Source organism: Streptomyces incarnatus (assembly GCF_001027185.1).
Lineage (GTDB): Bacteria > Actinomycetota > Actinomycetes > Streptomycetales > Streptomycetaceae > Streptomyces > Streptomyces puniciscabiei.
Genome location: NZ_CP011497.1, coordinates 1,409,021 through 1,463,709, shown reverse-complemented (window position 1 = coordinate 1,463,709; position 54,689 = coordinate 1,409,021). Strand labels below are relative to the sequence as shown.

Below are 54,689 nucleotides of genomic sequence, written 5' to 3'. Positions count from 1 at the left end.
ATCTGCCGGGCACGGAGGAGGAGTTCACCGCGACCCTCGACCACCTGACCGGCCCCGACGTGAGCTGGGAGTTCGCGCACCGCGAGGTGGCCCTGCAGGCGCCGGTGGACGCGCCGACGTTCGCGAAGATGCGGGCCGCGGTCGAGGAGTTCGCGCCCGAAGGGCATGTGGTGCCGTACTGCATGTCCGGCGGCACGGACGCCAAGCAGTTCTCCCGGCTCGGCATCACCGGCTACGGGTTCGCCCCGCTGAAGCTGCCCGAGGGCCTCGACTACCAGGCGCTGTTCCACGGCGTGGACGAGCGGGTGCCCATCGAGGCACTGCACTTCGGGGTCCGCGTGCTCGACCGCTTCCTGCGCACGGCCTAGGGGATGGGGGAGAGGGTGCTCAAGACGCCGTACGGATCATGGCCGTCCCCCATCGACGCGGCCCTGGCCGCCGCGCACGACGGGCAGCCGGAGTGGGTGGGCTTCGTCGGGGACGAGGTCTGGTGGACCGAGCCCCGGCCGGCCGAGGGCGGCCGCCGGGCGCTGGTACGGCGCACGGCCGAGGGCACGGAACAGGAGGTGCTGCCCGCGCCCTGGGACGTGCGCAACCGGGTGGTGGAGTACGGCGGCCGGCCCTGGACCGGCGGCCTGCACGACGGCACACCGGTCGTCGTGTTCACGCACTTCGCCGACCAGCGGCTGTACCGGTACGAGCCCGGCGGCGAGCCGCGCCCGCTGACCCCCGTGTCCCCGGTGGGCGCCGGACTGCGCTGGGCCGACCCGCACCTGGACCTCGCGCGCGGCGAGGTGTGGTGCGTGCTGGAGGAGTTCACCGGGGACGGCCCCTCGGACGTGCGCCGGGTCCTGGCGGCCGTACCGCTGGACGGATCCGCCGCCGGGGACCGCTTGGCCGTGCGCGAACTCACCGACGACCGCCACCGGTTCGTCACCGGTCCCCGGGTCTCCCCGGACGGCCGGCGCGCGGCCTGGCTCGCCTGGGACCATCCGCGCATGCCCTGGGACGGCACGGAACTGCTGGCCGGCGAGATCGGTGCCGACGGCCTCCTGCGTTCCGTCCGCACGGTGGCCGGCGGGCCCGGCGAGGCGATCGCACAGGCCGGCTGGTCCGCGGACAACCGTCTGCTGTATGCGAGCGACCGCAGCGGCTGGTGGAATCTCTACCGGGACGGCGTCCCGCTGTGCCCGCGCGAGGAGGAGTTCGCCGGCCCGCTGTGGAAGCCGGGGCTGCGCTGGTTCGCGCCGCTGGACAACGGCCTGGTCGCGGTCGTGCACGGTCGCGGGTCGACCGTACTCGGGATCCTGGATCCGGAATCCGGGGAGACCGTCGACGCCGCGGGACCGTGGACCGAGTTCGGCGCCACCCTCGCGGCGCACGGCGCCCGGGTGGCCGCGGTCGGCGCCGGCCCGCGCACCGGGCCCGAGGTGGTCGAACTGGACACCGCCACCGGGCGGGCCCGCGTGATCGGGGCCCGGCACCGGGACGCCGTCGACCCGGCGTACTACCCGGAGCCGCGGATCCGCGTCTTCACCGGCCCGGACGGCCGCGAGGTGCACGCCCACCTCTACCCGCCGCACCACCCCGGACGCACCGCCCCCGACGGTGAGTCGCCGCCGTACGTCATCTGGGCGCACGGCGGCCCCACGAGCCGGGCGCCGCTCGTCCTGGACCTGGAGATCGCCTACTTCACCTCGCGCGGCATCGGCGTCGCGGAGGTGAACTACGGCGGCTCCACCGGATACGGCCGGGCCTACCGCGAGCGGCTGCGCGAGCAGTGGGGCGTGGTCGACGTCGAGGACTGCGCGGCCGTCGCCCGCGCCCTCGCCGACGAGGGCACCGCCGATCCGGCCCGGCTCGCGATCCGGGGCGGCAGCGCGGGCGGCTGGACCACCGCCGCCTCCCTGACCACCACCGACGTCTACGCCTGCGGCACCATCCGCTACCCGGTGCTGGACCTGGCCACCTGGGGGCCGGGGGAGACCCACGACTTCGAGTCCCGCTACCTGGAGTCGCTCGTCGGCCCGCTCGCCGAGGTGCCCGCCCGGTACACCGAGCGCTCGCCGAGCACCCACGCCGACCGGCTCACCGCGCCGTTCCTGCTCCTGCAGGGCCTGGACGACGTGATCTGCCCGCCCGCCCAGTGCGAACGCTTCCTCGCCCGGATCGCCGGCCGGGACGTGCCGCACGCCTACCTCACCTTCGAGGGAGAGGGGCACGGTTTCCGGCGGGCGGAGACCATGGTGCGCGCCCTGCAGGCCGAACTGTCCCTGTACGCCCAGGTGTTCAAGCTGGACGTGCCGGACGTCCCGAGGCTGGAGCTGCGCACATGATCCCGCTCACGCGCCCCGAGCGGCTGGCCCCGGGCGCCCGCGTGGCCGTCGTCGCCCCCAGCGGTCCGGTGCCCGAGGAACGGCTCCAGGCGGGGCTCGACGTGCTGCGCGGCTGGGACCTGGACCCGGTCGTGGCCCCCCATGTGCTCGACAGGGACGGTGAGCTGGGGTACCTCGCGGGCAGCGACGCCGACCGCGCGGCCGACCTGCAGCGGGCCTGGTGCGACCCGTCCGTGGCGGCGGTGCTGTGCGCCCGTGGCGGCTACGGCGCCCAGCGCATGGTCGGCCTGCTCGACTGGGAGGCGATGCGCGCGGCCGGGCCCAAGGTGTTCGTCGGCTTCAGCGACGTCACCGTCCTGCACCAGGCGTTCGCCACCCGGCTGGGCCTGGTCAGCCTGTACGGACCGGCCGCCGCCGGGGTCGACTTCATCAAGAGCGCCCGCGCACAGGAGCATCTGCGTGCCACCCTCTTCGCTCCGGAGAGTGTCCGGACCCTGGCCTCGGCCGGGACCGCGCTGGCGCCCGGCCGGGCCCGGGGAGTCACGCTGGGCGGCTGTCTCAGCCTGCTGGCCAGCGACCTCGGCACCCCGTTCGCCCGGACCGGCGCGCGGGGCGGGCTGCTGCTCCTGGAGGACGTGGGCGAAGCGCCGTACCGCGTCGACCGGTTGCTGACGCAGTTGGCGCGCTCCGGCTGGCTCGACGGGGTCGCCGGGATCGGGCTCGGCTCCTGGCGCGACTGCGGCCGTGACGAGGAACTGCGCCCGGTCCTCGCCGACCGGCTCGGCGGACTCGGGGTACCGGTCGTGGAGGAGCTGGGATTCGGGCACTGCGACGACGCGGTGACCGTGCCGTTCGGGGTGACGGCCGAACTCGACGCGCGGACGGGCACCCTTACGGTGGACGAGCCCGCGCTGCGTTGACGCCGCGCACTGAATCTCCGTCAAGAATGCACGCGCACACGGATTGACCAGGATCTGACACGTGTCACAGCATGCTACCGGCCAGTACCTCCTGGCCGGTTTCCGCGTGCCTCAGTGTGGAGGATCCCGTGCCCCGACGTGTGCCCCGACCGGCGCCCCGCCGCGCGTCCCGATCCCGTGCCGCCCTCGCCGCCCTCCTCGGCGCGGCCCTCACCGCGCCCCTCACGCTCACCGCCGGCCCGGCTCACGCGAGCGGCCGGTACACCGTCACCCCGCTGACCTTCACCGTGCGGGCGGGCGACCGCAGGTGCGCCGTCGACGCCGACCTGTACCGGCCCGCCGGCGTGGACCACGCGCACCCCGCGCCCGCCGTGCTCGCCACCAACGGCTTCGGCGGCAGCAAGTCCGACGGCTCCACCGACGCCATCGGCAAGGCCTTCGCCGAACGCGGTTACGTCTCCCTCGTCTACTCCGGCCTGGGCTTCGGCCGCAGCGGCTGCCTGATCTCCCTCGACGACCCCGGCATCGACGCCCGGGCCGCCTCCGGGCTGGTCGACTTCCTCGGCGGGAAGCGGGCCGCCGACGACGGAACCCGCGCCGACTACGTCACCCTCGACGCCCCCGGGGACCCGCGCGTCGGCATGATCGGCGGCTCCTACGGCGGCGCGATCCAGCTCGCCACCGCCTCCGTCGACCACCGCGTCGACGCCCTCGTCCCGCTCATCACCTGGAACGACCTCGCCTACTCCCTCGACCCGAACAACGCCGTCGGCGCCCACGACGTGCCCGGCGCCTTCAAGTGGCAGTGGACCAACGGCTTCTACCTGATCGGCGAGAGCCGGCCGCTGACCACCCCGAGCCTCGACCCGTCCCGGATCAACTCGCCGGCCTGCCTGCACTTCGTCTCCGACGCCTGCGCCACCGTGCGCACCCTCGACTCCGGCAGCTACCCGCCCGACCGCACCGCCCGGCTGCTCGCCTACGCCCGCAGCGTCTCCCCGGCGAGCTACCTCTCCCGCGTGCGGGCACCCACCCTGCTGATCCAGGGCCAGGCCGACACCCTGTTCAACCTCAACGAGGCGACGGCCAGTTACCGCACGCTCCACGCCCAGGGCACCCCCACCGCGCTGATCTGGCAGTCCTGGGGCCACAGCGGCGGCATGAGCGACCCCGCCGCCGGTGAACTCGACCTGGTCCAGGGCAACCTGGAGACCAGCTACGTCGGCCGGCGCATCCTCGCCTGGTACGACCGCTACCTGAAGAAGGACCGGAGCACCGGCACGGGCCCCGCCTTCGCCTACTACCGGGACTGGATCACCGACCCCGCACACACCTACGCCACCGCCGACCGGGTGCCCGCCCCCAGCCGCACCCTCTACCTCTCCGGGGACGGCACACTCGTGGCCGGCCGCGCCGAGGTGGCCCGCGGCAGCCGCGGCTACACCAACGCGCTCGTCCCGACGAGCCACTCGGAGAGCTCCCTGGCCGGTGCCACCGGCCTGCCCGACCCGGCGCCGTACGACGCCTCGGGCACCTGCCTCGCCTGGACCGGCGCGCCCCTCACCAGGAACCTCGACGTGGTCGGCGCCCCGCAGATCACCCTGAAGGTCGTCTCCCCGACGGCCGAACGCACCCAGGACTCCGGGAACGCCGCCGACAGGCTGGTGCTGTTCGCCAAGCTGTACGACGTCGCGCCCGACGGCACGCAGACACTCGTCCACCGGCTGGTCGCACCGGTCCGGGTCCCGGACGTCACCCAGCACTTCACCGTGACCCTGCCGGGCATCGTGCACCGGTACGCGCCCGGGCACCGGCTGCGGTTCGTGATCGCGGCGAGCGACGACGCCTACTTCGGCAACCGTGGGATCAAGCCGGTGACCGTGGTCAGCGCGCCCGGAGACACCGGGGTGCTGCGGCTGCCGGTCGCCGGCGGCTGACCGTTCCGGCCGGCTCCGGGAGCCGTTCCGGACGGAGCGCGGGAGCCGGTCCGCACGGAGCGCGGGAGCCGGCCCGCACGGAGCGCGGGAGCCGGTCCGGACGGATGCGCGGAGGGTTTTTCCGGCGACGGCGCGGGCGGGCACGCCGTACGCTGGCCCGATGCCGCACACCGCACCCCACTACCTCGCCGAGGGCCCCCGCGTGGCCATCCGTCACTTCACCCTCGAAGACGGGCCCGAGTTCACCGCGCGGGCCCGCGAGAGCAAGGACCTGCACCGGCCGTGGCTGTTCCCACCGGACAGCGACGAGGCCTACGCCGCCTACGCGGGCGCGCTGATCGAGGACCCGACCAAGGCCGGCTTCCTGGTGTGCGAGAAGGACAGCGGGGACATCGCCGGGTTCATCAACATCAACAACATCGTGCGCGGCGGCTTCCAGTGCGGTGCCCTCGGCTACGGGGCCTTCGCGCACGCCGCCGGGCGCGGTCTGATGCGCGAGGGCCTCGACCTGGTCATCGGGTACGCCTTCGGCCCGCTCGGGCTGCACCGGCTGGAGATCAACGTGCAGCCCGACAACACCGCCTCGGTCGCGATGGCGCGCGGCGCGGGCTTCCGGCTGGAGGGGTTCTCCCCGGCCATGCTCTACATCGACGGTGCCTGGCGCGACCACGAACGCTGGGCGCTCACCGCCGAGATGCGCGACTGAAACCGGCCCGCGACGGGCCCGATTCCCGCGGCTTTGCGCAATCCTGACCGGCACGTCCCCTGGCCGACCGGGCCCACCCCGGGTTCCATGGTGATCGTGACGAGGATCCGACGTGAGGTACTGACGCTGCCCGCCGCGCAGTTGGGCCCCGACAACCCCCTGCCGCCACTGCGCCCGCTGGACGAGGTCCACCGCATCGACGACCGCGACCGGGACGGCCTGCCCAGGGACATGGCCCGCCAGCTCGGGTACGAGCCGCTGCGCAGCCTGCTGCCGGTCCGCGTCCGCGACGGTTACGACAGAACCCGCGCGCCCCGCGCCCTCGACGCGCTGGTGATCGAGAACGACCGGCTGCGCGCCACCGTGCTGCCCGGCCTGGGCGGCCGTGTCGCCTCCCTGCTCCACCTGCCGACCGGACGCGAACTCCTCTACCGCAACCCGGTGTTCCAGCCCGCCGACTTCGCCCTCAACGGCGCCTGGTACTCCGGCGGCATCGAATGGAACATCGGCGCCACCGGCCACACCACGCTCTCCTGCGCACCCCTGCACGCCGCCCGCGTCCCCGCCCCGGACGGCGGCGACATGCTGCGCCTGTGGGAGTGGGAGCGGCTGCGCGACCTGCCCTTCCAGGTCGACCTGTGGCTCCCCGACGGCTCCGACTTCCTCTACGTCGGCGTCCGCGTCCGCAACCCGCACGAGCGCCCGGTGCCGGCGTACTGGTGGTCCAACATCGCGGTGCCGGAGGAGGTCCGCGTCCTGGCCCCCGCCGAGGAGGCCTGGCACTTCGGCTACGAGCGCCGGCTGCGCCGGGTGCCGGTGCCCTCGTACGACGGCGTGGACCGTACCCGCCCCCTCAACAGCCCTTACGCCGCCGACTACTTCTACGAGGTGCCGGACGGCCGCCGCCGCTGGATCGCCGCGCTGGACGCCGGCGGCCACGGGCTGGTGCAGACCTCCACCGACACCCTGCGCGGCCGCAAGCTCTTCGCCTGGGGCCATCTGCCCGGCGGCCGGCGCTGGCAGGAGTGGCTGACCGAACCCGGCACCGGCGGCTACTGCGAGATCCAGGCCGGGCTCGCCCGCACCCAGCTGGAACACGTCCGGCTGGAAGCCGAGAGCGAGGTGTCCTGGCTGGAGGCGTACGGCCCGCTCGACGCACCGCCCGAGGGGGAGTGGACCCGGGCCGTCCAGGGCGCCGAGGAACGCCTGGAGTCCGCCCTGCCACGCGCCCGCGTCGAGGAGGCGTACGCGGCCTGGCTGCCCTGCGCCGACACCGAACCCGGCGAGATCCTGGCCGCCGGTTCCGGCTGGGGCGCGCTCGAAGTGCTGCGCGCCGACTGGAAACTGCCCGGCACCCCGTTCCCCGAGTCCACCCTCGGCGAGGCACAGGCGCCCTGGCGGGAACTGCTGCGCACCGGCTCCCTGCCCGAGCCGCGCCGGGTACGGCCGCCCGGCGAGACCCTCGTCGCCCCGCACTGGCGGGACATGCTGGAGACCGCGCCCGCCACCCCGCACACCGAGTACCACCTCGGCGTCGCCCAGTGGCACGCCGGCGACCGCGCCCAGGCCGTCCGCAGCTGGGAACGCGCCCTCGAACTCGCCCCGTCCCTGTGGCCGTCGCTGCGCTGCCTGGCCGTGGCCGACCAGGAGTCCGGCCACCACGAACGGGCCGCCGAACGGTACGCGGACGCCTTCGACGACCTGTGCCGCGAGCGGCGCGACGACGGCGAGACCTGGACCGCCGCCATGGCCGCGCTCGGCCGGGAAACCATCCCGGCACTGCTCCGGGTAGGGCGCACGGCGGACGCCCGCGCCGTCTGGGACCGGTTGCTGCCCGCCGTCCGCCGGCGCGGCCGGTTCCGCCTGCTGGAGGCCGGGCTGCTGCTCGCCGAGGGACGGCCCGAACAGGCGCGGGCGGTCTTCGACGCGGGCTTCGAGGTCGCCGACCTGCGGGAGGGCGAGGAGACGCTCGGCCGCCTGTGGTCCCGGCTCACCGACGAACCCCTCCCGGCCCGGTACGACTTCCGGATGCGGCCCGGCACCGGCTGACCGGCTCGCGTGCCGGCCGGCTCAGCCCCGCTGGTCGACGTACTCGAACACCGAGCCGTCCGGATGCATCGCGATCAGGTTCCGGCCCACCGGAGTCGGCACCGGCCCCGCGATGATCCGGGCGCCGAGGCCGGTCAGCAGCCGGTGCGCCTCGTCCACGTCCTCGACGGCGATGGTGGCCGCCACCTTGCGCAGCACCTCCAGCTCCGCCTCCGGCCCGCTCATCAGCAGGAAGGAGCCGATCGCGGCGACCTGGACCCCGCCGCGCTCGAAGCGCAGGGCTCTGCCGCCCGCCAGACGCTCGTAGAAGGGGATCGCGGTCTCGAGGTCGTCGACGCAGATGCGCAGCGAGGCGCCCAGAATCTCCATGCGCCCGAGCCTAGTTGGGGCGGCCCGGGCCGTGCAGGGCGCCCGCGTTACCCGCCGTGTCCGCCGGGTACCCGCAGGGTATGGACCGTTTGGATCACCTGGAACATCTGGACAAGCAACTCGTCGACGAGCTGGCGCAGGTGGCACGCGAGACGGTACGCGACGAACTGCGCGAGCAGACCCGCAAGCAGCGCCGCACCGCCACGCTCTACGCCGCGTCCGGCGCCGCCGCCCTGTACGCGGGCGCGGCCCTCACCCTCGCCGTGGGCCTGGCACTGGCGACCGCCCTGCCCACCTGGGGCGCCGCCCTGATCACCGCGGCGATCATGGCAGTGCTGGCCTACGCCCTGCGCGGCGCGGCCCACCCCAAGCACGCCCACCCCTCACCGCCGGCCCACGTCATCGGCGGCACACCCCCGCCAGGCCCCCCGAGCGGCCTGGGCGTGCCGTATCCCCCGATGCCGCCGGAACCCCCGGACACCGGCCACAGGGCCTGAGGCTGGGGCGCGTTCCAGCGGAGGGCCGACCAACCGATGGGGGCGCGGGGAACTGCGCGACAAGCCCCCACGCACCCGCACCCGGCAACGCTCCGACGTCACCCGAGCCGCGGCAGCACCTTCGTCCGGTAGAAGTCGAAGAACCCCCTCTGATCGGGCCCGATCTGGTTCACGTACACCCGGTCGAACCCGGCGTCCGCGAACGCCCGGAGCGTGGACACATGCTGGTCGGCGTCGTCCCCGCACACGACCTTCTCGCGGACCATGTCCTCCGTGACCAGCTCCCGCAGCTGCTCGAAGTGCCGCGGCGACGGCAGCACCTGCCCCATCTCCCCGGGCAGCAGCTCGTTGTACCAGAGGGAGCGCACCGTACGGACGCACTCCTCGCGATCGGTGCCGTAACAGACCTTCGTGCCGCCGCTGACCGGCTTCGCCCCGCCCCCGCCTTTGCGGAACTGCGTGACCATCTCCTCCTCCGGCGCCATCGTGATGTACCCGTCGCCCACCCGGGCGGCGAGCGACGTCGCCTTCGGCCCGAAGCCGGAGATGTCGATCGGGACGGGCTCCTCGGGGACGGTGTAGAGGCGGGCGTTCTCCACGGTGTAGTGCGTGCCGTGGTGGTTGACCTCCTCCCCGGTGAACAGCCGGCGCATCACCTGGATGGCCTCCTCCAGCATCTCCAGGCGGACGTGCAGCGGGGGCCAGCGGTCGCCGAGGATGTGCTCGTTGAGCGCCTCACCCGTGCCGACGCCGAGCCGGAAACGGCCCTCGGTCAGCACCGCGCTGGTGGCCGCGGCCTGCGCCGTCACCGCCGGGTGCAGCCGCACGGTCGGACAGGTCACCGCCGTCTCGACGGGCAGCGACACCGCCTCCGACAGGGCGCCGATCACCGACCACACGAACGGGCTCTGCCCCTGCGCGTCGTTCCACGGGTGGAAGTGGTCGGAGATCCACAGCGCCCGGAAGCCGGCCTGCTCGGCCATCCGGGCCTGCTCGACGAGCGCGGCGGGGTCGTGCTCCTCGCTCGCCAGGAAATAGCCGTACTCGGGCATGGGAGAACCTCCGCGCGGGCGACGCCGATGCCGGGTGATCCGGGAATGCCGGGCGATCCGGGAATGCCGTGGGATCCGGTCCCGGGCCGGGTAACCGGTGCCGGGCGGGCGAAACGCCGCGGGTGCGGCGCGGCGTTCGGGTGCTCCGACCGGCGTACGGGTGACCCGCCCGGCGTTTGGGTGCCCCGGCCTCGGTTACGCGGAAAACCTCGGACGAGCCACACCGCCGGAGGCGCACCGTGAGCCGACCTCACGTCGTGATCGTCGGCGCCGGTTTCGCCGGGTACCGGGCTGCCCGCACGCTGGCCCGGCTGACCCGGCACCGGGCCGACGTCACCTTGCTGAACCCCACCGACTACTTCCTGTATCTGCCACTGCTGCCCCAGGTCGCCGCCGGCATCCTGGAGGCCCGCCGGGTCACCGTGTCGCTGCCGGGCACCCTGCACGGGGTGCGGATGGTGCTCGGCGAGGCGGACCACGTCGACCTCGACGGCCGTACGGTCCACTACTCCGACCCCGAGGGCGGCATCGGCACCCTCGGCTACGACCGGCTGGTGCTGAGCGTCGGCAGCGTCAACAAGCTGCTGCCCGTCCCCGGGGTCGCCGAGCACGCGCACGGCTTCCGCGGGCTGCCCGAGGCGCTCTACCTGCGCGACCACGTGACCCGGCAGGTGGAGCTCGCCGCCACCGAGGACGACCCGAAGGCCGGCGCGGCCCGCTGCACCTTCGTCGTGGTCGGCGCCGGCTACACCGGTACCGAGGTGGCCGCGCAGATGCAGCTGCTCACCGACCGGCTGGCCCGCCGGCACGCGCTGCCCGGCGGGGTACGGCCCCGCTGGATCCTGCTGGACGTCGCGGAACGCGTGCTGCCCGAGCTGGACCGGCGGCTGTCCCGCACGGCCGACCGGGTGCTGCGCGCCCGCGGGGTGGACGTGCGGATGGGCACGTCGGTGAAGGAGGCCACGCACGACGGGGTGCTGCTCACCGACGGCGAGTTCGTGGCCACCCGGACGCTGGTGTGGTGTGTCGGGGTGCGGCCCGATCCGCTGGTGGCGGCGGTCGGGCAGCCGCTGGAGCGGGGCCGGCTGCTCGTCGACCCGTATCTGCAGGTGCCGGGCCGGCCGGACGTGTTCGGCTGCGGCGACGCGGCCGCCGTACCGGACCTGGAGCGGCCGGGGTCCTTCACACCGATGACGGCCCAGCATGCGTGGCGGCAGGGCCGGGTGGCCGGGGAGAACGTGGCCGCCTCGCTGGGCCTCGGCCGGCGCCGGCGGGCGTACCGCCATCGCGACCTGGGGTTCGCGGTCGACCTCGGCGGGGTGCGGGCCGCCGCCAACCCGTTCGGCGTCCCGCTGTCCGGACCGGCGGCCGGTGCGGTCACCCGCGGCTACCACCTGGCGGCGCTGCCCGGCAACCGCGTCCGGGTGGCCGCCGACTGGCTGCTGGACGCCGTACTGCCGCGCCAGGGCGTCCAGTTGGGCCTCGTACGGTCCTGGTCGGTGCCCCTGGACACGGCCTCCCCGGAGCTGGCACGCGTCCCGGGCGGGCCGGAGGGGGCGGGCGGACCGAAACCGCCGGACGGCCGGGAACGGGCGCGGGAGCCGGAGCGCGCGGAACAGCCGGAACAGCCGGGGCAGGCGCAGGGACCGGAGCGGACGGAAGAAGCGGATCAGGCGGAACAGGCGGCGGGACCGGAGCGGGCCGAAGAAGCGGTGCGGGCCGACGGAGCGGGACCCGACGGCGAACCGCCGGCCGCCGGGCGCGGGGACCACCCCGCCCCCGGCCCGGTCCGGCGCACGGACTCCCCGGACCACCCCGCCCCCGGCCCGGTCAAGCGCACCGACCCCCCGGACCCCGCCGCCGGGTGACCCGCGGGCCGTACCTCTCGACTCACCGCAAGGAGACTCATGAACACCGCCGAACTCGCCGAGCTGGGACAGCAGTTGCGCGTGGACAGCGTGCGGGCGTCCGCCGCCGCGGGATCCGGGCACCCCACGTCCTCGATGTCCGCCGCCGATCTGGTGGCCGTGCTGCTCGCCCACCATCTGCGCTACGACTTCGAACGCCCCGAACATCCCGCCAACGACCGCTTCGTGCTGTCCAAGGGACACGCCACGCCCCTGCTGTACGCCGCGTACAAGGCGGCCGGGGCCATCGAGGACGGCGAGCTGCTCACCTTCCGCAAGCTGGGCAGCCGGCTGGAGGGGCATCCGACACCCCGGCGGCTGCCCTGGGTGGAGACGGCCACCGGATCCCTCGGCCAGGGCCTGCCGGTCGGGGTCGGCATCGCGCTCGCCGGCAAGCGCCTGGAGCGCACCGGGTACCGGGTGTGGGTGCTGTGCGGCGACAGCGAGCTGGCGGAGGGCTCGGTGTGGGAGGCCGCTGAACACGCCGGACACGAGCACCTGGACAACCTGGTCGCGATCGTGGACGTCAACCGGCTGGGCCAGCGCGGCCCCACCCGGCACGGTCACGACCTGGACGCCTACGCCCGCCGCTTCCAGGCCTTCGGCTGGCACACCGTCGAGATCGACGGCCACGACGTCGACACGATCGACCGGGCCTACGGCGAGGCGCTGTCCACCGCCGGGCAGCCCGTGGCGATCCTCGCCCGCACCCTCAAGGGCAAGGGCGTCGCCGCCGTCGAGGACCTGGAGGGCCATCACGGAAAGCCGCTCCCGGACGCCGAGGAGGCCGTCGCCGAGCTCGGCGGACCGCGCGACCTGCACGTCCGGGTCGGCGAACCGCAGGCAGCCGCCGCGCTGCGCGACCTGACCACCGAGGTGCTGCAACTGCCGCGCTACGACAAGGGCGACGAGGTCGCGACCCGGGACGCCTTCGGGGCGGCCCTCACGGCGCTCGGCAGCGCGCGCGGCGACGTCGTCGCCCTGGACGGCGAGGTCGGCGACTCCACCCGCACCGAGGAGTTCGCCAAGGCCCACCCCGACCGGTTCTTCGAGTGCTACATCGCCGAACAGCAGCTGGTCGCCGCGGCCGTCGGCATGGCCACCCGGGGCTGGCTGCCGTACGCCTCGACGTTCGCCGCCTTCCTCACCCGCGCCCACGACTTCGTGCGCATGGCGTCCATCAGCGGCTCCGGCATCAACCTGGTCGGCTCGCACGCCGGTGTCGCGATCGGCCAGGACGGGCCCTCCCAGATGGGCCTGGAGGACCTGGCGATGTTCCGGTCCGTGTACGGCTCGACCGTGCTGTACCCGTGCGACGCCAACCAGACCGCCCGGCTGGTCGCGGCCATGGCCGGCCTCGACGGCATCCGCTATCTGCGCACCTCGCGCGGCAAGACCCCGGTGATCTACGGCCCCGACGAGGAGTTCCCGGTGGGCGGCAGCAAGACGCTCCGCTCCAGTGAGGAGGACCGGCTGACGGTCGTCGCGGCCGGGGTCACCGTGCCCGAGGCGCTCGCCGCGGCGGACCGGCTCGCCGCGGACGGCATCCCGGTACGGGTGATCGACCTGTACAGCGTCAAGCCCGTCGACGCGGCGACCCTGCAGCGGGCCGCGGAGGAGACCGGCTGTCTGCTCACCGTGGAGGACCACCGCGCCGAGGGCGGCCTCGGCGACGCCGTCGCGGAGGCCTTCGCCGACGGCCGGCCCGTGCCCCGGCTGGTCCGGCTCGCGGTGCGCACCATGCCGGGCTCGGCCGCGCCCGACGAGCAGCTGCACGCGGCCGGCATCGACGCCGTGGGCATCGCGGCGGCCGCCAGGCTGCTGGTGGAGGAGGCGGTCGTGCGATGACCGAAGCGGACGCCCGGAGCGTACGGGCGGGCCGCCGCACGGTGCCGGTCCGGCGGCCCGGGAAGGTGCTCTTCCCGGGCGGCGCCGGCGCCGCGGAGTACACCAAGGGCGACCTCGCCGACTACTACCGGTCCGTCGCGCCGTACATGCTGCCGCACCTGAGGGGCCGTCCGCTGATGCTGGAGCGGTATCCGGACGGGCTCGACGGGCAGCGCTTCATGCAGAAGAACGTTCCCGAGCACTATCCGGACTGGATCACCCGCGCCGAGGTCCCCAAGGAGGGCGGCACGGTCACGCATGCCGTGTGCGACGACACCGCCACCCTCGTCCACCTCGCCGACCAGGCCTGCCTCACGCTGCACCGCTGGCTCTCCCGCACCGACCGCGCCGCCGGCCCGGACCACCCCGACCGGCTCGTCTTCGACCTCGACCCTCCCGGCGACAGCTTCGCGCGGGTGCGCGAGGCGGCCGGTTGGCTCAGGGAGCTGCTGGAGGAGCTGGGGCTGCCCGCCGCGGCCATGACCACCGGCTCGCGCGGCCTCCATCTCGTGGTCCCGCTGAACGCACGCCACGACTTCGACGAGGTGCGCCGGTTCGCCCATGGCGTGGCACGGCTGGCCGAGTGCCGGCATCCGGACCGGCTCACCACCGCCACCCGCAAGCGGGACCGTGGCGACCGTCTCTACCTCGACGTGCAGCGCAACGCCTACGCGCAGACCGCTGTCGCCCCCTACAGCGTCCGGTCCCTGCCGGGCGCGCCCGTCGCGGTGCCCCTAGCCTGGGAACAGGTGGACGATCCCGGCATCGACGCCCGCCACTGGACGATCGCGGACGCCGTGGACCAGGCGCACACGAACCCCTGGGCCGGTCTGCCGGGCCGCGGCCGGTCCCTGGAGCCCGCCCGCCGCCGTCTCGCGGCGCTGGATGGCTAATACACGTACCCCCTCCGGCCAGGCCTGACGGCCGAACGAGGACAGGCGAGGGCCTGCAGAGGTTTGGCCAGGGATGTGGCGGCCACACGCAGGGGAGAGGTGGCCATGTCGAACACGAAAAACACACCCCAGTCACAGAGTTCACGTGAGTCACATGACTCTCACGACTCTCACAGCAACACAGAGCACACGGCGGACGACCAGCGTCCGACGCCCATGGAGGTGCTGCGCCAGGCGCGCGCCCAGCTCGCCGAACTGACCGGCCTCTCGCCGGAGTCGGTGTCCTCGTTCGAGCAGACGGAGGACGGCTGGTCGCTGGAGGTCGAGGTCCTGGAACTGGCGCGGGTACCCGACACGATGAGCCTGATGGCGAGCTACCAGGTCGACCTCGACCAGGACGGACAGCTCGCCGGGTACCGGCGCGTCCGCCGCTACGAACGCGGAAGGGCCGACCCGCGCGGCCGCTAGGCCGGCGCGTCCAGGGCCCACCGCGTACCGACTACTCAGGAGGAGGAATCGCCGGCATGACTGTTGTTCCGGCACAGCAGACCGGAGGCGGAGGCGGCACCAGCGGCCTTTACGACGTGCTTGAACTGGTCCTCGACAGGGGACTCGTGATCGACGCGTTCGTGCGTGTCTCCCTGGTCGGGATCGAGATCCTGAAGATCGACGTGCGGGTCGTCGTGGCCAGCGTCGACACGTATCTGCGCTTCGCCGAGGCCTGCAACCGCCTCGACCTGGAGGCCGGTCCGCACAAGGCCCCCGGACTGCCCGAGCTCGTCGGCGAGGTCACCGAGTCCGGCGCCCGCGGCAAGTCCAAGGGTGCGCTGTCCGGCGCCGCGCAGACCATTTCCGACGCCTTCAACCAGGCCCGTGAGGAAGCGGAGGGCGAGTCCCGGCCGCGGCCCCGCAAGGCTCCGGCGCGCCGTAAGGAGGAACAGGAGTGAGCACGTACGTCTACGGGATCACCAACCGCGCGCATCCGGCCCTGCCCGAGGGCATGACCGGCGTGGGGGAGCCGCCCCGGCCGGTACGGGTGCTCACGGCCGGGGAGCTGGCCGCCGTGGTCAGCGACGCCCCCGAGGACCTGCGCCCCAAGCGCCGGGACCTGCTCGCGCACCAGAACGTGCTCGCCGAGTCCGGCGCGGCCGGCTGCATCCTGCCCATGCGCTTCGGCAGCGTCGCCGACGACGACGACGCGGTCACCCAGGTGCTCGGCGAGCGGGCCGACCACTACCTGGAGCGGCTGCGGGAACTGGACGGCAAGGTCGAGTACAACATCAAGGCCACGCACGTCGAGGATGCCGTCCTGCACCTCGTGATGGCCGAGAACCCGGACATGCGCGAACTCGCCGAAGCCAACCGCCGGGCCGGCGGCGGGAGTTACGACGACAAGATCCGGCTCGGCGAGATGGTCGCGGCCGCCGTCAAGGCCCGGGAGGCCGAGGACGCCGCCGAGGTGCAGCGTCTCCTGACGCCGGCCGCCGCCGACGTCAGCGTCGGCCCCGAGTCCACGGGCTGGCTGGTGAACGTCTCGTTCCTGGTCGCCCGGGACACGGCCGAGGACTTCCTGGCCGTGGCCGAGCGGCTCCGCGAGAACAACCCGCACCTCGACCTCCGCGTCAACGGCCCCCTGCCGCCGTACAGCTTCGTCGAGTCCGGCCCTGCCCAGCCCGCGGGTACCACGGCGGGCGCGGACACCGGCGCGCAGTAGCGCGTCCGGCCCGAGCGGAAGGAGAACACCGTGGGACTGATCGGCGAAGTGCTGATGCTGCCCTTCGCGCCCGTGCGCGGCAGCGCGTGGGCCATCCGACAGGTGCTCCGCGAGGCGGAACGGATCTACTACGACCCAGCCACCGTGAGGGCCGAGCTCGCCCGCCTCGAGGAGCAGCTGGAGGCGGGCGAGATCACCGAGGAGGAGTTCGACCGACGCGAGGACGAACTGCTCGACCGGCTGGAGATCGCCCTGCGCTCCGGCGACACCACAGGCAACGGGACGTGAGATGAACCGCACCGCACTGGGCCTCGCCGTAGGGGCCGGATACCTTCTGGGACGCACGAAGAAACTGAAAATGGCGCTGGCGATGGGCTCCCTGGTGGCCGGGAAGAAGCTCAACCTCGGCCCGAGGGCGCTCGCCGACGTGGTGAGCCGGCAGCTGAAGGACAACCCGCAGTTCAAGGAGATCGGCGACCAGCTGCGCCAGGACCTGCGGGGGGTCGGCACGGCCGCCTCCGGGGCCATGGTCGAGCGCCAGGTCAACTCCCTCGCCGACCGGCTGCACGGCCGTACCGCCCAGGTGCGCGAGCAGCTCTCCGGCGCGACCGGCTCCGCCGAGGGGCGGGGCGGCCCGGAGGACGACGCGGACGCCTACGAGGAATCCGCGGACGAGGAGACCAGCGAGGACGAGGGCCGCGAGGGTGACGAGCCGCGGGGTCACAAGCCCGCGAAGAAGGGCCCGGCGAAGAAGGCACCCGCCAAGAAGGCGCCTGCCAAGAAGGCGTCGGCGAAGAGGGCGGCCCCCGCGAAGAAGGCGGCCGCGAAGAAGACGGACGCGGCCCGCAGGGCGGTCGGGAAGAAGACGGCCGCCGCGTCACGGCAGCGGAAGGGCGGTGGCGACCGATGACCGAGACCCTTGGATCGGCCACCTCCACGGCCGGCAAGGCCGCGGGCGCGGTCAAGGACAACCCGCTGGCGGACCTCGCCCACAGCGAGGCCGTCGACCGGCTCAAGGCCGAGGCGGAGGACTACCTCGCCGCACAGGCCACGCGACTGCTCACCGGTCTGGGCCGCAAGCTCGGCGAGACCACCGTCAAGCTCAACGACATCGCAGAGGGCAACAGCCCCGGCTTCGCCCAGCTGGCCCTCGAGGGGGGCCGCAAGCTCGCCGGGGGCAAGGGTCCGCTGCGCTCCGTGCTGGAGCTCGGTGCTTCCCGCGCCAAGGACAGCGTCATGGACGCGGTCAAGAACCTCGGGGGCGGCAAGGGGAAGCGCAAGGGCGGCGGTGGCAACAAGCCGACCGTCATCATGGAGTCCGTCGACGTGGGCGTGCCGGTGCGCACCGCCTACGACCAGTGGACGCAGTACCAGGACTTCTCCACCTTCGCCAAGGGCGTCAAGAGCGCGAGCCGCGCCGACGACACGCACTCCGACTGGCAGGCGAAGGTCTTCTGGTCCAGCCGCAGCTGGAAGGCGCACACGACCGAGCAGGTCCCCGACTACCGCATCCAGTGGACGTCGGAGGGCGCGAAAGGCACCACCAAGGGCGTCGTCACCTTCCACCCGCTCGGGGAGAACCTCACCCGTGTGCTGCTGGTCATGGAGTACTACCCGAGCGGCCTGTTCGAGAAGACCGGCAACATATGGCGCGCCCAGGGGCGTCGGGCCAGGCTGGACCTGAAGAACTTCGCCCGTTTCATCACCTTCAAGGGCGAGGCGGAGGACGGCTGGCGCGGCGAGATCCGTGACGGCGAGGTCGTCGTCAGCCACGAGGACGCCGTGGCCGAGGAGGAGCAGGAGCAGGGCCCCGAGGCCCAGGCCTCCGAGGAGCCGGAGGAAGAGGCGGAGGAGGAGCAGGAGGAGGAGCCGTACGAGGACGAGGCCGACGAGGCGGACGAGTACGAGAACGAGGAAGAGGCCCCGTACGAGGACGAGGCGGAAGGCGAGGAGCCGGACGAGGAGCAGGACGAGGAGTACGAGGGCGAGTACGAGGACGAAGAGGAGCCCGAGGACGAAGAGGAACCCGAGTACACCGGGCGTGGGAGCCGTCGATGACGACGCCCAGCCGGTTCCCCGAGCCCTATGGCCACAGCAGCGGAGCCAACCTCGCCGACATCCTGGAGCGGGTGCTCGACAAGGGTGTGGTGATCGCGGGCGACATCCGGATCAACCTGCTGGACATCGAACTGCTGACCGTCAAGCTGAGGCTCATCGTCGCCTCGGTGGACAAGGCCAAGGAGATGGGGATCGACTGGTGGGAAAGCGACCCCGCCCTGTCCTCCCGGGCCCGCCGCGACGAGCTGACCCGGGAGAACGCCGAGCTGAGGGAACGGCTGGCCCGGCTGCAGGAGCTGGAGCCGGGTCACGTGCCGAAGGAGGCCCCATGACCGGACTGCGCTATGTGTACGCCGTCTGCCGCCCCTTCGGGACGCCCCTGCAGTCCCAGCTCACGGGCATCGGGGGCGTTCCGCCCGGCCTGCTGCACCACCACGGGCTGGTCGCGGTCATCGGCCAGGTCCCGGAAGCCGATTTCGGCGAAGTGGCCCTCAAGGCCCACTTGGAGGACCTGGACTGGCTGGCCGCGACCGCCCGCGCCCACCAGGGCGTGATCGACGCGCTCACCACGGTCACCACCCCGCTCCCGCTCCGGCTCGGGACCGTCTTCAGGGACTGCAGCGGGGTGCGCTCGATGATCGAGGCCCGCGAGGAGGACTTCAGGCGCATCCTCGACCGGCTGGAAGGCCGTGTCGAGTGGGGTGTGAAGGTGTACCTGGAGGCCGAGCCCGCCGAGCCCGCCGAGCCCGCGCCGGGCACCGCAGCGAAGCCCGGGAGCGGCCGGGACTATCTGCGCCGGCGGCGCGAGAGCAGTCATGCCCAGGAGGAGAAGTGGCAGCGGGCCGAGGCGTTCGCCCGGTCGCTGCACGAGCGTCTGTGCCAGTACGCCGAGGATTCCCGGATGCACCCGCCGCAGAATTCCGCACTTTCCACAGTGCCCGGCCGGAATGTCCTCAACGCGGCCTATCTGGTGCCCCGAATGCACTCCGAGGAATTCGTGGAACTGGTGGACCGCACAAAGGACGAGGCGCCCGGAATCCGGGTGGAACTCACCGGTCCCTGGGCCGCCTATTCATTCACGGGGGAGGGGGGGACGTGACCGTCGTGGAGCGGCGCGAGATCGCCCTTGTCGACCTGCTCGACCGGCTGCTCGCCGGTGGAGTCGTCATCACGGGCGACATCACCCTCAGGATCGCGGACGTGGACCTCGTCCGTATCGACCTGAACGCCCTGATCAGCTCGGTGAACGAGTCGGTCCCCTCGCCCTTCGAGCTGGTTTCCCCCTCCCCAGAGGAGCTCATGTGACCCGGCGCAACCGGCTCGACCTGGAACCCGACACGGTCGAGCGCGACTTGGTGAAACTGGTGCTCACGGTGGTGGAACTGCTCCGGCAGCTGATGGAACGGCAGGCCGTGCGCCGCTTCGACACCGGCGAGCTGACCGAGGAGCAGGAGGAGCGGATCGGGCTCACCCTGATGCTCCTGGAGGAGCGCATGGCCGAACTGCGCGAGCGCTACGGACTGCGGCCCGAGGACCTGAATCTGGACCTCGGGCCGCTCGGACCGCTGCTTCCCCGGGACTAGCTCACGTCACCACCGGTACCAGCGCCCCCTGCCGCCGGCGGCGGTCGTGCTGCGGACCAGGAAACCCAGCAGCCAGACGACCAGCACCGCCAGGGCAATCCACCAGAGAACCTTCACCGCGAATCCGGCGCCGAAAAGAATGAGTGCGAGAAGCAGTACCAGCAGGATGGGAACCATAATAACCTCCTGCAGTCCGGATTCCCTGAATCTCGGGATTCAGGCTTCTTTACGGCACAGAATTTCCGCGTGCAGTACCGCGAACCAGCCGTCCTCCCGCCGGCCCCATTCCTGCCACGCCTCGGCGACGGCCCGCAGGTGTTCCTCGGTCGCGTGACCGCCCTGCGTGGCCCGTTCCGCGTAGGAGGAGGCCAGGGTGCGGTCCGCCCACAGGCCGCTCCACCAGGCCCGCTCCTCGGGCGTGGCGAAGGTCCAGGTGCTGGAGGTGGCGGTGACGTCGGTCAGCCCGGCGGCCAGCGCCCACGCCTTCAGCCGGCTCCCGGCGTCGGGCTCACCGCCGTTGGCCCTGGCCACCCGCTCGTACAGGTCCAGCCAGTCGGTGAGGCCCTCCACCGCCGGGTACCAGGTCATCGCCGCGTAGTCCGCGTCGCGTACGGCGATGAAACCGCCCGGCTTCGTCACCCGGCGCATCTCGCGCAGCGCCTGCACCGGGTCGCCGACGTGCTGCAGCACCTGGTGGGCGTGGACCACGCAGAAGGTGTCGTCCGGGTAGTCCAGGGCGTGCACGTCGGCGACCGCGAAGTCCACGTTGACCAGGCGGCGTCCGGCGGCGGTGGCCCGGGCCTGCTCCAGGATGCCCGGCGCGTGGTCGACGCCGGTGACGTGGCCGTCCGGGACCAGGGCCGCCAGGTCGGCGGTGATGGTGCCCGGCCCGCAGCCGATGTCCAGGATCCGCATGTGGGGCTTCAGGGAGCCGAGCAGATAGGCCGCGGAGTTCTCGGCGGTCCGCCAGGTGTGCGACCGCAGCACCGACTCGTGGTGTCCGTGCGTGTAGACGGCGGTCTCCTGCGCTTTCGGCATGGCTGCTCCCCTTCGTCACCCTCGTCTGGGCCGGTACGCATCACCGTACGCGCGGATGCCGAATAATGAGACCGTCATTTCACATAGTGGTCTGATGGGCGCGTCAGCCGTGGGATCGTGTCCTGACTCGGCGTCAGGACGTGGTGCGCAGCGGGCGGTAGACCGTCAGGGCCTCCGGCAGCTTCTCCAGGGTCACCTCGCCCGACACGGTGGTCACCTCGCCGTCGTACGCCATCGGGGTGCCCGGCGCGAGACCGGTCACCCGCAGCCGGGTCACCTGCACCGCCGAGTGGGCCGGAGAACGGGTCAGCGGGCCCGCGGCGGCCGCCGCCAGCAGCCGCAGCGCGGGCCGCCGGCTGCCGTGCACCACCCGCACGTCCAGCAGTCCGTCCGCGAGATCGGTACGGCGGCCGGGCGCGAGCCCCATGCGGTGGTAGACGCCGTTGCCGACGAACAGCAGCCACAACGGCCGCCGTTCACCGCCCAGCTCCACCTCCAGCGGATGCCGGTCCGCACGCAGCACCCGCAGGGCGCCCAGCAGCCCGGCCGGCCAGCCGCCGATCCGGTGCGACCAGCGTTCCCTGACGCGCACCAGCTCCGGGTAGACGCCCAGGCTCAGCGTGTTCAGGAACAGGACCTCGCCGTCGCCGGTGGCACAGCGGACCGCGTCCACCCGCACCGCCTCGCCGTGCCGGACCGCGCGGGCCAGATCGCGCTCGTCCGCCACGCCCAGGTCGAGGGCGAAGTGGTTGAGGGTGCCGCCCGGCAGCACCGCCAGCGGCAGCCCGTGCGCGAGCGCGGTCCGCGCGGCCGCGTTCACGGTGCCGTCGCCGCCGCACACGCCGAGCACCCGGGCACGGGCCGCCGCCTTCGCCAGTTCGTCGCCGACCTCCTCGGGCGCGCACTCGACGACCTCCGCCCGCGGCAGCGCGCCGCGCAGCGCACCGATCCGGTCGGCCGTCCCCGAGGCCCGGTTGGCGACCACCACCAGACCCTCGCCCTCGGGCAGTGCGGGGGCATCGGCGCGGGGCCGGGACCGCCGCCGTACCTGGGCGCGGGTCGGCACCAGCCGGCGGACCAGGAAGGCCGCGCCCGCGCCGAGGGCCGCCCCGGCCAGCACGTCGCTAGGGAAGTGCACGCCCGTGTACACCCGGGAGGCCGCCACCGAGAACGCCACCGGCGCGAGCGCCGCGCCCCAGGCCGGGGACTCCAGCGCGACCCCGGTCGCGAACGCGGCGGCCGACGCGGAGTGCCCGGACGGGAACGACGTGGTGATCGGCTGCCGCCTGAGCTGCCGCACCAGCGGCACCGGGTCCAGGACCGGGCGGGCGCGGCGCACCGAGCGTTTGCCGACGGTGTTGATGGCCAGCGAGGCCAGGCTGAGGGAGGCCAGGCCCCGGGCGGCCGCCCGGCGGGCCCTCGGGGTGCGGCTCGCGGCCATCGCGGCGGCCGTCGCGAACCACAGCACCCCGTGGTTCGCGCCGCGACTCAGACGGGGCAGCACCCGCTCGGCGCCGGGCCAGTGCCAGGCTGCGGCCGCCTCGAACAGGCGGCCGTCCAGCTCCAGCAGCCGGCCCAGCGGATTCCGGCCGGCCGCGCGGGCGGCCGGCTCCAGGCGGGTCAGGTCCAGGTCCGGGCTCATGGGGTCCGGATACCCTGAAGTGCCCGTTTCTTGTGCCTGTCCGCGCCGGACGCCCGGCCGGCGCCGTAAGGAGCCCCCGGATGCGCCTGCTCCTCGTCCGCCACGGCGAGACCCCGTCCAACGTGCGCCACCTGCTGGACACCGCCGTACCGGGACCCGCGCTGACCGAGCTGGGCGAGGCGCAGGCCGCCGCACTGCCGGAGGCGCTCGCCGACGAGGACATCGAGGCCCTGTACGCCTCCACCCTGCTGCGCACCCGGCTCACCGCCGCCCCGCTGGCCGCCGCCCGCGGCCTGGAGGTGATCGTCCGCGACGGCATCCGCGAGGTGTCCGCCGGCGACCTGGAGATGCTGCCCGGCGAGTCCGCCGAGGGCCGGGAGTACATGCGCACGATCTTCGCCTGGGCGGCCGGCGACACCGCGCCGCGCATCCCCGGCGGGGAGAGCGGCGACGAGGCCCTGGCCCGGTACGACGCCGTGATCGCCGAGGCCGCCGCGATCGGCGCCGGCACGGTCGCCATGGTCAGCCACGGCGCCGCGATCCGCCTGTGGACCGCCGCCCGCGCCCACAACGTCGACGTCCCCTTCGCCGCCGCCCGCCCCCTGGGCAACACCGGCGTGATCGCCCTGGAGGGCTCCCCGTCCGACGGCTGGAAGGCCGTCTCCTGGGAGGGCACCACGGTGGAACCGGCGGGAGAGGCCGGCCCGACGGGGGAGCGGGTGGACACGGCCGGGTAGGCGGCTTCGGGCGGGGAGGGGCGGTCGCCACGACGGGGTGGCCGGCCTCGGGCGGGGAGGGGTGGTGGTCACGGCGGGGTGGCCGGCCTCGGGCGGGGAGGGGTGGTGGTCACGGCGGGGTGGCCGGACTCGGGCGGGGAGGGGTGGTGGCCACGGCGGGGTGGCCGGCCTCGGGCGGGGAGGGGTGGTGGTCACGGCGGGATGGCCGGACTCGGGCGGGCAGGGGCGGTCGCCACGGCATGGTGGCCGGCCTCGGGCGGGAGAGGGGTGGTGGACACGGCGGGGTGGCCGGCCTCGGGCGGGAGAGGCGGTGGTCACGACGGGGTGGCCGGCCTCGGGCGGGGAGGGGCGGTGGGTCCCCTTCATGGTCGAAGCCCCCGGATGCGCCGCTCGCCCGCGCACGGATCCCTCACCGCCTCCCCGCCTCGGCTCCCGCTCCATGTCCGGCCGCGGCCGGTGGGCGGTGCTCGTGGACGGGTCGTGCGGGTCAGGAGGCCGGTGGCCGGGGCCGGTGCGGGGCGGGCCGGGGGATAAGCGGTTGCCCGGGGGCGGGGGCGGCCCGGGGGATAAGCGGTTGCCCGGTGGTGGGGGCGGCCCGGAGAATGCCTCCCCATGGGACATCTGGAAGCCGCGCACCTCGAGTACCACCTCCCCGACGGGAGGACCCTGCTCGGGGACGTGTCCTTCCGGGTCGGGGAAGGCGCCGCCGTCGCCCTGGTCGGCCCGAACGGCGCCGGGAAGACGACCCTGCTCCGGCTGATCTCCGGCGAGCTGAAGCCGCACGGCGGCACCGTCATCGTCAGCGGCGGCCTCGGCGTCATGCGCCAGTTCGTGGGCTCCGTCCGGGACGAGACGACCGTACGGGACCTCCTCGTCTCCGTCGCCCCGCCCCGTATCCGCGAGGCGGCCAAGGCGGTCGACGAGGCCGAGCACGCCATCATGACCGTCGACGACGAGGCCGCCCAGCTGGCCTACGCCCAGGCCCTCGCCGACTGGGCCGAGGTACGCGGCTACGAGGCCGAGACGCTGTGGGACATGTGCACCACCGCGGCCCTCGGCATGCCCTACGAGCGCGCCCAGTGGCGCCAGGTGCGCACCCTCTCCGGCGGCGAGCAGAAACGCCTCGTGCTGGAGGCGCTGCTGCGCGGCACCGACGAGGTCCTGCTGCTGGACGAGCCGGACAACTACCTCGACGTGCCCGGCAAACGGTGGCTCGAGGAGCAGCTCCAGGAGACCCGCAAGACGGTCCTGTTCGTCTCCCACGACCGGGAACTCCTCGCCCGCGCCGCCGAGAAGATCGTCTCCGTGGAGCCCGGCCCGGCCGGCGCCGACGCCTGGGTGCACGGCGGCGGCTTCGCCACCTACCACGAGGCCCGCCGTGAACGCTTCGCCCGCTTCGAGGAGTTGCGCCGCCGCTGGGACGAGAAGCACGCCCAGCTGAAGAAGCTGGTGCTGAACCTCCGTCAGGCCGCCGCCGTCAGCCACGAGATGGCCTCCCGGTACGCCGCCGCCCAGACCCGGCTGCGCAAGTTCGAGGAGGCCGGCCCCCCGCCGGAGCCGCCGCGCGAGCAGGACATCACCATGCGCCTGAAGGGCGGCCGCACCGGCGTACGGGCCGTCACCTGCGCGGGACTCGAACTGTCCGGCCTGATGCGGCCGTTCGACTTGGAGGTCTTCTACGGCGAACGGGTCGCCGTCCTCGGCTCCAACGGCTCCGGCAAGTCCCACTTCCTGCGCCTGCTGGCCGGCGAGGACGTCGCGCACACGGGGGAGTGGAAGCTCGGCGCACGCGTCGTACCCGGGCACTTCGCGCAGACCCACGCCCGCCCCGAACTCCACGGCCGCACCCTGCTCGACATCCTGTGGAAGGAGTACTCCCAGGACCGCGGCGCCGCCATGTCCCGGCTGCGCCGCTACGAGCTGACGCTGCAGGCCGAGCAGACCTTCGACCGGCTCTCCGGCGGCCAGCAGGCCCGCTTCCAGATCCTGCTGCTGGAGCTGGCGGGCGCGACCGCGCTGCTGCTGGACGAGCCGACCGACAACCTCGACCTGGAGTCGGCCGAGGCCCTGCAGGAGGGTCTGGAGGCCTTCGACGGCACGGTCCTCGCCGTCACGCACGACCGCTGGTTCGCCCGCTCCTTCGACCGCTACCTGGTCTTCGGCGCCGACGGCCGCGTGCGGGAGACGGCGGCACCGGTGTGGGACGAACGCCGAGTGGAGCGCGTCCGCTAGGGGCACGGGGCCTCTCGCCGTCGGGGTGTGGGGGCACCGGAACTACGGATCACTTCCAGCGCAGCAGTGCCCCCATACCGCCCGGCGCGACCTCCTCGCCGGTCTCCCGGAGTACCGGCGTCAGCGACACCACCGGCGCGTCGGTGACCACGGCTGCCCGTACCAGGGCGTCGTCGGCGCGGGCGGACCAGGCCTGGTGTTCGCCGATGTCCTTCAGCTCGTCGCGGCGGGCCGCCAGCTGGTCCGGGTCCTCGCCGATCCACACCTCGCGGTGGGTGTCGGGCGCGTCGGGGCGGATCAGCAGCTCGGCGAGCCGGTGCTCGCGCGCCGCCTCGATCAGCCGCGGCACCCCTTCGACCGCCGCGGCCCGCCGCTCCCGGTCCGGCGTGCGCGCCGCCCGGAACCGGTCGACCTCCGCCAGGATCCGCCGCCGTACGTGCTCGGCGCGCAGCTCCTCCACTTCCCGCGGCAGCAGGTTGCTGTCCTTGCCGCGGGACGTCTCCATCACCCGGTCCTGCAGCGCCTTCGGCAGCTTCTCGTGCACCGACCTGCGCTCCCGGTCGTCGCCGCACAGGATCAGCAGATCGGCGCCGGTCTCCTCCTGGCACGCGGCGAGCGCCCCGGCGACCTCGCGCGCGTTGTGCTCCCAGGTGTCCTCCACCTTCAGCTGGAAGTGCCGCTCGGACCAGTCGGAGGCCTTCGACCGGTGCACCGGCCACTGCCGGCCCGTCACCTGCCCGGCCTCCTCGTGCAGCAGCGCGCTGCGCAGCTCGATGCGGGCTCCGGTCCGGTCGATGTAGGCCACCAGCGACAGCGGGTCCTCACCGGCGAGGTCCAGCAGCGGTGTCACCCGGGGCAGCGCGCCCCAGTACGCCTCGCCGTCCTGCGGACCCCGCGTCAACGGCACCTCCAGGACCACCTCGCCGTCCCGCGCGAACACCGCCCGGCCGTACGGTTCCGGCGCGTGCCGCAGGGACTCCAGGGCGTCGTGCACCGCCCCGCAGGTGGGCTCGTCCGCCCCCTGCCGGGCCAGCTCCCGGGTGACCGCTTCCGCGCTCAGATGACGGCGTTGCCGCTGGTCCTCCGTGTGCACAGAGGTGTCGACGTATGCGGAGGCCCAGGACCCCGGATGTTCGTACAGTGGATTCAGGAACGAGAGCAGCATGGATTCCTCCCGGAAACTCCTCGGGGGCAGTGCCTGCCGGGCGGGTACCCGGGGCGGGACCCAGGACACGGACACGACGAGCGGGGCACCACATGACCGGAGTCGACCCCAGCCGACTGGACGACCAGCAGCTCATGAAGGAGCTGGAGACGATCCACCGCACGCGCCACGACACCCTCCTGTACGGCTCGAACGACGCGCTGCGGACCCACAACGAGCGCATGGCGCAGCTGGAGGGCGAGTACCTGCGCCGCAACCCGCGACGCCTGGTCAGCGCGGGCCGCACCCGCGAGGGAGCCCGGGACCGGCGGTGCGGCGAGGCGGCGACTCCGGAGGCGTCCGGCACGTGAGCCCGCCTGAGCCCTGAGGGCGACGGGAAAAGGGCCGACCCACGTGGATCGGCCCCGGTCGAGTGGGAGGAGCCCGGTCAGTGGAGTGGGAGGAGCCCGGTCGGCCCGGCTCTCCAGCCCGGCTCTCCCGGATTCAGCCCGGCTCTCCCGCGAACACGTGCAGGAAGGCGTCGCAGAACGCCTTCAGATCGTCCGGCTTGCGGCTGGTCACCAGCTGGTTCGAGCCGTGGTCGCAGATCTTCACCTGCTCGTCCACCCAGGTGCCGCCCGCGTTGCGGATGTCCGTCCGCAGGCTCGGCCAGGAGGTCAGTACCCGGCCCCGTACGACGTCCGCCTCCACCAGCGTCCACGGAGCGTGGCAGATCGCCGCGACCGGCTTGCCCTCCGCGAAGAAGTCCTTCACGAACGCCACGGCCTTGTCGTCCATCCGCAGGAAGTCGGGATTGGCCACCCCGCCGGGCAGCACCAGGGCGCCGAACCGGTTCACGGACGTCTCGCCCACCACCTCGTCCACCTCGAACGTGTCGCCCTTGTCGAGATGGTCGAACGCCTGCACCTTCCCGGGCTTCGTCGACACCAGCACCGGCTCGTGCCCGGCGTCGGAGGCCGCCTTCCACGGCTCGGTCAGCTCGACCTGCTCGGCGCCCTGCGGTGCCACCAAAAACGCGATCCGCATGATCCTCCGTCTCCTTTCCGTTCCCGGGCCGCCCGCCGGCAGCGCAGCAGCTCCTCGCCGTACGGCAGCGCCACGCACAGCCCGATCGCGACGCCGATCCCGGCCAGATAGCCGGGTGACAGCGGGCGCCGGCGCGGCAGCAGCCGCCAGGCGTACGGATCCCCGCGCCCGCCCCGCAGTAACGACCGCACCTGGTCGGCGTGCAGGCACATCAGCGACGCCAGCGCGCCGAACGGCAGCGACTCCAGGAAACTGTGGATGTGCTGCTCGACCGGCTTGACCTCCCGGTCGCTGTCGACGGCCGTCCGCACGTCCCACAGCGCCGTCGCCTCGTGCACCGCCGCCGCCCCGAGCTGCACGCTCAGCAGCAGCGGGTTGATCCGGTAGCGCAGGGTCAGCGCGATCGGCGCCCCGACCTCGGCCATCATCAGCGCGTGGATCAGGGACTCCTTCATCCCCGCGGTGTCCTCGATCCGGGTGCGCCGGTGCATCAGCCAGTCGGCGAGCCCGGGGACGAACCAGCCGGGCAGCAGCCCGTACAGCAGGAACCGGGTGGTCGCCACCTCGACGTCGACGCCGGCCCCCCTCGCGATATCGACCGCCTGGCTCCGCCTCATGCGCCGCCCGCCAGCGCCTCGGCCAGCTGCTGCACGTTCTCGTAGCGCGCCGAGTGGGGCAGCGCGGCCACCCCGTCGACCAGCGCCGTCGGCGCGTTGTGCCGGCGCAGCATCCGCGCCAGGTCACGCGCGGTCGCCGGGAAGGAGCCGCGGCTCAGGGTACGGGCCAGCTCCGACCGCACCCGCTCCAGCGACGCCGGCGAGCCCAGGCCGCCCACGGGTCCGCTCCACACCTCCGGGTCGTCGTCCGCGGCCGGCTCGGGATCGTGCCACTCCTCCACCCGGGTCGGATGCCCGGACCTCAGCAGACCCCTCAGCTCGTGTTTCATCTCGTCGTCCCTATGGACGTTCAGCCGGTCACTGCCTCGCTGCATGTCAACCTCCACAGGGTGCTAGCTCTTGTCCCTGCCCGGCAGGAACTCCTGCATCTTCGCCTTCAGGCCCTGCTTGACCACCGACCCCCGGTCGGCATCCCCCTTCAGGATCGACGCCGCCGTCGCCTCCATCTGCTCCCAGGTCGCGTGCGGCGGGATCGGCGGTACGGCGGGATCGGTGAGGAACTCGATCACGCTCGGCCCGTCGGCCTCCAGGGCCGCACGCCAGCCCGCCTCCACGTCCTCCGGCTTCTCCACCCGGACGCCGGTCAGCCCCAGCGAGCGGGCGAACGCCGCGTACTGCACGTCCGGGATCTCCTGCGAGGGCAGGAAGGACGGCGCACCTTCCATGGCGCGCATCTCCCAGGTCACCTGGTTCAGGTCCTGGTTGTTCCACACGCCCACCACCAGCCGCGGATCCGACCAGCGGTCCCGGTACTTCGCCGCCGTGATCATCTCCGCCAGGCCGTTCATCTGCATCGCGCCATCGCCGACCAGCGCGAACACCGGCCGGTCCGGATGCGCGAACTTCGCGCCGATCGCGTACGGCACACCCGGCCCCATCGTCGCCAGCGTCCCGGACAGCGACCCGCGCATGCCCGGCCGCATCGTGATGTGCCGCGCGTACCAGTTGGCGACCGACCCGGAGTCGGAGGTCAGGATCGCGTTCTCCGGCAGCAGCGGATCCAGCGCCCGCGCCACGTACTCCGGGTTGATCGGGTCCGCCGACAGGTGGGCCCGCCGCTCCATCGTCTCGTGCCAGCGCCGCACGTTCGCGCACACCGTGTCGTACCACTCGCGGCCGCCCCGGTCGCTCTCCAGCAGCGGAACCAGCCGCCGCAGCGTCGCCCGGGCGTCACCGACCAGGTTCACCTCGTACGGGTAGCGCATCCCGATCATGTGCGCGTCGATGTCGATCTGCACCGCGCGCGCCTTGCCGAAGTCCGGCATGAACTGCGTGTACGGGAACGACGAACCGATCGTCAGCAGGGTGTCGCAGTCCCGCATCAGCTCGTACGACGGCCGGCTGCCCAGCAGACCGATCGGCCCGGTGACGTACGGCAGTTCGTCGCTCAGCACGTCCTTGCCGAGCAGCGCCTTCGCGACGCCCGCGCCGAGCAGCTCGGCGATCTCCTGCACCTCGGCGACCGCGCCGGCCGCGCCCTGACCCACCAGGATCGCGATCTTGTCGCCCGCGTTCAGCACGTCCGCCGCGCGGCGCAGCGCCTCGTCCGTCGGGGTCATGGTGTACTCGCTCATGCCCATGCTGGAGGGCACCATCTTGAACTCGTGCGTCGGCGGCGAGTAGTCGAGTTCCTGCACGTCACCGGGGATGATCAGGGCGGTCGGGCAGCGCCGGGCGTAGGCGGTGCGGATCGCCCGGTCCAGCACGTTCGGCAGCTGCTCGGGCACCGTCACCGTCTCCACGAAGTCCGAGGCGACGTCCTTGTACAGCGTGTGCAGATCGACTTCCTGCTGGTAGGAGCCGCCCATCGCGGTCCGGTTGGTCTGGCCGACGATCGCCAGCACCGGCACGTGGTCGAGCTTGGCGTCGTACAGGCCGTTGAGCAGGTGGATGGCGCCCGGCCCCGACGTCGCCGCGCACACCCCGATACGGCCGCTGAACTTGGCGTACCCGACCGCCTCGAACGCGGACATCTCCTCGTGCCGGGACTGGATGAACCGCGGCCGGTCCTCAGCCCGGCCCCATGCGGCGAGCAGCCCGTTGATGCCGTCGCCCGGATAGCCGAAGACCTGTTCCACGCCCCAAGCGCGCAGGCGCTCGAGGATGTGGTCGGCGACCTTGGTGCTCATGAAGGACCTCCCCGGTGGGGTGATGACGAAGCGGACGATCCGGTCAGCGCATACCGAGTCACCTGCCCGGGGGACGGAAAACCTCCCTGGAGGAGGAGGCGATTCCCTGAGCGTGGCCGGACCGGGGCGCGGGGACCGGGACGCGGGGACCGGGAGTGGGTCGACGGTGTGGGTGCGGCCTCGTGCTTGGGCGTGGTGCGGTCATGGTCCGGGGTGCGGTGTGGTCGTGGCCTGGGGCGTGGTGTGGACATGGCCTGGGGCGGGCGACGGGCGCGAAAACGGACGGGTGGGTGGCGGGCGCGGGTACGGGCGGTGGGCGGTGGCGGGCGTGCGCTCCGGGCGCAGGGGGCGGAGCCGGAAACCGCGCGGCGGTGTTTGTCACCCGGCCGGGCGTGCCTGTCCCGCGAATGGGGTCCGGCCGCGCGCGCCGCGCCGCCGTGCGGGCTGTCATGGCAGCGAGGGCACACCCCCGTGCCCCGTACCCGTGACGCCGTAGGGGCAGCGGCGCGGCCCGCCCGGGCCTGCCGGTGCCCCCGGTACCGCCGTACGGCCGTACCGGCGTCCGGCGCACAACCGCCGACCGATCCGCCGTGCCCGCCGAGGAGCCCGCCCCATGCGCCGCACCGCTCGTGCCCTGTCCGTCGCCTTCGTCGCCGGTGCCGTGCTCGCCCTGGCCGGGCCCGCCGCCTCCGCCGCCGACCCCCCGTCTCCGGCCGGCACCGTCGCACCCGGGCGCGTCCCCGGCCCCTGTCTCGCATCGCAGCAGTGCGGCGAGTCCCACAACACGCTCGCCCCCTGCCGGCCCGGCGAGCCCTGCCAGGACAGCGGCGGCAGCCGCAGCCCCGAGCCCAGCACCGGCCCGGGCGGCGCGAGCTGCAGGCCGGGGGAAGCGTGTACGGGCGGTGCGAGCTGCAGGCCGGGGGAAGCGTGTACGGGCGGTGCGAGCTGCAGGCCGGGGGAAGCGTGTACGGGCGGTGCGAGCTGCAGGCCGGGGGAGGTGTGCACGGGCGGTGCGGACTGCAAGCCGTGGGAGGCGTGCCAGGGGCGGACGTCGTGCCGGGAGGCCGGCCAGTGCCGCGGTGACGGCCGGGACTGCTCCGGCGCCGGGGCGTGCTCCGGCGACGGCCACCGGTGCACGGGGGCCCGCGACGAGCCCTGCCGCGCCGGCCACGACTGCGGCGGCCGCGACGGCCGGCGGGGTCCCGGCACCGACGGCTGCGACCCGCCCACCGTGCAGCACGGGGTCGAGGCCGGCGCGGGCGGCAGCTTCAGCGACTCGGTCCCGGCCCTCGCCGCCGGCGCCGCCTTCATCGCCGCGGCCTGCGGCGGAGCCGGCTACCGCCTGTACGGCCGCTGCCGCCCCGCGGGAGGCCGGTCCACGGACCTGTGACCGGGGCGACGCCCGTCACCCCCATGGAGTGCCGCCGGGCGGGTACACACCCTCCCGAGGGCACCGGCAGCAGACCGCAACACCGACAGACGGCACAGGCCACGGACGCCACCGCCCGCCACCAGGACTGACACCACGACCGACACCACAACCCCACCCCACGCTCCACACAGCAGCCCACGACGACACAGTCCGCCCGTCCCGGCCACGCGGCCCGGACCGGCGGCACCCGGCACCAGGACCGCGCGGAGGCGGACATGCGGCGGACGGATCCCGAGGGCCACGGCCCCGTCCGCTACGGCCCGCCCCTGCCGGGCGACGGGCTGCCCGTACTCCCCGAACTCACCGCCGTCCTCGCGGCGGCGGCCGGCCGCGCCGACGCCCAGCCCGTCGGCGGCGCCCCCGCCCTCCTCGAAGCGGCCTGCGGTTACTGGACCCGGCGCGGACTGCCCACCGTCCCCGACCAGGTGGCCGCCGGTCCCGGTGCCCCCGCGCTGCTCCTCGCCCTCACCGCCGCGCTCGCCTCGGACGGCGGCGACGTCCTCGTACCGCGCCCCTGCGCCGCCTGGTGGGCGCCGTACGCCCGGGTCCTCGGCCGGCCCGCCTACCATGTGCCCACCCCCGCGGAGAGCGGCGGCGTCCCCGACCCCTACGCCTTTCTGGAGACCGTCCGCCGGGTCCGGGCCGAGGGCGGTGACCCTCGGCTGCTCGTGCTGTCGGTCGCCGACGACCCGACCGCCACCGTCGCCCCGCCGGAACTGCTGCACGAGACCGTCGAGGCCGCCACCGCCGAGGGACTGCACCTGGTCAGCGACGAGACCTGGCGCGACACCCTGCACCACCCCCACGACACCGTGCTGCTCAGCCCCGCCGAGATGCTGCCCGACCGGGTCACCGTCGTCACCGACCTCGCCGGATCGCTGCTGCCGCCCGGCTGGCCCGCCGCCGTCGCCCGCTTTCCCGCAACCGAACCCGGACAGCACCTCCACGCGCGCGTGCTCGACATCCTGACCGGGCTCGGCGCCCGCGTCGCCGCGCCCGTCGCCGCCGCCGCCGGATACGCCCTCGACGAACCCCCGCCCGTCATCGAGCGCCGCGAGGCCGCCGTACGGCTGCACGCGGGCGTGGCCGCCGCCGCGCACGCCGCCGTCGTCGCGGGCGGCGCGCTCGCCCGCCCCCCGCAGGCCGGCCGCCACCTGTACGCCGACCTCGGCCCACTGCGCGAACCCCTCGCCGAACAAGGCGTCGGCGACGCACAGGAGTTGGAGGACCTCCTCACCGCCCGGCTCGGCATGCCCGCGCCCGGCGGCCACCGTTTCGGCGACGACCTCGCAGCGCTGCGCGTACGCCTCGCCACGGGCCCCCTGCTGGGCGGCTCCGACGAGGAACGCGCGGAATGCCTCACCTCACCCGTGCCGTTGGAACTGCCACATGTGCAACGCGCGTTGATCTCCTTGACGTCGGTCCTCGACGATCTCCGCGACGACGCTCAGCGATGGGAGCCTCCTCGATGACGCAGCAGACGCACGAGCCCGAGACGCACGAGCCCGAGACGCATGAGCCCGGATCGACCACGGCGACCGCGACGACCACGGCGACCACCACTACGTCCGCGACCACCACGGCGATCACGACTACGTCCGCGACCACCACGGCGATCACGACTACGACGACGGCGACGGCGACCGCAGCGACCCCACCGGCTCGCGCCACCGCCACGCCGACCCCCCTGGCACCCCCGTTCCCGCCGCTGGCCGAACCCCGTCCCCTCGGCGAACACCGCGTGTGGCCACGGACCTTCCACGACCGGCTCACCGCCCCCCTGCCCGGCCTCAAGGCCCTCGCCCGCTTCGCCCGCGAAGGCGCCGTGCGCCCCGGCGCCGAAGGCCTCGCGGACGTCCCCCGGCTCCCCTGCGCTCCCGCTCCGCTGCCCCGCGTCGACACCCGCACCCTCGCCGTCACCTGGGCCGGACACGCGAGCTGGGTGGTGCGGATCGGCGGCCTGACCGTGCTCACCGATCCCGTCTGGTCCCGCCGCATCCTCGGCACCCCGGCCCGCATCACCCCGGTCGGCGTGCCCTGGGACATCCTGCCCCGCGTCGACGCCGTCGTCATCAGCCACAACCACTACGACCACCTCGACGCCCCCACCCTGCGCCAACTGCCGCGTGCCACCCCGGTGTTCGTACCGGCCGGCCTCGGCCGCTGGTTCCGCAGGCGCCGCTTCACCTGCGTCACGGAGCTGGACTGGTGGGAGGGTGCCGAACTGTCCGGCGTCCGCTTCGACTTCGTCCCCGCACACCACTGGTCCAAGCGCACCCTCACCGACACCTGTCACAGCCTGTGGGGCGGCTGGATCCTCACGGACACCGACGGACAGCGCCTCTACTTCGCCGGCGACACCGGGTACGGCCACTGGTTCTCCCGCATCGGCCGCCGCTACCCCGGCATCGACCTCGCCCTCATGCCCATCGGCGCCTACGACCCCCGCTGGTGGCTCAGTGACGTCCACTGCGACCCCGAGGAGGCCGTACAGGCCACCCTGGATCTGGGCGCGCGCCGCATGGCCCCCATGCACTGGGGCACCTTCATCCTCTCGGCGGAGCCGGTCCTGGAACCGCTCACGAGGGTGCGGGCGGCGTGGGAGAAGGCGGGACTGGAACGAGAAGACCTGTGGGATCTGCCGATCGGCGCTTCCATGGTGCTCGGCTGAGGCGCCCCTTCAGAGGCGCACTACCGGAACCGCCGCACCACACGCGGCATCGTGCTGATCACCACGGTCAGCGCGACCGCCACCACGACCCCCTCCCACGGCTCTTCGAACAACGAGCCCCCCAGTATCCCGATGACCTGATACGTGGCCGCCCAGGCCAGACACGCGGGCAGATTCCCCCGAGCGAACCGCCTGGGCGGCCACTGAGCCATCAGACAAGCCAGCATCACCGGTATGCGCCCGGCAGGCACCAGCCGGGACAGGACCAGCACCGCGACTCCGTGCTCGCCCAACTTCCCCCGCGCCTGCGCGAGCCGTTCCTCCGGGGCCCGGCTCCGGATCGCCGCCAGCCACCGCGACCCGTTCCGCGAGCGCATCCCGCGCCGTCCCAGCCAGTAGAGCGCCGCATCTCCCAGGAACGCCGCCAGGGACGCCGTCACGAACACCAGGGCCAGCGAGAACGGCGCCGTCTGATGGAACGCCACGACCGCCGCCGAACTCACCAGCGCCCCCGTCGGCACCACCGGCACCAGCGCCCCGATCAGCACCAGCAGGAACAACGACGGATAGCCCACCGCCTGTTGCGTGGACTCGGTCGTCACGGCTCCCGAGGCATCGGCGAGCCAGGTCACGGCGCGACCTCCAGCCGTATGCTCTCGCCGTGCCCCAGCCTGTGCACCGCCACCTCCGGCGCCGCCACGGCCGCCAGCCGCACGAACTCGTCCCCCGGCGCATGGAACTCGTGCGGGCGCACCGCGTCCATCCCGATCGGCCAGTACGTCCCGTAGTGCACCGGCACCGCGGCCCGCGGCGCCAGCCGGGCCAGCGCCCGCGCCGCCCGTCCCGGGTCCAGATGGCCCGCGCCGAGACCCGGCCCCCAGCCGCCCACCGGCAGCAGCGCCACGTCCACCGGTCCGACCCGCTCGGCCATCGCGTCGAACAGCCCGGTGTCCCCGGCGAAGTAGGTCCGCGCCTCGCCCTCCACGACATAGCCGAGCGCGGGTGAGCGGTGCGGGCCCACCGGCAGCCGCCGCCCGTCGTGCAGCGCCGGAACCACCCGCACCAGCAGCTCACCGATCCGCACCGCGTCCCCGGGCGCCACCTCCGTGATCCGCAGCCGGCGCAGGCGGCGCAGACCGGGCACCGCCCGTGGCGCGCCCTGGGGCACGAGCAGGCGCGTGCCCCGGGCGAGCTCCGCGAGCGAGGGCAGATGCAGGTGGTCGGCGTGCAGATGCGAGACGAGCACCACGTCCGCGCGGCGGGCCTCGGCCGGCGGTACGGCGCCCCGGCGCCGCCGCAGATGCGCCAGCCGGCGGGCGAACAGGGGATCGGTGAGCACCCGTGTGTTCGCGTCGCTCACCGTGCAGGTGGCGTGACCCCACCAGGTGATCTCCACCGGCACCCTCTTCGCCTCCTTCACGCGACTCCCCGAAGCCTACGGGCAGGAGTAGGGTCTGCGGCGAAACCCGGAGGTGAGGGGGACGCCATGGGACAGCTGCGGGGTACCTCCGACACACCCGCGCCCGCGCCGGTGCGGGTCATCGCGATCGCCAGCCTGACCCCGCTGGAGGAACTGGAAGCCGACCCGTTCCTCGTCGACTCCCGGAGCCAGCACGCCATGTGCGCCCGCTGGGCCGCCGAACACGGGTACGTCATCGCCCGGGAACTCCTCGTCGGCGGACTGCGCTTCGACCACGGCGCCCTGTGGGACGGCGTGCGGCCCGGCGTGGACGTGTTCGTCGCGCCCAGCCTGCGCGTGCTCCGGCGCGCGCTCTCCTCGGTCGAGGCGTTCACCGCGGAGTGCGCGCGCCGGGGCGTACGCGTGGAGACCGTCGGACGGGCCGAGCCGTCGTACGACGCGCAGATGAAGGCCCGGGTGCACCGCAGACTGTCCATGCCGACGGCCGGCTACGACGGCCGCTAGCCGCCCACCAGGGCGACCAGCTTGATGAAGACCAGGTCGGGGTCGACGGTGAGGTCCACGACCTCGTCGAGGTCCTCGACCTGGCGATCGCCGGTCAGTACGAAGAACCCGTTGGCCAGGAAGGCGCGTTCGGCGATCTCGGCCTGGCGCTCCCCGTCGATGCGGCGGGGCTCGCGCAGCCGGTAGCCGTTGACCTCCGCCTCGGCGTCGGCGGGGCGCACGAGTCCGTCGAACCGGTCGCCGGGACGGGCGTTGTGCCGGGCGACCTCCTCCTGGACCCGGAGTCTGATCAGTTCCCGTACGGTCATCCGGTCCGGCAGCCCGGCGACCTCCCACGCGGCGACCGGCTTGCCCGTCGCGGTCTCGTCCCGGAACGTCACGGTGGCCATCAGGCACCCCTCTTGATCTGCGTGAGGATGGTCGGGTCGGTGATCTTCGTGTCGGCGGCGAGCAGGAACGCCTTGCTGAGGATGAGGGAGAGCCGGTCGTCCTCGAAGGGCAGGAACACCTTGGCGGCCTGGCCGCGTGCCGGGACTATGCACAGGTAGCTGTCGTCCGGTTCCATCAGGATGTTGGCCGAGCCCAGGTGGATCCGGTAGGCGCGCAGATCGCCGCGTACGGTCAGGAAGCGGCCGTCCAGCGTGCATCGGCCGGCGATCCGCAGGCGGGGCAGGATCCGTGCCAGGGCGTCGCGGCGCGCCTCGGCGCTCTCCGTCAGCTCGCCGAAGGAGGCCCGCTCCCAGTAGGTGCGCCCGGGGCCGCCGTCCCTCCAGTCGGGGTCGGCGGCGATCGAGGTCACGCCCACGAACAGGTCGACGTCCCGCATCGCCTCGCTGAACACCAGAGCGGGCACCTCGGCGAGCGGTGCCTCACGCCAGGCGCCCGCCACCAGCCGGTCGAAGCGCACCTGGTCGGTCGAGGCCAGGTCGTCGCCGCCCGCCTCGCCGGCCCAGCAGTGGAAGAACCGGACCCGCCACTGCCCGCCCGCGAAGGTGCGCTCGGCCGCGTCACCGTCTCCGAGGTCCCAGTGGCCGAGCAGGTCGCTCTTCCAGCCCCGGGCCCGGAACAGGGCGAACATCCTGCGGTAGTGGACCAGGTGGGCGGCGAAGCGGTTGGAGTAGACACGGGTCTGCTCCTCGGCCGGCGTGAGGAGGTAGATCTCGCGGAACGCCTGCTTGAAGGGCTGCCGTACGCGCCGCTCGATGAGCAGGTCCCGCCAGGTCCGCACGGTGCGCGGGTCGGAGCGGAGCGGGTGCCACAGCCGTACGGAGGCGTCGTCCGGGGCGTCGGAAAGGTGCTCGTCCGTCTCCGGCAGTACGGCCCGCCACTCGCCGGGCGCGACCTCGACCTCCCAGATCAGCCGGCGCACCAGGGTCCTGGCGAGCGGGTGCCCGGCCAGTTCGGTGCGCCACCAGCCGTACGGATGAACGGCGTCGACGGTGAAACCCCCCTCCAACGCGCGGAGAAGAGTGGCGAGTTGGGCGTTCACCCGCTTCACCAGCTCGCGCAGTTCCCGGACAAGGTCGGAGTGCTCGCGGCGCACCGGCGCCGGCAGGCTGCGCAGCGGGCGGCCGTCCTTCTCCCAGGTCAGCGTGGCGGACTCGGCGACCGTGACGACTGCCTGGTACTCACCGGCCGTCCGGCGCAGGACGCCGACCGGGGCGGAGCCGCCGACGGACGCGGTGTCGAAGCCCAGTCGCGGCAGCCGCAGCGCCACTTCGGCGCGCTCCGCCAGGGCCGCGTCGGCCTTCTTGAGCATCTTGTCGAGCTGCTTGGGCACCCCGGCGTGCCGCACGGTCCGGCGCACCGTGCGGATGGCGGTCACCAGCTCGGGCGTCGGGTGGTCCTGCGCGGCGCGGACCACCTCGTACAGCAGTGCCTGCGAGGGCAGCGTCCGCGCCGCCGTCGGGGCGAGGGAGACGCCGGGCAGCAGCCGGTCGAACAGCTCCGGCAGCCAGGGTTCGTCACGCTGCAGCGCCACCCGCAGGGCCTCGCCGAGGGTGCTGACCTCCAGGTCGGTGAACGCCTTGTCCGCCCGGTAGGGGATCTCGCCCGCCCGGATGGCGTCGGTGCGGTCGGCCGCCGCCTCCAGCGCGCGACGCGTGAACGCCACGTAGGCGGGGTTGTCCGCCGATCTGAGCCGCGCCCGCGCGTCCGGCGAGGGGAATCGGTGGCCCCGGTCCTTCCCGGACGGCAGGGGCTGCCGGCCCGTGGGGATCCCGGCGACGACGGCGATCTCGTCCGCCACGATGGGACCCACCTCGAGCGGAAGGCGCTCCACGGCCTTGCGCAGCGTCCCCTCGCCGCCGAGCTCCGCGATCGCGAGGAGCGCGTACGGCTGCCGCGAGGTGTCCGTCTCCCACCAGAACTCGACCAGGGCGCGGGCCTGTTCCGAGAGGTCGGGCAGCGGCCCGGTGCAGTGCTCCAGCGCGTCCAGGCCGCGGTTCAGGTTCGCCCATCCACGGTCCTCGTAGTGCTCGACCAGCACCTCGAACATGCGCCGGCACGCCTCGGGCGTGTAGCGCGGCTGTCGCTCCCGGGCCGCGTTCTCGACCGCGAAGCGGACCGCCAGCATCGCCGGCGGGGCGGAGGTGTCCACCTGGTGGGCGGCCACCAGCAGGCCGCCGAGCTCCTCGTCGGACACCTGCGACAGATCCGGGCGGCCCTCACCGAGGGTGAAGTCCGGGTCGGTCAGCGCGCACATCAGCCGTGCCACGAGGTCCATCAGGCGCCCCTCCTGATCCGCAGGTCGCTCGTGCGGGACGGGGGCACCAAGTCGTCGTTCAGCATGGCGGGATGATGGCAGGCGGGACTGACAACGCGATCGGCCCGGCCGCGCACGGCACCGCTGTGACAAGGTGGGGCGAGGCCCTGGCGTCGAGCGGGCCGGGACGTGAGGGGTGCGGGGCGTGCGGGGCGTGCGGTGGCGGCGGGTCGCCAGTCAGCTGGGTCGGAGCATCGCCGTATGGGCGGTCTCCACGCTCACCATGCTGGTCCTCGCCGCGCTCCTGCCCGACTTCCAGCTGCAGTCCGCCGACGGTGACAGCGCCACCCGCGTCGCCGTCACCGCCGCCTGCGGCGCCGGTGCCTTCGGTGTGCTGTCGGCCGTGGTGTGGCCGCTCCTGGTCCGGCTCCTGCTGCTCGTCCCCGCCCTGGTGCTCGGCCTGCTGGTCTTCTTCCTCAACGGCTCCCTGCTGCTGCTCGCCCTGCGCATCAACCCCTCCGGGCGCGGCGAGGCGGCCCCCGAGACCGCCGTCATCGTGGCCGCGGTGATGTCCGCCGTCGCCTCCGCCACCGGCGCCGCGCTCGCCGTACGCGACGACGAGACCTACCGGCGCCGCCTGCACCGACTCGCCGCCCGCCGCCGCAGATCCGACCCGCCCTGCCCCACCACCCCGGGCCTGGTCCTCGTCCAGCTCGACGGCGTCGGCCACGACGTGCTGGTGGACGCGGTCCGCAAGGGGCTGATGCCCACGGTCGCGGGCTGGCTGGGGACGGGCGTCGGCACACACCCGACGGGCGGGGCGGGGAAGACGGACGGCGTACGGTCGACCGGCGAAGTCGGGAACGCAGACGGTATGCGGTCGACCGGCGATGTCGGGAACGTCGACGGTATGCGGTCGACCGGCGAAGTTGGGAACGTAGACGGTATGCGGTCGACCGGCGAAGGCCGGCACGCGGACGGCATACAGCCGGCCGGCGACGGCGTCCCCCGGCCCACCCACCGCCTCACCCCCTGGCGCACCGACTGGTCCAGCCAGACCGGTGCCAGCCAGCTCGGCATCCTGCACGGCAGCACCTTCGACGTGCCGGCCTTCCGCTGGTACGAGAAGGACCGCGGGGAGGTGATGGTGTGCAACCGCCCGACGAGCGCCGCCGAACTGCAGCGCCGCGCCGTCCGGCACACCGGCGACGGCGGACTGCTCACCGTGGACGGCGCCAGCCGCGGCAACCTCTTCAGCGGCGGCGCCGGCGAACAGGCACTGGTGCTGTCCATCGCGGCCCGCCGCCGGAGCCGGGAGAACCGTTCCCGCGCCGGGTACTTCGCCTACTTCTCCGACCCCGCGGGCGCGGTCCGCACCGCCCTGTCCTTCGCCGCCGAAGTCGCGCGCGAGATCGGCCAGTCCACCCGCGCCCGGATCCGCAGGCAGCGGCCCCGGGTGAGCCGCGGCGGGCTCTACCCCCTCGTCCGCGCCTTCGCCACCGTCGTCGAACGGGACGTCGTCGTCGCCGCGGTGATGGGCGACATGCTCGCCGGGCGCACCGCCGTCTACGCCGACCTCGTCGCCTACGACGAGGTCGCCCACCACTCCGGTCCGTGCAGCCGGGACGCCGAGCAGGTGCTGCGCCGCCTCGACCGCTCCCTCGCCCTCCTCCAGCGGGTCGCCGAGCACGCACCGCGCCCGTACCGCATCGTCGTCCTGTCCGACCACGGGCAGAGCCCCGGCGAGACCTTCCGCTCCCGGTACGGGCTCACCCTCGGCGACCTGGTCCGGGCCGGCTGCGGGCTGCACGTGCCGCGCCGGGCGGAGGGCACGCACAGCGGTGCCGAGGCGCGTGCCGCCGTCCGGGCCGCGCTGCGCCGGCCCGTGGAGGAGAAGAGCGAGCAGCGCCACCCCGCCCCGGGCTCCGAGCCCCTCGTGCTGGCGTCCGGCAACCTCGGCCTGGTCTCCTTCCCGGACGTGCCGCACCGCATGACCAAGGAGGAGATCGACGCCCGCCACCCCGGCCTGCTCACCACCCTCGCCAACCACCCCGGCATCGGGTTCCTGCTGGTGCGCAGCGCGGAGCACGACGGCGTGGTGCTGGGTCCCTACGGCACCGAGATCCCTCTGGCCGAGCTGGACCGGGAACCCGGCCCGCTGGCCCGCTTCGGCCCCGGCGCCGCGGACGCGGTCCGGCGCACGCACTCCTTCCCGCACACCGCCGACATCATGGTGAACTCCGCCTTCGACCCCGCCGACGGCGAGGTCCTCGCCTTCGAGGAACAGATCGGCTCCCACGGCGGTCTCGGCGGTGCCCAGTCCCACCCGTTCCTGCTCTCGCCGCTGGCGTTGTCCGCGCCCGTGGACGGCGCGGAGGAACTGACCGGCGCCGAACAGGTGCACCGGGTCCTGCGCCGCTGGCTGGGCGAACTGAACGGACCCCAGATACCGCTCACCGACAACACCGTCACAGGCACCGGCTCGACCGACACCGACACCGGCTCCGACGACACCGACACCGGCTCCGAGGACACCGACGACGAGCGGGCCGCCTGAACAGCCCTGAGGTGCCCGACTGGCCCGCTGCTTCGAAGAGTCCGTGCCTCACCCGGAGCCCGTACGGTCCTTCGCGCGCCCCGCTCGGCGCGACCGCCTCCTACGCCGAGGGCCCTGTCCGGTCCCGCGGGGAAGTCACCTCCCGTTCACGCCGCGTGGCCCGGTCTTCAGAGTGCGAGGAGCCCGGATGTGATCGGATAGGGGCACGGAAAACTCCCGTAACGGGATCTCACGTGACGGGACCCGACGCGAAAGGAACCATCGTGGCCACCACGCGCACCGCGCACACCGTCTGGGAAGGCAACCTGCTCCAGGGGCACGGCGTCGTCACGTTCGACTCCTCCGGCATCGGCGAGCAGCCGGTGTCGTGGCCGTCGCGCGCCGAGCAGGCGAACGGCAAGACCAGCCCCGAGGAGCTGATCGCCGCCGCCCACTCCAGCTGCTTCTCCATGGCCCTCTCGCACGGTCTGACCGGCGCCGGCACCCCGCCCACCCGGCTGCAGACCAAGGCCGACGTGACCTTCCAGCCGGGCGAGGGCATCACCGGCATCCACCTCACCGTGCGCGGCGAGGTGCCGGGGCTGGACGCGGAGGGCTTCGCGTCGGCCGCCGAGGACGCCAAGAAGAACTGCCCGGTCAGCCAGGCCCTGGCCGGTACGACCATCACCCTGACGGCCGAGCTGGCCTAACGGCCCGTACGGCTCCTCGATGCCGCGTCCCGGTCCGGGGGCGCGGCATCGCCGTTCCCGGGAACCCGGGCATTGACAGCGTCGCGGGCACGTCCTGTGCTGGGAGTGCGGCAGTCGCCCGGGCGGAAGGGGACGGACCATGGCACGTGCGGTCGGGATCGATCTCGGGACGACGAACTCGGTGGTGGCCGTCCTGGAGGGCGGCGAGCCCACCGTCGTCACCAACGCGGAGGGCGCCCGGACCACGCCGTCCGTGGTGGCGTTCGCGAAGAACGGGGAGGTGCTGGTCGGCGAGGTCGCCAAACGGCAGGCCGTGACCAACGTGGAGCGCACCGCCCGCTCGGTGAAACGGCACATGGGAGACGCTTCCTGGCGTTTTCCGGAGCAGGGCTCGGTCGACGGCACCCGCCTGCGCGCGCAGGAGCTGTCCGCGCGGGTGCTGCAGAAACTGAAGCGGGACGCGGAAGCCTACCTCGGCGAGGACGTCACGGACGCGGTGATCACCGTACCGGCGTACTTCGACGACAGCCAGCGGCAGGCCACCAAGGAGGCCGGCGAGATCGCGGGCCTGAAGGTGCTCCGGATCATCAACGAGCCGACCGCCGCCGCCCTCGCCTACGGCCTGGACCGGGGCGACGAACAGACGGTCCTGGTCTTCGACCTCGGCGGCGGCACCTTCGACGTGTCGCTGCTGGAGATCGGCGACGGCGTCATCGAGGTGAAGGCCACGAACGGCGACACCCACCTCGGCGGCGACGACTGGGACCAGCGGGTCCTCGAGTACCTGGTGAAGCGGTTCAGGAGCGGTCACGGCATCGACCTCGGCGCCGACAAGATGGCGGTGCAGCGGCTGCGGGAGGCCGCCGAGAAGGCCAAGATCGAGCTGTCCTCGTCCTCGGAGACGAGCATCAACCTCCCCTACATCACCGCCTCCGCCGAGGGCCCGCTGCACCTGGAGGAGAAACTGACACGGGCTCAGTTCCAGGAGCTCACCGCCGACTTGCTCGACCGCTGCAAGAAGCCCTTCCACCAGGCCGTCCAGGACGCGGGGATCCAGCTGTCCGCGATCGACCACGTCATCCTCGTCGGCGGCTCCACCCGGATGCCCGCCGTCACCGACCTGGTCCGCGACCTCACCGGCAAGGACCCGCACAAGGGCGTCAACCCCGACGAGGTGGTCGCCGTCGGCGCCGCGCTCCAGGCCGGCGTCCTGCGCGGCGACGTCAAGGACGTCCTGCTGCTCGACGTCACCCCGCTGTCCCTGGGCATCGAGACCAAGGGCGGCATCATGACCAGGCTGATCGAACGCAACACCACGATCCCGACCCGCCGTTCGGAGATCTTCACCACCGCCACCGACAACCAGCCCTCGGTCGGCATCCAGGTCTACCAGGGCGAACGCGAGATCGCCGCCTACAACAAGAAGCTCGGCGTCTTCGACCTCACCGGGCTGCCGCCCGCCCCGCGCGGCGTCCCGCAGATCGAGGTGGCCTTCGACATCGACGCCAACGGGATCATGCACGTCTCGGCGAAGGACCTGGCGACGGGACGGGAGCAGAAGATGACGGTGACCGGAGGCTCGGCGCTGCCCAAGGAGGACATCGACCGCATGATGCGGGACGCCGAGCAGTACGCCGAGGAGGACCGCAGGCGCCGCGAGGCCGCCGAGACCCGCAACCAGGCCGAGCAACTCGTCTACCAGACCGAGAAGTTCCTGCGCGACAACCACGACCGGGTGCCGGCCGGCACGCGCGGCGAAGTCGAGTCGGCCGCCGCGGAACTGAAGGCCCTGCTGGAACAGAACGCCGACACCACCGCCCTGCGCACCGGCGTGGAGAAACTCGCCACCGTCAGCCAGAAGATGGGGCAGGCCATGTACGCGGCCGCCTCTGCCGGCGGGCAGGCCGCGCAGGAGAGCGGGACGACGGCCGACGCGGAGAACGGGACCACGGCCGAGGCGGACGGCGTGGTCGACGCGGAGATCGTGGACGACGAGCCCGACAGCAAGGGCGGAGCAGCCTGATGAGCCGGGCTAGGCGGTCGGCAGTGTGGCGCATACCGCATCGAGCACGATTGCATACGGTGTGCCGTAGTCGGTCAACCGTGTACGCAAGTCCTGCAGCGCGCGGCGGTGTTCGGCCAGCACGCTGGTGTCGCCGGTCCGCGCGGTGAACTCCAGTACAGCCGGCAGGAAGTCCGGTAGCTCCTCGCCGCTGAACTGCAGGCCGTGCTCGTGGTAGAGGTCCTTGAAGCGGTCCAGGGACATGTCGCGCTGCCGGGTGTCCGCGCTCTGCCACCGGCTCAGATGGAGGCTGTGCCGGTTCCCGGAGCCGAAGACCTGCAGGTAGTGCGCGGCCAGCTGCCGCCGCGGGGTGACGGCGGCGTGGTCGGTGAACGCCCGCAGTTGCGGGGCGGCCTCGCGCAGCAGCGGCAGCCGGGCGACGAGGTCGTCGTCCGGGTAGGTCAGGCAGAGCGCCGCCGCCTGGTACAGCACCGCGTCCGAGGGCATCAGGGCTCCTTCGCGTCGGCCGGGTCGTCACGGCATGCCTTCACCTGCGCTCCCTCGGCTCACCCCGTGGTCAGCAACCTAGGGGCGAGCACGGGAACGCACCTGTCCACGCACCCGTACGGGTCATCCGGCCGCCGGGCCACGCCCCGCACCGGCCGCCCCCGGCCACGCCCCGCACCGGCCGCCTGCGGCCGCGCCCCCCGTACGGGTGATCCCGGACCGCCGGCGCTGCGCAGCAAGGGTCAGCGCTTGACCGCCACCCCCGCGTACACCGGTACGACACCCTCCGCCTGGGCCGCCACGTCCACCGGCTCCGGGCGCCAGCCGTACACCGGGATGACGCCGGGGCCGAGCAGCTCCAGGCCGTCGAAGAAGCGGGAGAACTCGGGCAGCGTGCGGGGATGGAACGGCGTGCCGCTCCGGCGGAACAGCTCGGCCGCTGCGGCCACACCCTCGGGACTGAGATCCTGGGTCACCTGGGAGAGGATCAGGAAGCTGCCGGGGGCGAGCGCGTCGACGTACCGCTTGACCAGCCCGAACACGTCGTCCTCCCGCTCACCCAGGTAGTGGGTGAGCGCGACCAGGGACAGCGCGAGAGGCCGGCCGAGGTCGAGGGACTCGCCCGCCAGGCGCAGGATGGTGCCGGGATCGCGGACATCGGCGTGCACATAGTCCGTGCTGCCCTCGGCGGAACTCTGCAGCAGCGCCTCCGCGTGCCGCAGCACGATCGGGTCGTTGTCGACGTACACCACCCTGGACCGCGGTGCCACGCCCTGCGCGACCTGGTGCAGGTTGGGTTCGGTCGGGATGCCGGTGCCGATGTCGAGGAACTGCCGTACCCCGGCCTCGGCCGCCGTACGGACGGCCCGGTGCATGAAGCGGCGGTTGGCCCGCGCCCCGCGCACCACCGTGCCGTCCACGGCGAGGATCTTCCGCGCCAGCTCCTCGTCCACCGGATAGTTGTCCTTGCCGCCCAGCCACCAGTCGTACACCCGGGCGGGGTGCGGGCGGCTGGTGTCGATCGGCGCGGGCGTGGCATCGCGTGCGGTCATACGGTGTTTCCCCCAGGAATCGGTCCGGACATGGCGTCAGAGGGTCTCGCGGAACTCCCGCAGCAGCATCCGGGTGCGCTGGGCCGACGCGGCGCGGGCCGTCATGTGGTCCAGCACCTCCAGATGCGCGGCCACCTCACGGCGGGAGTCCAGGTAGAGGGCGCCGGTCAGGTACTCGGTGAACACCATGTCCGGCAGCTCCGGCTCGGCGAACCGGAACAGCGTGAACGGCGCGTACGTCCCCGGATGCGGGCCCGCCGTGAACTCGGCGAGCTGCAGCGTGACCCGGTCCCGCGCGGCGTACTCCAGCAGCCGGTCCAGCTGCGCGCGCATCACCTCGCCGCGCATGCTCACCGGGCGCCGCAGCACCGTCTCGTCCATGATCACCCACAGGTGGGGCGGGTCGTCCCGCTCCAGCAGCCGCTGCCGTTCCATGCGCAGCGACACATGCCGCTCCACGGTCCCGGGCGAGGTCTGCCCGATCGTCCCGGCCTCCAGCACCGCCCGGGCGTAGTCCTCGGTCTGCAGCAGACCGGGTACGAAGTGCGGTTCGTAGGAGCGGATGATCCGGGCCGCGCCCTCCAGGCTGACGTACAGGCTGAACCACTCCGGGAGGACGTCGTGGAACCGCTGCCACCAGCCCGGCTGGTTCGCCTCCTCGGCCAGCCGCACGAACGCGGCCGCCTCCTCCTCGGCCACCCCGTAGGTGTCCAGCAGCACCTGCACGTAGGGGATCTTCAGCGCGACCTCGGCCATCTCCATCCGCCGTACGGTCGCCGACGCCACCCGGAGGACCTTCGCGGCCTCCTCCCGGCTCAGACCCGACGCCTCGCGCAGTTCCTGCAACCGTTTGCCGAGCACCACCTGTCCCACGGTGGGCGCAGCCCGCCGCTCACTCACGCCACGCCCTCCCCACGCGCCGAAGTACGCGGGCAGTCTGCCATGCGATCCCCTCCCGCACACCGGTGCGAGGGCATCCGGTGGCGCGGAACGATCCGCCGACCGCGCTCAACCGACCAGCGTGTGCAGGTACTTGACGGTCGCCGGGTCCGCCGGCAGGAACGTCTCGATGGCGAGCTCGGCGACCGTGACGTCCATCGGCGTGTTGAACGTGGAGATGGACGACACGAACGACAGGGTCCGGCCGTCGTGCTCGATGACCATGGGCAGCGCGAAGTACGGGACGGGCTCGGCGGGTTCGGCACCCGGCGCGTCCTGAGGCACCGGGTAGGCGGCCACCTCCTCGTACAGTGCGCGCAGCTGGTCCGAGCGCTGCAGCGCGATCTGCCGCTCCATCTGCGCGAGCAGATGCCCGCGCCACTCGCGCAGGTTGCGGATGCGCGGTGCCAGACCCTCCGGATGCAGGGTCAGCCGCATCGCGTTCGGCGCCGCGAGCAGTGACTCCGGCAAACCGTCCAGCATCATCATGATGCCCCGGTTCGCGGCCACGACCGAGTAGCAGGCGTCGACCACCAGGGCCGGGTAGGGCTCGTAGCCCCGGATGAGGCGTTCCATGCCGTCGCGCAGCGCGTTCAGCGCCGGGTCGTCCAGCGGGGTCTCCGGATAGTGCGGGGCGTAACCGGCCGCCAGCAGCAGCGCGTTGCGCTCGCGCACCGGCACGTCCAGGTGTTCGGCGAGCCGCAGCACCATCTCCTCGCTCGGCCGCGACCGGCCGGTCTCGATGAAGCTGATGTGCCGGGCCGAGGAGTCGGCGCGCAGCGCCAGCTCCAGCTGGGAGATCCGGCGCCGCTCCCGCCAGGCGCGCAGCAGCGGGCCGACGCCCTTGCCGGCGGCGGGGGCGGTCGCGGACGCGGTGGGGCCGGAGGCGACAATGGTCATACGTCCGAACTTAGCCGAGGAGTTGCTCGAGTTGCGCAGTTACGAGCCGTGGCCGAAGCCCTGGCGGCCCTCGTTCCCGCAGGCGTCCCTGCAGACCGCGGCCGTGTACCGGGCCAGGGTCCGCGGCTGCCTCCTCGGCGGCGCGCTCGGTGACGCCCTCGGCTACCCCGTGGAATTCGCCTCCCTGGACCGGATCCGCGCCACCCACGGCCCGCGCGGTGTCGCCGGTCTCGTCCCCGTCGCCCACGGCGCGGTCGGCCTGGTCAGCGACGACACCCAGATGACCCTGTTCACCGTCGAGGCCCTGATCCAGGCGCACGCACGGGAGCGCGAGAAGGGCATCGGCGGCGCCTGGACCCTGCTGCTGCGTCAGGCCTACGAGCGCTGGCTGCGGACCCAGTCGCAGCCCGGCCCCGGGCAGCCGGCACCCGCGCAGCCCGGCGCACCGGACGGCGGCCTGGTCACCGAGGCCTGGCTGTACGCCCGCCGCGCCCCCGGCAATGCCTGCCTGTCCGGCGTCGCCCAGATGTACGCGCCCGACCCCGCGCTCCCCCTGGACGGCACACCGGGCGAGGTCAACCCCGACTCCAAGGGCTGCGGCACGGTCATGCGCTCGGCCCCCTTCGGCCTGGTCGCCCCCGCCGAGGAGGCCTTCGCCATGGCCGCGCGCGGCGCCCAGATCACCCACGGCCACCCGACCGGCTACTACGCGGCCGGCGCGCTCGCCGCGATCGTGGCGCACCTGGTCGCGGGCGAGTCCCTGGAGGGCGCCGTACTGCGCACGCTGCGGCTGCTGGAGCGGTACCGCGGTCACACCGAGACCACGGCCGCCCTGCGCGCCGCCCTCGACCTCGCCGCCGACGGGACGCCCACGGCCGAGAAGGTGGAGTCCCTCGGCGCGGGCTGGGTCGCCGAGGAGGCCCTCGCCATCGGCGTCTACTGCGCGCTCGCCGAGCCCGCCGCCGAGCAGGCGCTGCCGCTGGCCGTCAACCACTCGGGCGACAGCGACTCCACCGGCTCAATCTGCGGCAACCTGCTCGGCGCGCAGTACGGCGACACCGGCCTGCCGCACGCCTGGGTGACCCGGGTGGAGGGCCGGGACCGGATCGCCGCGCTCGCCGACGACCTCGCCGCGGAGTGCGCACGCTGCTGACGCCGGCCGGGCCCGTCCCGCGACCGAGCACGCACCCGGCCGACGTGGCCGGTCCGGTGGGGGAGTGGGCGCACGTCCGGCGTGGCAGGCTGAACCCGTAGCCCGTGTTCCAGCCGCCTCGAAGGGAGACCCGGCCATGGCCGTCGAACCGCTGTCGCAGAAGGAGATCGAGGACCGGCTCGCCGAGCTGCCCGGCTGGTCGGTCGACGACACCGGCCGGCTCACCCGCTCCTTCCGGCTCGGCTCGCACGTCGCGGCGGCGGCTCTGGTCATGCACATCGCCGCGGTCCAGGACGAACTGGACCACCACTCCGACCTCACCCTCGGCTACAACACCGTCTCCCTCAGCGTGCACACACACAGCGCCGGGGGCGCCCTCACCGAGAAGGATTTCGCGCTCGCCCGCAGGGTGGAGGACATCGCCCCAGGTCACAGCGCACACTGAGCGGCGTGCTCGACTACGACAAGGAAGCCGACGCCTACGACGCGTCCCGGGGCGGCGAGGCCCGCGCCGCGGCAGCCGCACAGGCCGTCCTCGACCTGATACCCGACACCCCGGGCCGTCTCCTCGACGTCGCCTGCGGCACCGGCATCGTCACCCGCCGGCTCGCCGCCGGCCGCCCCGCGCTCCGGGTCACGGGCGCCGACCTCGCCCCCGCCATGGTCCGCATGGCGGGAGTCCGCCTGCCGGGCGCGGTCGTACGGGCCGACAGCCGCCGGCTGCCCTTCTGCACCGGCACCTTCGACGCCGTCACCAGCATCTGGCTGCTGCACCTGCTGGAGGACCCCGAGGACGCCCGGGCGATCGTCGCCGAGTGCGCCCGGGTACTGCGGCCCGGCGGGGTCTACGTCACCACCGTCGACAAGGCCGCGGCGCACGACGTCGGCAGCGACATCGACGCCGTCCTCGCCTCGCGTCCGCGCCGTCCCGCACAGGACGCCGCCGCCACCGTCACCGCGCACGCCGTCCGGCACGGACTCCGGCCGTCCGGCAGCGCCGTGTTCCCCGGCGTCGGCCAGGGCCGAAGCCCCCGCACCACCGTCGACGACCTGCGCCGCGGCTGGTTCACCCAGCTGCCACCGGGCGAGGCGCGCACCGAGGAGTTCGCCGCGCGCCTGTCCCAGCTCCCCGACCAGGACCGCCCCCGCCCGGACCCGGTCTTCGCGGTGCGCGCGTTCCGGAAGCCATGGCGGGGGACCGACACCGGGGGAGTCCGACCGCAGTGAGCGGGGCGGCCTGCTCGACCAGCTCCGCGTACGAGCCCATGGCCAACTTGTAGAAGGACCGCAGCGAGGTGAAGGTGGCTGCGGAGTTGATCGCGTCGCCGTTCGGCATGGTGCCGCTCCAGCCGCTCGGCCCGTACACGCTGTCGCCGAACCGGCTGTAGTCGCTGCGGGTCTCGGGGACGGCGATGCCCAGGCTGCCTCCGTGGACGACTACGTCAACGGCGGCCGCACCGACCGGCGTCCACGTCGGCGACTGGTGCAACCAGAGCGGCGCCGGCCTCGGCGAACGGCCGACCGCGGCCCCGGCCGCCGGTATCGACGCCTATGTGTGAACGCCCGCCGGGGCCCTGGCCGCTAGTGGCCGAGGCCCCGGCGGATCGCCTGCTCCACCGGCGAGTACGCGCCGTCGGGCCGGTCCAGCTCGTACGGCACCGCAGGACACAGCGGCGGCTGCGCCATGAAGCGGGGCCGGGTGCCGTGGTGCGGCTGGGCCGCGTGCACCAGGAAGGGATGACAGAGGTAGACGTCACCGGGGCGGCCGGTGGCGTAGGCGAGCGGGCGGTGCGCCGATGCCTCCACCAGCTGCGGCGCGATCTCCAGGCCCGACACGCCCGCCTCGCCGTACGGCTCCAGCAGCGGCGGCACGTCCAGGTGCGAGCCGACCCGGATCCGCGTCGGGGCGTCGGCCTCGGTGACCTCGCTGAACAGGAACAGCATCAGCAGAGCGCGGTCCCTGGAGCGCAGGTTGGTGAAGTACCACTGCTCGCCCTCGGGGAGATAGCTGCCTTCGATGTGCCAGCCCGCGTCGTCCGGCTCGACCGGGTGCGGGAACCGCAGCGGAAAGGTACCCAGCGAATACCGCGGCTCCCACCGCCCCTCGCCGACGAGCAGGTCGAACGCCTCGTGCAGAGCGGGGGAGTTGGCGGCGGCCGCGAACGGCCCCTGCGCCATGCCGGCGAGCCGGACCACCGGCTCCTTCCAGGTGCTCGGGTCGTCCGGGTCGTACCCCGTCTCCCGCCACAGCAGCCGGGCGCAGTCCGCGGCGACGCGTGGCGGGAAGGCGCCCTCGACCTTCACGAAGCCGTCGGTGAGGAAGCGCGTTACGAGGTCATCGTTCACCGGGCCCATGCTGGTCGCACGGTCCGCTCCCGCGCACTCCATTTTTTTGCGGCTCCGGCACACTTTTTGCGGCTCCGGCAACGAAACTGGCGTCTCCCCGTGCGCCGTCGCACCCTGTCCGCATCCGAGCGAGAGGCTGATCGAGATGGCACACGACCACGAGGCTCACCACGGTCACGGTCACACCCACGGTCACACCCATGGCGGCGACATCGACTGGTCCGCGATGGCGGCGCTGCTGGAGACGGAGGCCGAGGTGTGCGCCCCCGCGTACACGCGCGCCCTGGCCTGGCTGGGCAAGGAGGTGACCGAGCCCGGGCTGATCGTGGACGCGGGCAGCGGACCCGGAGTGATCGCCTGCCTGATGGCGGAGACGTTTCCCGGCGCGCGGGTGGTCGCCGCCGACGCCTCGGAACCGCTGCTGGAGCGTGCCCGCGCCCGGGCCGCCCGGCAGGGCGTCGCCGACCGCTTCGACACCCTCGCGGGTGAACTGCCCGAATCTCTCGCGGAGTTGGACTACCCGGCGGACCTGCTGTGGGCCAGCCGCAGCCTGCACCACCTCGGCGACCAGCGGGCCGCGCTCGCCGCGTTCGGCTCCCGGCTCGCCCCCGGCGGCACGCTGGCCATCCTGGAGGGCGGCCTGCACGCCCGCTATCTGCCCCGCGAGATCGGCTTCGGCCGCCCCGGACTGCAGGCCCGCCTCGACGTGGTCCAGGAGGAACGCTTCGCACGGATGCGCGCCGAGCTGCCCGGCGCGGTCGCCGAGACCGAGGACTGGCCCGCCCTGCTGACCGCGGCCGGCCTGAAGCACACGGGCACCCGCAGCTTCCTCCTCGACATCCCCGCCCCGCTGCCGGACCGGGCCCGTGCCTTCGTCGTCGGTGCGCTCACCCGCGCCCGGGACGTCCTCGGCGACGCCCTGGACGCCGAGGACCGCGCCACCCTCGACCGCCTCCTCGACCCCGCCGATCCCGCCGGCGCCCACCGCCGCCCCGACGTGTTCGTCCTGTCGGCCCACACGGTGCACCGGGCGGTACGGCCGGTGTGACACCTGCGGCGGAGCTTGACTTCGAGAGTGCTCCAAGTGATGGACTCCCGGTCTCACCGACACACAGGGGGACCTCACATGAACGACTCTCCGGTCGCGCTCGTCACCGGCGGCGGCACCGGCATCGGCGCCGCCGTCACCCGGCAGTTGCTGGCCGCCGGCCACCGGGTCACTGTCACCGGCCGTACGGAGACCCGGCTGCGGGACTTCGCCGAGGGGCTCGGGAATCCGGCGGAACTGCTGACGGTCGTCGGCAACGCGTCGGCGTTCGACGACATACAGGATGCCGTCGACCGAACGCTCAAGGCATACGGTCGACTGGATACCGTCGTCGCCAACGCCGGCTTCGCCACCCATGACACCGTCGCCGAGGGTGACCCGGCCGGCTGGACCGAGATGGTGCTCACCAACGTCCTCGGCCCGGCCCTGCTCGTCCGGGCCTCCGTCGAGGCGCTGAAGGAGTCCCGCGGCCGGATCGTCCTGATCGGCAGCGTCGCCGGGTTCGTGAACACCCCGGGCAACCTCTACGGCGCCACCAAGTGGGCGGTCACCGGGCTCGCCGAGAACACCCGGCGCCAGGTCACGGACTTCGGGATCGGGGTGACGCTGGTCGCCCCCGGCCGGGTGGAGACCCCGTTCTGGGACGGCCTCGGCAGCCTGCCCCCGGGGCACCTGCTGACCGCCGACCAGATCGCCGACTCGGTGGTCTGGGCGATCCGGCAGCCGGCCGGGGTCGACGTCAACACCGTGGTCGTACGCCCGCTGGGCCAGCCCAACTGACGTACGGCGCTGGTCAGTTGTTCGCGAGGAACTGCTTGGCCAGCTGGTCCCCGAGAGAGACCGCGGCGCTGTGGCTCTCGATGGGGGAGACCCTGGAGTTCTTGAACAGGATGTAGGTCACGCCCGAGTCGGCGCCGCCGGTCTTCGGATCAGGGTCGATGCCGAGCGCCTTGGCGGTGGCGTACGACGCCTCGCCGATGATCTTCGTGGGGCCGGTGTCGCCGACGACGGCGTACTCCACCTTGTTGTTGTAGACGACCGCGACCACGCCGCCGCCCTTGATGCCGGCGCCGGCGTAGTTCCAGATGCCGCTGGAGCTGGGGACGACGATGTACGGGAGCGATTCCGCCTTCAGCGGCTTGCCGTCGGACTGGTGGAAGGCGGTGTCGTCCTGGTACCAGGGGTCGCGGTTCTCGTTGCAGTTGGCGGTGCGCTGGCCGTCGCAGTCGATGTCCATGTCGGCCTTCCAGAAGACCGCGCCGTTCTTGCCGCACACGGGGACCGTGGCCGACGTCTCGTCGTCGGTCTTGTACTTGCCGTGGGATATCTGCGCACACGACTTCACCTTGGCGAGCAGGTCGGCCGCGCTGACCGAGCCCTCCTGGGCGGAGGCGGGAGCGGTCCGCGCCGCCGGGCCGGCGGACGCGTGCGCGGGCAGCACTCCGGCGGCGAGCAGGGCGGCCCCGGAGGCCGCGGCAAGGGTCAGGGTTCGAAGGCGCACTGCGGGAGCCCTTCTGTTAGGAAAGTTTCCTTACCGGGTGCCGTACACCGTGGACCCGTTTGCATGTCCTCGTCAACCCTGCGGTTGCGGGCTCCCGAAAGCTGTGCGTATTGCGGGGATTTGAGACCGTGGCAACACTGAAGGGGACCACTTTTCCGGATATGTCTGCCGCGTCGATCGGCAGGACCACCGCTCCGGGAGGCGAGGCGCATGTTCGTACGCACGGTGTACGCGACCGGCGATCCGGCGCGGCTGGGCACGGCCGTGGGGGCCCTGAACACGCGGGGGCACGACCTGCTGGAGGAACGGCCCGGCTACCGGGGCGCGGGCGTCTTCGTCGACCGTGAGCTCGGCAAACTGCTCACGGTCAGCTGGTGGGAGTCCGCGGACGCGCGCCGCATCAGCGACGAGGTGATGAGCGCCCGGCGGCCGGAGCTGCTGCAGCCCTTCGCCGGGACCCTCGCGGTCGAGAACTACGAGGCCGTCGTCCTCCACCGCGCGCACCGGCCCGTCACCGGCGGCGGCCTGCGGCTCACCCGGCTCGAGTTCGACCCGGCGGACGCGGACCTCGCCACCGACACCTTCCACACCGGCGCGCTGCCCCGGCTGGAGGTCCTGCCCGGATTCGCCGGCGCGGCCCTCTTCCTGGACCGGGAACGCGGCCGCGGCATGGCGGGCGTCCTCTTCGCCGACCGCACATCGCTCACCGC

The 54,689-nt window shown here is 73.4% G+C and carries 55 protein-coding genes and 3 pseudogenes (1 of these 58 cut by a window edge); 37 read left to right on the top strand and 21 right to left on the bottom strand.

What is annotated here, in order from left to right:
• The 6 genes from ABB07_RS06515 to ABB07_RS06490 all read left to right on the top strand — a co-directional run.
• On the top strand, positions 1–368 hold the 3' portion of the coding sequence (locus ABB07_RS06515) for a M20/M25/M40 family metallo-hydrolase (RefSeq protein WP_208897803.1). 937 nt of this gene lie to the left of the window's left edge; the window shows 368 of its 1,305 coding nt (coding positions 938–1,305); its start codon lies beyond the left edge, outside the window; it ends in the stop codon at positions 366–368.
• Positions 369–371: 3 nt separating this feature from the next.
• Positions 372–2,336: a prolyl oligopeptidase family serine peptidase gene (locus ABB07_RS06510; protein WP_208897802.1), complete on the top strand. Its 1,965-nt coding sequence runs from the start codon at positions 372–374 to the stop codon at positions 2,334–2,336.
• The gene (locus ABB07_RS06505) at positions 2,333–3,256 is read left to right on the top strand and encodes a S66 peptidase family protein (RefSeq protein ID WP_208897801.1); all 924 of its coding nucleotides are present in this window, start codon (positions 2,333–2,335) and stop codon (positions 3,254–3,256) included. Before ABB07_RS06510 ends, ABB07_RS06505 begins: the two co-directional genes overlap by 4 nt.
• A gap of 128 nt (positions 3,257–3,384) precedes the next feature.
• A complete protein-coding gene (locus ABB07_RS06500; protein ID WP_244189241.1) occupies positions 3,385–5,193 on the top strand; it encodes a CocE/NonD family hydrolase in 1,809 nt (602 codons plus the stop codon).
• Between the two features lie 160 nt (positions 5,194–5,353).
• Entirely contained in the window at positions 5,354–5,899 is a 546-nt protein-coding gene (locus tag ABB07_RS06495) for a GNAT family N-acetyltransferase (protein WP_208897799.1), read from the top strand.
• Positions 5,900–5,986: 87 nt separating this feature from the next.
• The gene (locus ABB07_RS06490) at positions 5,987–7,948 is read left to right on the top strand and encodes a DUF5107 domain-containing protein (RefSeq protein WP_208897798.1); all 1,962 of its coding nucleotides are present in this window, start codon (positions 5,987–5,989) and stop codon (positions 7,946–7,948) included.
• A gap of 21 nt (positions 7,949–7,969) precedes the next feature.
• Here the strand turns inward: ABB07_RS06490 and ABB07_RS06485 are convergent, their stop codons facing one another.
• Positions 7,970–8,317, bottom strand: a complete 348-nt coding sequence (locus tag ABB07_RS06485; protein ID WP_208897797.1) for a VOC family protein — start codon at positions 8,315–8,317, stop codon at positions 7,970–7,972.
• Positions 8,318–8,397: 80 nt separating this feature from the next.
• On the opposite strand from ABB07_RS06485, the gene ABB07_RS06480 reads away from it, so the two are divergent.
• Entirely contained in the window at positions 8,398–8,814 is a 417-nt protein-coding gene (locus tag ABB07_RS06480) for a phage holin family protein (protein WP_208897796.1), read from the top strand.
• A gap of 98 nt (positions 8,815–8,912) precedes the next feature.
• Here the strand turns inward: ABB07_RS06480 and ABB07_RS06475 are convergent, their stop codons facing one another.
• Positions 8,913–9,866 (bottom strand): LLM class F420-dependent oxidoreductase, encoded by a 954-nt coding sequence (locus ABB07_RS06475; protein WP_208897795.1) that lies wholly within the window; start codon positions 9,864–9,866, stop codon positions 8,913–8,915.
• 239 nt (positions 9,867–10,105) lie between these two features.
• Here ABB07_RS06475 and ABB07_RS06470 point away from each other — a divergent pair, with 239 nt between their 5' ends.
• From ABB07_RS06470 to ABB07_RS06410, 13 genes are all read left to right on the top strand, one after another.
• Complete coding sequence (locus ABB07_RS06470) at positions 10,106–11,734, top strand: NAD(P)/FAD-dependent oxidoreductase (protein ID WP_425264687.1); 1,629 nt, start codon at positions 10,106–10,108, stop codon at positions 11,732–11,734.
• 39 nt (positions 11,735–11,773) lie between these two features.
• Positions 11,774–13,621, top strand: coding sequence for a transketolase (locus tag ABB07_RS06465; protein ID WP_208897794.1), 1,848 nt, complete (start codon positions 11,774–11,776; stop codon positions 13,619–13,621).
• Positions 13,618–14,553 (top strand): non-homologous end-joining DNA ligase, encoded by a 936-nt coding sequence (gene ligD, locus ABB07_RS06460; protein WP_208897793.1) that lies wholly within the window; start codon positions 13,618–13,620, stop codon positions 14,551–14,553. Before ABB07_RS06465 ends, ligD begins: the two co-directional genes overlap by 4 nt.
• A gap of 105 nt (positions 14,554–14,658) precedes the next feature.
• Positions 14,659–15,021 (top strand): gas vesicle protein GvpO, encoded by a 363-nt coding sequence (locus ABB07_RS06455; protein ID WP_208897792.1) that lies wholly within the window; start codon positions 14,659–14,661, stop codon positions 15,019–15,021.
• A 56-nt stretch (positions 15,022–15,077) separates the two neighbouring features.
• Entirely contained in the window at positions 15,078–15,500 is a 423-nt protein-coding gene (locus ABB07_RS06450) for a gas vesicle structural protein GvpA (protein WP_208897791.1), read from the top strand.
• Positions 15,497–16,267 carry a GvpL/GvpF family gas vesicle protein gene (locus tag ABB07_RS06445; protein WP_208897790.1) on the top strand — a complete coding sequence of 257 codons (771 nt, stop codon included), beginning with the start codon at positions 15,497–15,499 and terminating at the stop codon, positions 16,265–16,267. Before ABB07_RS06450 ends, ABB07_RS06445 begins: the two co-directional genes overlap by 4 nt.
• Before the next feature lie 30 nt (positions 16,268–16,297).
• Entirely contained in the window at positions 16,298–16,555 is a 258-nt protein-coding gene (locus ABB07_RS06440; protein WP_055705973.1) for a gas vesicle protein GvpG, read from the top strand.
• A 1-nt stretch (position 16,556) separates the two neighbouring features.
• Positions 16,557–17,177, top strand: a complete 621-nt coding sequence (locus ABB07_RS06435; RefSeq protein WP_208897789.1) for a DNA primase — start codon at positions 16,557–16,559, stop codon at positions 17,175–17,177.
• Positions 17,174–18,325, top strand: coding sequence for an SRPBCC family protein (locus ABB07_RS06430; RefSeq protein WP_208897788.1), 1,152 nt, complete (start codon positions 17,174–17,176; stop codon positions 18,323–18,325). The genes ABB07_RS06435 and ABB07_RS06430 overlap by 4 nt, the downstream gene beginning before the upstream one ends.
• Positions 18,322–18,657: a gas vesicle protein gene (locus tag ABB07_RS06425; protein ID WP_208897787.1), complete on the top strand. Its 336-nt coding sequence runs from the start codon at positions 18,322–18,324 to the stop codon at positions 18,655–18,657. Before ABB07_RS06430 ends, ABB07_RS06425 begins: the two co-directional genes overlap by 4 nt.
• The gene (locus ABB07_RS06420; protein WP_208897786.1) at positions 18,654–19,424 is read left to right on the top strand and encodes a GvpL/GvpF family gas vesicle protein; all 771 of its coding nucleotides are present in this window, start codon (positions 18,654–18,656) and stop codon (positions 19,422–19,424) included. Before ABB07_RS06425 ends, ABB07_RS06420 begins: the two co-directional genes overlap by 4 nt.
• Positions 19,421–19,630 carry a gas vesicle protein gene (locus tag ABB07_RS06415; RefSeq protein WP_055705978.1) on the top strand — a complete coding sequence of 70 codons (210 nt, stop codon included), beginning with the start codon at positions 19,421–19,423 and terminating at the stop codon, positions 19,628–19,630. Before ABB07_RS06420 ends, ABB07_RS06415 begins: the two co-directional genes overlap by 4 nt.
• Positions 19,627–19,908: a gas vesicle protein K gene (locus ABB07_RS06410; protein WP_055705979.1), complete on the top strand. Its 282-nt coding sequence runs from the start codon at positions 19,627–19,629 to the stop codon at positions 19,906–19,908. The genes ABB07_RS06415 and ABB07_RS06410 overlap by 4 nt, the downstream gene beginning before the upstream one ends.
• Positions 19,909–19,914: 6 nt before the next feature.
• On the opposite strand, the gene ABB07_RS06405 is transcribed toward ABB07_RS06410, so the two are convergent.
• The 3 genes from ABB07_RS06405 to ABB07_RS06395 form a co-directional block, all read right to left on the bottom strand.
• Positions 19,915–20,085 (bottom strand): hydrophobic protein, encoded by a 171-nt coding sequence (locus tag ABB07_RS06405; protein ID WP_208897785.1) that lies wholly within the window; start codon positions 20,083–20,085, stop codon positions 19,915–19,917.
• Positions 20,086–20,124: 39 nt separating this feature from the next.
• The gene (locus ABB07_RS06400; RefSeq protein ID WP_208897784.1) at positions 20,125–20,946 is read right to left on the bottom strand and encodes a class I SAM-dependent methyltransferase; all 822 of its coding nucleotides are present in this window, start codon (positions 20,944–20,946) and stop codon (positions 20,125–20,127) included.
• Positions 20,947–21,079: 133 nt separating this feature from the next.
• On the bottom strand, positions 21,080–22,588 hold the full coding sequence (locus tag ABB07_RS06395) for a bifunctional phosphatase PAP2/diacylglycerol kinase family protein (RefSeq protein WP_208897783.1): 1,509 nt from the start codon (positions 22,586–22,588) through the stop codon (positions 21,080–21,082).
• A gap of 80 nt (positions 22,589–22,668) precedes the next feature.
• On the opposite strand from ABB07_RS06395, the gene ABB07_RS06390 reads away from it, so the two are divergent.
• Positions 22,669–23,325: a histidine phosphatase family protein gene (locus ABB07_RS06390; protein WP_208897782.1), complete on the top strand. Its 657-nt coding sequence runs from the start codon at positions 22,669–22,671 to the stop codon at positions 23,323–23,325.
• 612 nt (positions 23,326–23,937) lie between these two features.
• Positions 23,938–25,557, top strand: coding sequence for an ABC-F family ATP-binding cassette domain-containing protein (locus tag ABB07_RS06385; RefSeq protein WP_208897781.1), 1,620 nt, complete (start codon positions 23,938–23,940; stop codon positions 25,555–25,557).
• Positions 25,558–25,606: 49 nt separating this feature from the next.
• On the opposite strand, the gene ABB07_RS06380 is transcribed toward ABB07_RS06385, so the two are convergent.
• Complete coding sequence (locus ABB07_RS06380) at positions 25,607–26,722, bottom strand: baeRF2 domain-containing protein (RefSeq protein ID WP_208897780.1); 1,116 nt, start codon at positions 26,720–26,722, stop codon at positions 25,607–25,609.
• 33 nt (positions 26,723–26,755) lie between these two features.
• Here ABB07_RS06380 and ABB07_RS06375 point away from each other — a divergent pair.
• Positions 26,756–27,072: pseudogene (locus ABB07_RS06375) on the top strand (DUF6158 family protein).
• 133 nt (positions 27,073–27,205) lie between these two features.
• Here the strand turns inward: ABB07_RS06375 and ABB07_RS06370 are convergent.
• The 4 genes from ABB07_RS06370 to ABB07_RS06355 are packed head-to-tail and all read right to left on the bottom strand — an operon-like array spanning position 27,206 to position 30,554.
• Positions 27,206–27,748: a type 1 glutamine amidotransferase domain-containing protein gene (locus ABB07_RS06370; protein ID WP_208897778.1), complete on the bottom strand. Its 543-nt coding sequence runs from the start codon at positions 27,746–27,748 to the stop codon at positions 27,206–27,208.
• On the bottom strand, positions 27,697–28,365 hold the full coding sequence (locus ABB07_RS06365; RefSeq protein ID WP_244189240.1) for a diguanylate cyclase: 669 nt from the start codon (positions 28,363–28,365) through the stop codon (positions 27,697–27,699). Before ABB07_RS06365 ends, ABB07_RS06370 begins: the two co-directional genes overlap by 52 nt.
• Positions 28,362–28,739, bottom strand: a complete 378-nt coding sequence (locus tag ABB07_RS06360; RefSeq protein ID WP_208897777.1) for a DUF2795 domain-containing protein — start codon at positions 28,737–28,739, stop codon at positions 28,362–28,364. Before ABB07_RS06360 ends, ABB07_RS06365 begins: the two co-directional genes overlap by 4 nt.
• Positions 28,740–28,757: 18 nt before the next feature.
• Complete coding sequence (locus ABB07_RS06355; RefSeq protein ID WP_208897776.1) at positions 28,758–30,554, bottom strand: thiamine pyrophosphate-requiring protein; 1,797 nt, start codon at positions 30,552–30,554, stop codon at positions 28,758–28,760.
• A gap of 613 nt (positions 30,555–31,167) precedes the next feature.
• Here ABB07_RS06355 and ABB07_RS06350 point away from each other — a divergent pair.
• From ABB07_RS06350 to ABB07_RS06340, 3 genes are all read left to right on the top strand, one after another.
• Entirely contained in the window at positions 31,168–31,944 is a 777-nt protein-coding gene (locus tag ABB07_RS06350; protein WP_208897775.1) for a hypothetical protein, read from the top strand.
• A 257-nt stretch (positions 31,945–32,201) separates the two neighbouring features.
• Positions 32,202–33,458, top strand: coding sequence for an aminotransferase class I/II-fold pyridoxal phosphate-dependent enzyme (locus ABB07_RS06345; RefSeq protein WP_208897774.1), 1,257 nt, complete (start codon positions 32,202–32,204; stop codon positions 33,456–33,458).
• A complete protein-coding gene (locus ABB07_RS06340; RefSeq protein ID WP_244189239.1) occupies positions 33,455–34,657 on the top strand; it encodes an MBL fold metallo-hydrolase in 1,203 nt (400 codons plus the stop codon). The genes ABB07_RS06345 and ABB07_RS06340 overlap by 4 nt, the downstream gene beginning before the upstream one ends.
• Positions 34,658–34,677: 20 nt before the next feature.
• Here the strand turns inward: ABB07_RS06340 and ABB07_RS06335 are convergent, their stop codons facing one another.
• Together ABB07_RS06335 and ABB07_RS06330 are read right to left on the bottom strand one after the other, a co-directional pair.
• Positions 34,678–35,289: a DedA family protein gene (locus ABB07_RS06335; RefSeq protein WP_208897773.1), complete on the bottom strand. Its 612-nt coding sequence runs from the start codon at positions 35,287–35,289 to the stop codon at positions 34,678–34,680.
• On the bottom strand, positions 35,286–36,059 hold the full coding sequence (locus tag ABB07_RS06330; protein WP_208903312.1) for an MBL fold metallo-hydrolase: 774 nt from the start codon (positions 36,057–36,059) through the stop codon (positions 35,286–35,288). The genes ABB07_RS06335 and ABB07_RS06330 overlap by 4 nt, the downstream gene beginning before the upstream one ends.
• A gap of 84 nt (positions 36,060–36,143) precedes the next feature.
• On the opposite strand from ABB07_RS06330, the gene ABB07_RS06325 reads away from it, so the two are divergent.
• Entirely contained in the window at positions 36,144–36,581 is a 438-nt protein-coding gene (locus ABB07_RS06325; RefSeq protein WP_055709925.1) for a hypothetical protein, read from the top strand.
• On the opposite strand, the gene ABB07_RS06320 is transcribed toward ABB07_RS06325, so the two are convergent.
• Together ABB07_RS06320 and ABB07_RS06315 are read right to left on the bottom strand one after the other, a co-directional pair.
• Positions 36,578–36,970, bottom strand: coding sequence for a hypothetical protein (locus tag ABB07_RS06320; protein ID WP_208897772.1), 393 nt, complete (start codon positions 36,968–36,970; stop codon positions 36,578–36,580). The two genes, ABB07_RS06325 and ABB07_RS06320, sit on opposite strands and share 4 nt — an antisense overlap.
• Entirely contained in the window at positions 36,970–39,306 is a 2,337-nt protein-coding gene (locus ABB07_RS06315; RefSeq protein WP_208897771.1) for a DUF4132 domain-containing protein, read from the bottom strand. The genes ABB07_RS06320 and ABB07_RS06315 overlap by 1 nt, the downstream gene beginning before the upstream one ends.
• Before the next feature lie 184 nt (positions 39,307–39,490).
• On the opposite strand from ABB07_RS06315, the gene ABB07_RS06305 reads away from it, so the two are divergent.
• The 3 genes from ABB07_RS06305 (at position 39,491) to dnaK (ending at position 44,554) form a co-directional block, all read left to right on the top strand.
• Positions 39,491–41,842 (top strand): phage holin family protein, encoded by a 2,352-nt coding sequence (locus tag ABB07_RS06305; protein ID WP_244189238.1) that lies wholly within the window; start codon positions 39,491–39,493, stop codon positions 41,840–41,842.
• A 263-nt stretch (positions 41,843–42,105) separates the two neighbouring features.
• Positions 42,106–42,531, top strand: a complete 426-nt coding sequence (locus ABB07_RS06300) for an OsmC family protein (RefSeq protein ID WP_055709926.1) — start codon at positions 42,106–42,108, stop codon at positions 42,529–42,531.
• A gap of 139 nt (positions 42,532–42,670) precedes the next feature.
• Positions 42,671–44,554, top strand: coding sequence for a molecular chaperone DnaK (gene dnaK, locus ABB07_RS06295; protein ID WP_208897770.1), 1,884 nt, complete (start codon positions 42,671–42,673; stop codon positions 44,552–44,554).
• A 9-nt stretch (positions 44,555–44,563) separates the two neighbouring features.
• On the opposite strand, the gene narJ is transcribed toward dnaK, so the two are convergent.
• The 4 genes from narJ to ABB07_RS06275 all read right to left on the bottom strand — a co-directional run bounded on the left by narJ (position 44,564) and on the right by ABB07_RS06275 (position 47,931).
• Positions 44,564–45,040: a nitrate reductase molybdenum cofactor assembly chaperone gene (gene narJ / locus ABB07_RS06290; protein WP_208897769.1), complete on the bottom strand. Its 477-nt coding sequence runs from the start codon at positions 45,038–45,040 to the stop codon at positions 44,564–44,566.
• Between the two features lie 242 nt (positions 45,041–45,282).
• The gene (locus tag ABB07_RS06285; RefSeq protein WP_208897768.1) at positions 45,283–46,092 is read right to left on the bottom strand and encodes an SAM-dependent methyltransferase; all 810 of its coding nucleotides are present in this window, start codon (positions 46,090–46,092) and stop codon (positions 45,283–45,285) included.
• 36 nt (positions 46,093–46,128) lie between these two features.
• Entirely contained in the window at positions 46,129–46,992 is an 864-nt protein-coding gene (locus tag ABB07_RS06280; protein WP_208897767.1) for a helix-turn-helix domain-containing protein, read from the bottom strand.
• A 108-nt stretch (positions 46,993–47,100) separates the two neighbouring features.
• Positions 47,101–47,931 carry a helix-turn-helix domain-containing protein gene (locus tag ABB07_RS06275; RefSeq protein ID WP_208897766.1) on the bottom strand — a complete coding sequence of 277 codons (831 nt, stop codon included), beginning with the start codon at positions 47,929–47,931 and terminating at the stop codon, positions 47,101–47,103.
• Between ABB07_RS06275 and ABB07_RS06270 the strand changes: the two genes are divergently transcribed.
• The 3 genes from ABB07_RS06270 (at position 47,924) to ABB07_RS06260 (ending at position 50,311) form a co-directional block, all read left to right on the top strand.
• Complete coding sequence (locus tag ABB07_RS06270) at positions 47,924–49,084, top strand: ADP-ribosylglycohydrolase family protein (RefSeq protein WP_208897765.1); 1,161 nt, start codon at positions 47,924–47,926, stop codon at positions 49,082–49,084. The two genes, ABB07_RS06275 and ABB07_RS06270, sit on opposite strands and share 8 nt — an antisense overlap.
• 136 nt (positions 49,085–49,220) lie before the next feature.
• Positions 49,221–49,529 (top strand): 4a-hydroxytetrahydrobiopterin dehydratase, encoded by a 309-nt coding sequence (locus tag ABB07_RS06265; RefSeq protein ID WP_208897764.1) that lies wholly within the window; start codon positions 49,221–49,223, stop codon positions 49,527–49,529.
• A gap of 5 nt (positions 49,530–49,534) precedes the next feature.
• Positions 49,535–50,311: a class I SAM-dependent methyltransferase gene (locus ABB07_RS06260; protein WP_208897763.1), complete on the top strand. Its 777-nt coding sequence runs from the start codon at positions 49,535–49,537 to the stop codon at positions 50,309–50,311.
• A gap of 13 nt (positions 50,312–50,324) precedes the next feature.
• Here the strand turns inward: ABB07_RS06260 and ABB07_RS06255 are convergent.
• A pseudogene (locus tag ABB07_RS06255) lies at positions 50,325–50,507 on the bottom strand (glycoside hydrolase family 48 protein); the annotation flags it as partial.
• On the opposite strand from ABB07_RS06255, the pseudogene ABB07_RS06250 reads away from it, so the two are divergent.
• Positions 50,508–50,640: pseudogene (locus ABB07_RS06250) on the top strand (glycoside hydrolase family 6 protein); the annotation flags it as partial. It lies immediately after the preceding pseudogene.
• Between the two features lie 25 nt (positions 50,641–50,665).
• Here the strand turns inward: ABB07_RS06250 and ABB07_RS06245 are convergent.
• Complete coding sequence (locus ABB07_RS06245) at positions 50,666–51,439, bottom strand: phytanoyl-CoA dioxygenase family protein (RefSeq protein ID WP_208897762.1); 774 nt, start codon at positions 51,437–51,439, stop codon at positions 50,666–50,668.
• Positions 51,440–51,575: 136 nt separating this feature from the next.
• Here ABB07_RS06245 and ABB07_RS06240 point away from each other — a divergent pair, with 136 nt between their 5' ends.
• Together ABB07_RS06240 and ABB07_RS06235 are read left to right on the top strand one after the other, a co-directional pair.
• The gene (locus ABB07_RS06240) at positions 51,576–52,478 is read left to right on the top strand and encodes a class I SAM-dependent methyltransferase (RefSeq protein WP_208897761.1); all 903 of its coding nucleotides are present in this window, start codon (positions 51,576–51,578) and stop codon (positions 52,476–52,478) included.
• Positions 52,479–52,556: 78 nt separating this feature from the next.
• Entirely contained in the window at positions 52,557–53,258 is a 702-nt protein-coding gene (locus ABB07_RS06235) for an SDR family oxidoreductase (RefSeq protein WP_208897760.1), read from the top strand.
• A gap of 13 nt (positions 53,259–53,271) precedes the next feature.
• Here ABB07_RS06235 and ABB07_RS06230 read toward each other — a convergent pair whose 3' ends face one another.
• Positions 53,272–53,979, bottom strand: coding sequence for a glycoside hydrolase family 75 protein (locus ABB07_RS06230; protein WP_208897759.1), 708 nt, complete (start codon positions 53,977–53,979; stop codon positions 53,272–53,274).
• Between the two features lie 210 nt (positions 53,980–54,189).
• On the opposite strand from ABB07_RS06230, the gene ABB07_RS06225 reads away from it, so the two are divergent.
• On the top strand, positions 54,190–54,689 hold a 500-nt coding region (locus ABB07_RS06225), incomplete at its 3' end, for a hypothetical protein (protein WP_208897758.1).

What these genes read in the sequence shown, in the direction of transcription:
- ABB07_RS06315 (WP_208897771.1), bottom strand. Translation starts at nt 39,306, where the DNA reads ATGGACCTCGTGGCACGGCTGATGTGCGCGCTGACCGACCCGGACTTC.
- narJ (WP_208897769.1), bottom strand. Translation starts at nt 45,040, where the DNA reads ATGCCCTCGGACGCGGTGCTGTACCAGGCGGCGGCGCTCTGCCTGACC.
- ABB07_RS06485 (WP_208897797.1), bottom strand. Translation starts at nt 8,317, where the DNA reads ATGGAGATTCTGGGCGCCTCGCTGCGCATCTGCGTCGACGACCTCGAG.
- ABB07_RS06400 (WP_208897784.1), bottom strand. Translation starts at nt 20,946, where the DNA reads ATGCCGAAAGCGCAGGAGACCGCCGTCTACACGCACGGACACCACGAG.
- ABB07_RS06490 (WP_208897798.1), top strand. Translation starts at nt 5,987, where the DNA reads ATGGTGATCGTGACGAGGATCCGACGTGAGGTACTGACGCTGCCCGCC.
- ABB07_RS06265 (WP_208897764.1), top strand. Translation starts at nt 49,221, where the DNA reads ATGGCCGTCGAACCGCTGTCGCAGAAGGAGATCGAGGACCGGCTCGCC.
- ABB07_RS06435 (WP_208897789.1), top strand. Translation starts at nt 16,557, where the DNA reads ATGAACCGCACCGCACTGGGCCTCGCCGTAGGGGCCGGATACCTTCTG.
- ABB07_RS06505 (WP_208897801.1), top strand. Translation starts at nt 2,333, where the DNA reads ATGATCCCGCTCACGCGCCCCGAGCGGCTGGCCCCGGGCGCCCGCGTG.
- ABB07_RS06285 (WP_208897768.1), bottom strand. Translation starts at nt 46,092, where the DNA reads ATGACCGCACGCGATGCCACGCCCGCGCCGATCGACACCAGCCGCCCG.
- ABB07_RS06455 (WP_208897792.1), top strand. Translation starts at nt 14,659, where the DNA reads ATGTCGAACACGAAAAACACACCCCAGTCACAGAGTTCACGTGAGTCA.
- ABB07_RS06240 (WP_208897761.1), top strand. Translation starts at nt 51,576, where the DNA reads ATGGCACACGACCACGAGGCTCACCACGGTCACGGTCACACCCACGGT.
- ABB07_RS06405 (WP_208897785.1), bottom strand. Translation starts at nt 20,085, where the DNA reads ATGGTTCCCATCCTGCTGGTACTGCTTCTCGCACTCATTCTTTTCGGC.
- ligD (WP_208897793.1), top strand. Translation starts at nt 13,618, where the DNA reads ATGACCGAAGCGGACGCCCGGAGCGTACGGGCGGGCCGCCGCACGGTG.
- ABB07_RS06430 (WP_208897788.1), top strand. Translation starts at nt 17,174, where the DNA reads ATGACCGAGACCCTTGGATCGGCCACCTCCACGGCCGGCAAGGCCGCG.
- ABB07_RS06425 (WP_208897787.1), top strand. Translation starts at nt 18,322, where the DNA reads ATGACGACGCCCAGCCGGTTCCCCGAGCCCTATGGCCACAGCAGCGGA.
- ABB07_RS06345 (WP_208897774.1), top strand. Translation starts at nt 32,202, where the DNA reads ATGCGGCGGACGGATCCCGAGGGCCACGGCCCCGTCCGCTACGGCCCG.
- ABB07_RS06275 (WP_208897766.1), bottom strand. Translation starts at nt 47,931, where the DNA reads ATGACCATTGTCGCCTCCGGCCCCACCGCGTCCGCGACCGCCCCCGCC.
- ABB07_RS06385 (WP_208897781.1), top strand. Translation starts at nt 23,938, where the DNA reads ATGGGACATCTGGAAGCCGCGCACCTCGAGTACCACCTCCCCGACGGG.
- ABB07_RS06475 (WP_208897795.1), bottom strand. Translation starts at nt 9,866, where the DNA reads ATGCCCGAGTACGGCTATTTCCTGGCGAGCGAGGAGCACGACCCCGCC.
- ABB07_RS06465 (WP_208897794.1), top strand. Translation starts at nt 11,774, where the DNA reads ATGAACACCGCCGAACTCGCCGAGCTGGGACAGCAGTTGCGCGTGGAC.
- ABB07_RS06495 (WP_208897799.1), top strand. Translation starts at nt 5,354, where the DNA reads ATGCCGCACACCGCACCCCACTACCTCGCCGAGGGCCCCCGCGTGGCC.
- ABB07_RS06235 (WP_208897760.1), top strand. Translation starts at nt 52,557, where the DNA reads ATGAACGACTCTCCGGTCGCGCTCGTCACCGGCGGCGGCACCGGCATC.
- ABB07_RS06365 (WP_244189240.1), bottom strand. Translation starts at nt 28,365, where the DNA reads ATGAGGCGGAGCCAGGCGGTCGATATCGCGAGGGGGGCCGGCGTCGAC.
- ABB07_RS06325 (WP_055709925.1), top strand. Translation starts at nt 36,144, where the DNA reads ATGGGACAGCTGCGGGGTACCTCCGACACACCCGCGCCCGCGCCGGTG.
- ABB07_RS06360 (WP_208897777.1), bottom strand. Translation starts at nt 28,739, where the DNA reads ATGCAGCGAGGCAGTGACCGGCTGAACGTCCATAGGGACGACGAGATG.
- ABB07_RS06390 (WP_208897782.1), top strand. Translation starts at nt 22,669, where the DNA reads ATGCGCCTGCTCCTCGTCCGCCACGGCGAGACCCCGTCCAACGTGCGC.
- ABB07_RS06510 (WP_208897802.1), top strand. Translation starts at nt 372, where the DNA reads ATGGGGGAGAGGGTGCTCAAGACGCCGTACGGATCATGGCCGTCCCCC.
- ABB07_RS06350 (WP_208897775.1), top strand. Translation starts at nt 31,168, where the DNA reads ATGCGCCGCACCGCTCGTGCCCTGTCCGTCGCCTTCGTCGCCGGTGCC.
- ABB07_RS06480 (WP_208897796.1), top strand. Translation starts at nt 8,398, where the DNA reads ATGGACCGTTTGGATCACCTGGAACATCTGGACAAGCAACTCGTCGAC.
- ABB07_RS06450 (WP_208897791.1), top strand. Translation starts at nt 15,078, where the DNA reads ATGACTGTTGTTCCGGCACAGCAGACCGGAGGCGGAGGCGGCACCAGC.
- ABB07_RS06380 (WP_208897780.1), bottom strand. Translation starts at nt 26,722, where the DNA reads ATGCTGCTCTCGTTCCTGAATCCACTGTACGAACATCCGGGGTCCTGG.
- ABB07_RS06245 (WP_208897762.1), bottom strand. Translation starts at nt 51,439, where the DNA reads ATGGGCCCGGTGAACGATGACCTCGTAACGCGCTTCCTCACCGACGGC.
- ABB07_RS06355 (WP_208897776.1), bottom strand. Translation starts at nt 30,554, where the DNA reads ATGAGCACCAAGGTCGCCGACCACATCCTCGAGCGCCTGCGCGCTTGG.
- ABB07_RS06270 (WP_208897765.1), top strand. Translation starts at nt 47,924, where the DNA reads ATGGTCATACGTCCGAACTTAGCCGAGGAGTTGCTCGAGTTGCGCAGT.
- ABB07_RS06420 (WP_208897786.1), top strand. Translation starts at nt 18,654, where the DNA reads ATGACCGGACTGCGCTATGTGTACGCCGTCTGCCGCCCCTTCGGGACG.
- dnaK (WP_208897770.1), top strand. Translation starts at nt 42,671, where the DNA reads ATGGCACGTGCGGTCGGGATCGATCTCGGGACGACGAACTCGGTGGTG.
- ABB07_RS06370 (WP_208897778.1), bottom strand. Translation starts at nt 27,748, where the DNA reads ATGCGGATCGCGTTTTTGGTGGCACCGCAGGGCGCCGAGCAGGTCGAG.
- ABB07_RS06395 (WP_208897783.1), bottom strand. Translation starts at nt 22,588, where the DNA reads ATGAGCCCGGACCTGGACCTGACCCGCCTGGAGCCGGCCGCCCGCGCG.
- ABB07_RS06340 (WP_244189239.1), top strand. Translation starts at nt 33,455, where the DNA reads ATGACGCAGCAGACGCACGAGCCCGAGACGCACGAGCCCGAGACGCAT.
- ABB07_RS06320 (WP_208897772.1), bottom strand. Translation starts at nt 36,970, where the DNA reads ATGGCCACCGTGACGTTCCGGGACGAGACCGCGACGGGCAAGCCGGTC.